Annotated in this window: 54 protein-coding genes and 1 pseudogene (1 of these 55 only partly in view); 16 read left to right on the top strand and 39 right to left on the bottom strand. The window is 61.3% G+C overall.

Features of this window, described 5'->3' with window-relative positions:
• A pseudogene (locus tag BLU85_RS31240) lies at positions 1–641 on the top strand (type IV secretion protein Rhs); the annotation flags it as partial.
• A 9-nt stretch (positions 642–650) separates the two neighbouring features.
• Positions 651–1067: a hypothetical protein gene (locus BLU85_RS17205; protein WP_092201680.1), complete on the top strand. Its 417-nt coding sequence runs from the start codon at positions 651–653 to the stop codon at positions 1065–1067.
• A 136-nt stretch (positions 1068–1203) separates the two neighbouring features.
• Here the strand turns inward: BLU85_RS17205 and BLU85_RS17210 are convergent, their stop codons facing one another.
• Both BLU85_RS17210 and BLU85_RS17215 read right to left on the bottom strand, forming a co-directional pair.
• Complete coding sequence (locus BLU85_RS17210) at positions 1204–2991, bottom strand: bifunctional diguanylate cyclase/phosphodiesterase (protein WP_092201682.1); 1788 nt, start codon at positions 2989–2991, stop codon at positions 1204–1206.
• A gap of 118 nt (positions 2992–3109) precedes the next feature.
• Entirely contained in the window at positions 3110–5188 is a 2079-nt protein-coding gene (locus BLU85_RS17215; RefSeq protein ID WP_170847599.1) for a carboxy terminal-processing peptidase, read from the bottom strand.
• 139 nt (positions 5189–5327) lie between these two features.
• Between BLU85_RS17215 and BLU85_RS17220 the strand changes: the two genes are divergently transcribed.
• Positions 5328–6290 carry a zinc-binding dehydrogenase gene (locus BLU85_RS17220; protein WP_092201686.1) on the top strand — a complete coding sequence of 321 codons (963 nt, stop codon included), beginning with the start codon at positions 5328–5330 and terminating at the stop codon, positions 6288–6290.
• 112 nt (positions 6291–6402) lie between these two features.
• Here BLU85_RS17220 and BLU85_RS17225 read toward each other — a convergent pair whose 3' ends face one another.
• The 6 genes from BLU85_RS17225 to BLU85_RS17250 all read right to left on the bottom strand — a co-directional run bounded on the left by BLU85_RS17225 (position 6403) and on the right by BLU85_RS17250 (position 11805).
• Positions 6403–7056 (bottom strand): HAD family hydrolase, encoded by a 654-nt coding sequence (locus BLU85_RS17225; protein ID WP_092201688.1) that lies wholly within the window; start codon positions 7054–7056, stop codon positions 6403–6405.
• A 46-nt stretch (positions 7057–7102) separates the two neighbouring features.
• Positions 7103–8092 carry an ABC transporter ATP-binding protein gene (locus tag BLU85_RS17230; protein WP_092201690.1) on the bottom strand — a complete coding sequence of 330 codons (990 nt, stop codon included), beginning with the start codon at positions 8090–8092 and terminating at the stop codon, positions 7103–7105.
• The gene (locus tag BLU85_RS17235; protein ID WP_092201692.1) at positions 8089–8889 is read right to left on the bottom strand and encodes an ABC transporter permease; all 801 of its coding nucleotides are present in this window, start codon (positions 8887–8889) and stop codon (positions 8089–8091) included. The genes BLU85_RS17230 and BLU85_RS17235 overlap by 4 nt, the downstream gene beginning before the upstream one ends.
• The gene (locus BLU85_RS17240) at positions 8876–9712 is read right to left on the bottom strand and encodes an ABC transporter permease (RefSeq protein ID WP_170847600.1); all 837 of its coding nucleotides are present in this window, start codon (positions 9710–9712) and stop codon (positions 8876–8878) included. Before BLU85_RS17240 ends, BLU85_RS17235 begins: the two co-directional genes overlap by 14 nt.
• 5 nt (positions 9713–9717) lie before the next feature.
• Positions 9718–10524: an alkaline phosphatase family protein gene (locus BLU85_RS17245; protein WP_092201697.1), complete on the bottom strand. Its 807-nt coding sequence runs from the start codon at positions 10522–10524 to the stop codon at positions 9718–9720.
• Positions 10525–10737: 213 nt separating this feature from the next.
• The gene (locus tag BLU85_RS17250) at positions 10738–11805 is read right to left on the bottom strand and encodes an ABC transporter substrate-binding protein (protein WP_092201699.1); all 1068 of its coding nucleotides are present in this window, start codon (positions 11803–11805) and stop codon (positions 10738–10740) included.
• Between the two features lie 349 nt (positions 11806–12154).
• Between BLU85_RS17250 and BLU85_RS17255 the strand changes: the two genes are divergently transcribed.
• On the top strand, positions 12155–12883 hold the full coding sequence (locus BLU85_RS17255) for a UTRA domain-containing protein (protein ID WP_092201701.1): 729 nt from the start codon (positions 12155–12157) through the stop codon (positions 12881–12883).
• A 7-nt stretch (positions 12884–12890) separates the two neighbouring features.
• On the opposite strand, the gene BLU85_RS17260 is transcribed toward BLU85_RS17255, so the two are convergent.
• From BLU85_RS17260 to minC, 7 genes are all read right to left on the bottom strand, one after another.
• Entirely contained in the window at positions 12891–13073 is a 183-nt protein-coding gene (locus BLU85_RS17260) for a hypothetical protein (protein ID WP_060741113.1), read from the bottom strand.
• 213 nt (positions 13074–13286) lie between these two features.
• Positions 13287–14576 (bottom strand): M18 family aminopeptidase, encoded by a 1290-nt coding sequence (locus tag BLU85_RS17265; protein WP_092201703.1) that lies wholly within the window; start codon positions 14574–14576, stop codon positions 13287–13289.
• A gap of 100 nt (positions 14577–14676) precedes the next feature.
• On the bottom strand, positions 14677–15780 hold the full coding sequence (locus tag BLU85_RS17270; protein ID WP_092201705.1) for a hypothetical protein: 1104 nt from the start codon (positions 15778–15780) through the stop codon (positions 14677–14679).
• Between the two features lie 37 nt (positions 15781–15817).
• The gene (locus BLU85_RS17275; protein WP_092201707.1) at positions 15818–16453 is read right to left on the bottom strand and encodes an RluA family pseudouridine synthase; all 636 of its coding nucleotides are present in this window, start codon (positions 16451–16453) and stop codon (positions 15818–15820) included.
• Between the two features lie 102 nt (positions 16454–16555).
• A complete protein-coding gene (gene minE, locus BLU85_RS17280) occupies positions 16556–16810 on the bottom strand; it encodes a cell division topological specificity factor MinE (protein ID WP_003179111.1) in 255 nt (84 codons plus the stop codon).
• Positions 16810–17622, bottom strand: a complete 813-nt coding sequence (gene minD / locus BLU85_RS17285) for a septum site-determining protein MinD (RefSeq protein ID WP_003179114.1) — start codon at positions 17620–17622, stop codon at positions 16810–16812. The genes minE and minD overlap by 1 nt, the downstream gene beginning before the upstream one ends.
• A gap of 202 nt (positions 17623–17824) precedes the next feature.
• On the bottom strand, positions 17825–18562 hold the full coding sequence (gene minC, locus BLU85_RS17290; protein WP_092201709.1) for a septum site-determining protein MinC: 738 nt from the start codon (positions 18560–18562) through the stop codon (positions 17825–17827).
• 118 nt (positions 18563–18680) lie between these two features.
• Here minC and BLU85_RS17295 point away from each other — a divergent pair, with 118 nt between their 5' ends.
• Both BLU85_RS17295 and BLU85_RS17300 read left to right on the top strand, forming a co-directional pair.
• Complete coding sequence (locus tag BLU85_RS17295) at positions 18681–19613, top strand: lipid A biosynthesis lauroyl acyltransferase (RefSeq protein ID WP_092201711.1); 933 nt, start codon at positions 18681–18683, stop codon at positions 19611–19613.
• A 35-nt stretch (positions 19614–19648) separates the two neighbouring features.
• Positions 19649–20803, top strand: a complete 1155-nt coding sequence (locus BLU85_RS17300) for a patatin-like phospholipase family protein (protein WP_092201713.1) — start codon at positions 19649–19651, stop codon at positions 20801–20803.
• Positions 20804–20996: 193 nt separating this feature from the next.
• Here BLU85_RS17300 and BLU85_RS17305 read toward each other — a convergent pair whose 3' ends face one another.
• The 6 genes from BLU85_RS17305 to puuE all read right to left on the bottom strand — a co-directional run bounded on the left by BLU85_RS17305 (position 20997) and on the right by puuE (position 26773).
• Positions 20997–21782 (bottom strand): outer membrane protein OmpK, encoded by a 786-nt coding sequence (locus BLU85_RS17305; protein WP_092201715.1) that lies wholly within the window; start codon positions 21780–21782, stop codon positions 20997–20999.
• A 497-nt stretch (positions 21783–22279) separates the two neighbouring features.
• A complete protein-coding gene (locus tag BLU85_RS17310) occupies positions 22280–23581 on the bottom strand; it encodes a urate hydroxylase PuuD (RefSeq protein WP_092201717.1) in 1302 nt (433 codons plus the stop codon).
• Positions 23582–23632: 51 nt separating this feature from the next.
• Positions 23633–24136, bottom strand: a complete 504-nt coding sequence (locus BLU85_RS17315) for an ureidoglycolate lyase (RefSeq protein WP_092201719.1) — start codon at positions 24134–24136, stop codon at positions 23633–23635.
• Between the two features lie 120 nt (positions 24137–24256).
• Complete coding sequence (alc, locus tag BLU85_RS17320; protein WP_092201721.1) at positions 24257–25252, bottom strand: allantoicase; 996 nt, start codon at positions 25250–25252, stop codon at positions 24257–24259.
• A 67-nt stretch (positions 25253–25319) separates the two neighbouring features.
• Positions 25320–25835: a 2-oxo-4-hydroxy-4-carboxy-5-ureidoimidazoline decarboxylase gene (uraD, locus tag BLU85_RS17325; protein ID WP_092201723.1), complete on the bottom strand. Its 516-nt coding sequence runs from the start codon at positions 25833–25835 to the stop codon at positions 25320–25322.
• Positions 25832–26773 carry an allantoinase PuuE gene (puuE, locus tag BLU85_RS17330; RefSeq protein WP_092201725.1) on the bottom strand — a complete coding sequence of 314 codons (942 nt, stop codon included), beginning with the start codon at positions 26771–26773 and terminating at the stop codon, positions 25832–25834. Before puuE ends, uraD begins: the two co-directional genes overlap by 4 nt.
• Before the next feature lie 424 nt (positions 26774–27197).
• Between puuE and uraH the strand changes: the two genes are divergently transcribed.
• Entirely contained in the window at positions 27198–27551 is a 354-nt protein-coding gene (gene uraH / locus BLU85_RS17340) for a hydroxyisourate hydrolase (protein WP_092201729.1), read from the top strand.
• A gap of 95 nt (positions 27552–27646) precedes the next feature.
• Here the strand turns inward: uraH and BLU85_RS17345 are convergent, their stop codons facing one another.
• From BLU85_RS17345 to BLU85_RS17365, 5 genes are all read right to left on the bottom strand, one after another.
• Positions 27647–28630, bottom strand: coding sequence for a hypothetical protein (locus BLU85_RS17345; RefSeq protein WP_092201731.1), 984 nt, complete (start codon positions 28628–28630; stop codon positions 27647–27649).
• Between the two features lie 755 nt (positions 28631–29385).
• The gene (locus BLU85_RS17350; RefSeq protein ID WP_092201733.1) at positions 29386–33111 is read right to left on the bottom strand and encodes a calcium-binding protein; all 3726 of its coding nucleotides are present in this window, start codon (positions 33109–33111) and stop codon (positions 29386–29388) included.
• Between the two features lie 131 nt (positions 33112–33242).
• Positions 33243–33872, bottom strand: coding sequence for a LysE family translocator (locus BLU85_RS17355; RefSeq protein ID WP_072406504.1), 630 nt, complete (start codon positions 33870–33872; stop codon positions 33243–33245).
• Positions 33873–33935: 63 nt separating this feature from the next.
• Positions 33936–35285: an NCS2 family permease gene (locus BLU85_RS17360; protein WP_092201735.1), complete on the bottom strand. Its 1350-nt coding sequence runs from the start codon at positions 35283–35285 to the stop codon at positions 33936–33938.
• A 332-nt stretch (positions 35286–35617) separates the two neighbouring features.
• Complete coding sequence (locus BLU85_RS17365; protein WP_092201737.1) at positions 35618–36055, bottom strand: MarR family winged helix-turn-helix transcriptional regulator; 438 nt, start codon at positions 36053–36055, stop codon at positions 35618–35620.
• A gap of 82 nt (positions 36056–36137) precedes the next feature.
• Here BLU85_RS17365 and BLU85_RS17370 point away from each other — a divergent pair, with 82 nt between their 5' ends.
• On the top strand, positions 36138–37304 hold the full coding sequence (locus BLU85_RS17370; RefSeq protein ID WP_092201739.1) for an aminotransferase-like domain-containing protein: 1167 nt from the start codon (positions 36138–36140) through the stop codon (positions 37302–37304).
• A gap of 154 nt (positions 37305–37458) precedes the next feature.
• Here BLU85_RS17370 and BLU85_RS17375 read toward each other — a convergent pair whose 3' ends face one another.
• The 5 genes from BLU85_RS17375 to BLU85_RS17395 all read right to left on the bottom strand — a co-directional run bounded on the left by BLU85_RS17375 (position 37459) and on the right by BLU85_RS17395 (position 40230).
• On the bottom strand, positions 37459–37830 hold the full coding sequence (locus BLU85_RS17375; protein ID WP_092201741.1) for a glutathione S-transferase N-terminal domain-containing protein: 372 nt from the start codon (positions 37828–37830) through the stop codon (positions 37459–37461).
• Between the two features lie 104 nt (positions 37831–37934).
• A complete protein-coding gene (gene folE / locus BLU85_RS17380; protein WP_003204506.1) occupies positions 37935–38480 on the bottom strand; it encodes a GTP cyclohydrolase I FolE in 546 nt (181 codons plus the stop codon).
• A 77-nt stretch (positions 38481–38557) separates the two neighbouring features.
• Positions 38558–39115 carry a Smr/MutS family protein gene (locus tag BLU85_RS17385; RefSeq protein ID WP_053146321.1) on the bottom strand — a complete coding sequence of 186 codons (558 nt, stop codon included), beginning with the start codon at positions 39113–39115 and terminating at the stop codon, positions 38558–38560.
• Positions 39116–39188: 73 nt separating this feature from the next.
• Positions 39189–39509, bottom strand: coding sequence for a hypothetical protein (locus tag BLU85_RS17390; protein ID WP_060741130.1), 321 nt, complete (start codon positions 39507–39509; stop codon positions 39189–39191).
• A gap of 130 nt (positions 39510–39639) precedes the next feature.
• Entirely contained in the window at positions 39640–40230 is a 591-nt protein-coding gene (locus BLU85_RS17395) for a cysteine hydrolase family protein (RefSeq protein ID WP_024618514.1), read from the bottom strand.
• A gap of 254 nt (positions 40231–40484) precedes the next feature.
• On the opposite strand from BLU85_RS17395, the gene prmB reads away from it, so the two are divergent.
• Complete coding sequence (prmB, locus tag BLU85_RS17400) at positions 40485–41393, top strand: 50S ribosomal protein L3 N(5)-glutamine methyltransferase (RefSeq protein WP_092201743.1); 909 nt, start codon at positions 40485–40487, stop codon at positions 41391–41393.
• Positions 41394–41535: 142 nt separating this feature from the next.
• On the opposite strand, the gene BLU85_RS17405 is transcribed toward prmB, so the two are convergent.
• Positions 41536–42324: a hypothetical protein gene (locus tag BLU85_RS17405; protein WP_092201745.1), complete on the bottom strand. Its 789-nt coding sequence runs from the start codon at positions 42322–42324 to the stop codon at positions 41536–41538.
• A gap of 106 nt (positions 42325–42430) precedes the next feature.
• Positions 42431–43396, bottom strand: a complete 966-nt coding sequence (locus BLU85_RS17410; RefSeq protein ID WP_092201747.1) for an alpha/beta hydrolase — start codon at positions 43394–43396, stop codon at positions 42431–42433.
• 143 nt (positions 43397–43539) lie between these two features.
• Between BLU85_RS17410 and aroC the strand changes: the two genes are divergently transcribed.
• The 3 genes from aroC to BLU85_RS17425 are packed head-to-tail and all read left to right on the top strand — an operon-like array spanning position 43540 to position 46391.
• Positions 43540–44631 (top strand): chorismate synthase, encoded by a 1092-nt coding sequence (gene aroC, locus BLU85_RS17415; RefSeq protein ID WP_060741135.1) that lies wholly within the window; start codon positions 43540–43542, stop codon positions 44629–44631.
• Between the two features lie 34 nt (positions 44632–44665).
• The gene (locus tag BLU85_RS17420; protein WP_092201749.1) at positions 44666–45811 is read left to right on the top strand and encodes an MFS transporter; all 1146 of its coding nucleotides are present in this window, start codon (positions 44666–44668) and stop codon (positions 45809–45811) included.
• A 34-nt stretch (positions 45812–45845) separates the two neighbouring features.
• A complete protein-coding gene (locus BLU85_RS17425; RefSeq protein ID WP_092201751.1) occupies positions 45846–46391 on the top strand; it encodes a 1,2-dihydroxy-3-keto-5-methylthiopentene dioxygenase in 546 nt (181 codons plus the stop codon).
• A gap of 156 nt (positions 46392–46547) precedes the next feature.
• Here BLU85_RS17425 and BLU85_RS17430 read toward each other — a convergent pair whose 3' ends face one another.
• Positions 46548–46826, bottom strand: a complete 279-nt coding sequence (locus BLU85_RS17430; RefSeq protein ID WP_003204481.1) for a DUF3509 domain-containing protein — start codon at positions 46824–46826, stop codon at positions 46548–46550.
• A 355-nt stretch (positions 46827–47181) separates the two neighbouring features.
• On the opposite strand from BLU85_RS17430, the gene BLU85_RS17435 reads away from it, so the two are divergent.
• The 4 genes from BLU85_RS17435 to BLU85_RS17450 all read left to right on the top strand — a co-directional run bounded on the left by BLU85_RS17435 (position 47182) and on the right by BLU85_RS17450 (position 50587).
• Positions 47182–49008: a long-chain-acyl-CoA synthetase gene (locus BLU85_RS17435; protein ID WP_092201753.1), complete on the top strand. Its 1827-nt coding sequence runs from the start codon at positions 47182–47184 to the stop codon at positions 49006–49008.
• Between the two features lie 94 nt (positions 49009–49102).
• Positions 49103–49624 (top strand): ankyrin repeat domain-containing protein, encoded by a 522-nt coding sequence (locus BLU85_RS17440; RefSeq protein WP_092201755.1) that lies wholly within the window; start codon positions 49103–49105, stop codon positions 49622–49624.
• A gap of 169 nt (positions 49625–49793) precedes the next feature.
• The gene (locus BLU85_RS17445; protein WP_092201757.1) at positions 49794–50324 is read left to right on the top strand and encodes a hypothetical protein; all 531 of its coding nucleotides are present in this window, start codon (positions 49794–49796) and stop codon (positions 50322–50324) included.
• A gap of 71 nt (positions 50325–50395) precedes the next feature.
• The gene (locus tag BLU85_RS17450) at positions 50396–50587 is read left to right on the top strand and encodes a PLDc N-terminal domain-containing protein (protein ID WP_003204476.1); all 192 of its coding nucleotides are present in this window, start codon (positions 50396–50398) and stop codon (positions 50585–50587) included.
• Positions 50588–50646: 59 nt separating this feature from the next.
• On the opposite strand, the gene BLU85_RS17455 is transcribed toward BLU85_RS17450, so the two are convergent.
• The 5 genes from BLU85_RS17455 to pyk all read right to left on the bottom strand — a co-directional run.
• Positions 50647–51849, bottom strand: coding sequence for an MFS transporter (locus BLU85_RS17455; protein ID WP_092201759.1), 1203 nt, complete (start codon positions 51847–51849; stop codon positions 50647–50649).
• Positions 51850–52098: 249 nt separating this feature from the next.
• Positions 52099–53097, bottom strand: coding sequence for a sulfate ABC transporter substrate-binding protein (locus BLU85_RS17460; RefSeq protein ID WP_092201761.1), 999 nt, complete (start codon positions 53095–53097; stop codon positions 52099–52101).
• A 96-nt stretch (positions 53098–53193) separates the two neighbouring features.
• The gene (locus BLU85_RS17465; protein ID WP_092201763.1) at positions 53194–54018 is read right to left on the bottom strand and encodes an ion transporter; all 825 of its coding nucleotides are present in this window, start codon (positions 54016–54018) and stop codon (positions 53194–53196) included.
• Positions 54019–54038: 20 nt separating this feature from the next.
• Positions 54039–54938: an urea transporter gene (locus BLU85_RS17470; RefSeq protein ID WP_092201765.1), complete on the bottom strand. Its 900-nt coding sequence runs from the start codon at positions 54936–54938 to the stop codon at positions 54039–54041.
• Positions 54939–55052: 114 nt separating this feature from the next.
• Positions 55053–56409, bottom strand: the 3' portion of a protein-coding gene (pyk, locus tag BLU85_RS17475; RefSeq protein ID WP_092201768.1) for a pyruvate kinase. It continues 59 nt past the right edge of the window; 1357 of the gene's 1416 nt are visible here — the last part of the coding sequence; the start codon falls outside the window, past its right edge; it ends in the stop codon at positions 55053–55055.

Genomic DNA, 56409 nt, shown 5'->3' on the forward strand with positions numbered 1-56409 from the left:
ATCCGAGCAAGCTGGCGGGTGGGCTCAATGGGTATCGCTACACGGTGAACCCGACGGGGTGGGTGGATCCGTTGGGGTTGGTGGATTGTCCGGGGAAGGGTGGGTGTCGGCCGGCGGTTGGGGGGCAGGATCCGGCGGGTAAGATCCAGGTAGATGAGGGTGAGCCGCGGTTGCCGATGACGGCGGAGCAGCGACGGGCGCGGATTGATGAGTTGGGGGAGGCGAATGCTAAGCGGCGCGTAGAGGCGTATGAGGAGAAATATAAAATGCACACTGTCGCCAAGCACAATCCAGAAATATCTGACAAGGCGATTAGGCAACGGTCAATTGATGGAAGTCATCCAACGAAAAAAGGAAAGAAAGGACCGATAAACCATAGCTCGCAATTTATAAGTTGGAGGCTGCAGATGCATGCAATTAATGATGCGATTGCTAGGATGAGTCGGGTGCCGCCAGCTTATACAGGATTTACCAAGGACGGTGATCCAGTAGTAAGAAAAGAGATGCCTGGGGGAGGGAGAGGGTATAAGGTTAATAAAAAAGATAAGGATAATCCTGTGTATATGGATAGCTTGGATTACTCGGAAGTTAGGTTCGATCAGGCCGTTAAGGGTAGGCCTTATACTGCTTTCCCTGATTAGAGGTGTGTAATGTTGATGTGGGTAAATTATGATCTTCCCTTTGTGCCTGTGCTGTCGTATTGGCTAGGGGGGATTTCAATATATGATCTTGAAGAGACGCTCGGTGAGCAGCTTTGGGTGTTCAATCCAAACGAAAAGGATGATAGGGAGAAAATAATAAAGGAGTTTATTTTACGGCGGTTCGATGACTTAACCTATAGGCACAGATTTCTATTGCTCGAAGTTCTGAAGTCGGCTCTTTCTTCTCCTGGTTTTGACTTTTCGAAAGAGTTCGAGAGTGACTATGATGATCCACGCTCTATGGCTTGGGACGAGACTGAAATTGATGATCCTCGCCAATTTTTTGAGGATATATACAAGCTGGCAAGCGAAGAATGGAAAGAGGACTTGGATAAAGCATCCCTCGAAGATCCATCTACTTGGTAGGTCCGAACACAAAATTTCTGGCCTTCTCTCAGCTCAATCCACATACCGCTAAGCTGCTTTTGTGGCGAGGGGATAAATCCCCTCGCCACAGGGGTAGCGCCAGGCGTTCGGGCGAGGGCGCCAATGGGGAATCCGCCTACACCGACAACCCCAACGCCACCACAGCCTCCCGCTCAGCCAAACCATCTACTAGATACACACTCCCCCCCAAAATCTCCTTGGCATGGTGCTTGGCCTGGGAAGCCAGTTCCGCCAGTTGGCTGGCATCCAGTTTCTCGCAGGCCTCGGCGCGCAGATGCACCACCCCAATCGATAGCGACAACAACGCGAACTCCTGTCGAATGCCCTGTCGATTCAACGCCGTAAAGCACCCCGCTTCCAGATGCTCAGGCCGGTAGAAGCGCCGGCAATGGGTCTGGAAGTCGCTCAGCAATTGGTCCAGGCGTTTACGCCAGTCTTCCGGGCCGAGGACCAGCAGGAAATCGTCACCGCCGATGTGGCCGACGAAGTCGCGGCTGGGGTCGATGCGTTCGTTCAGGCATTGGGCCAGGCACAGCAGGACTTCGTCGCCGCGGCCGTAGCCGTAGATGTCGTTGAAGGGCTTGAAGCTGTCGATATCCACGTAGCAGATCACCGATTCCTGCCGTTGTTGCAGTAGGCGCGTGAGGCATTGCTGGATCGGGACGTTGCCCGGCAGCAGGGTCAGTGGGTTGGCGTAGCGGGCCTGTTGGATTTTCAGCTCGGTGATGAGCTTGAGCACGTCGATCACCCGGCCCAGGCCCAGGTAGCCGCCGTTTAGGGTGATGATGAAGTCTTCTTCGATGCGTTGTCGGGCGCGGCTGGTGATCAGGCGGCTGACTTGTTGCAGCGATTGGTTCAACTCCACCGCGAGAAAGTCATCGCTCATCAGCCGGCTGATGGGCTTGCGGGCGAACAGGTCGGTGGCGAAGGGTTTGAGCAAGGCGTCGGAGAGTGAATGGCGATGGACGATGCCGCAGGGCTGGTTCTGATTGTCCAGCACGGCCAGGGAGTTGAGGTTGGCCTGGCGCCGAAACGCTTCCAGCACGGTGGCGGTCGGTGTGTTGTGGGCCATCGCCGGTTGTTCGTTGAGCAGCGCACTGAGGTCGTTGATCTCATCGCTCAGCGCCGCCACGCCGCTGTCCTGCCTGGGCATCAGCGCCCTGGCATCGCGTGACGGTTGTTCCTGGGGGCGGGCCAGCAGATAACCCTGGACCAGGTCGACGCCCATTTCGATCAGCACCGCCAGTTCTTCCGGCAATTCGATTCCCTCGGCAATCACCTGGGCGCGGGAGGCCCGGGCGATTTTCAGGATCGAGCCCACGAACTCGCGCTTGAGGGCGTCCTGATGGATGCCGTCGATGAAATGCCGGTCGATCTTCACATAATCGGGTCGCAATTCGGACCACAGCCGCAGGCTCGAATAACCGGCGCCGAGGTCGTCCAGGGCAATCGAGAAACCCATGGCCCGGTAGTGATGCAGGGCGGTTTGCAGGAGCTGGAAGTCATCGATAGGGGTCTGTTCGGTCAGCTCGATCACCACCTGGCTGGGTGCGATCCCGAAGTCTTGCAGCAATTGCAGCGTGCGTCCCGTCTGGTGCGCGGATTCCAGCAGGGACTCGGGCGATACGTTGAGAAACAGCTTGCCCGGCAGTTTTTGCTCGTTGAAGCGTTGGCAGGCACTGCGGCGGCAGGCCAGCTCCAGCTCGCTGAGGCGTCCGGCCTGGCGCGCCACGGAGAGCAGCGCGATGGGCGAGTGCAGCGGGCTGTTGGAAGGGCCGCGGGTCAAGGCTTCATAGCCCACGATGCGCCTTTCGGAAAGGCAGATGATCGGTTGGAACAGACTGTGCAAGCCGCTTTGAGCCAGGATCGAACTCAAGGCACTCAGCTGTTCTGTCGTGGTCATGGCAATCTCTGGCGATAAAAAAAGGACCAGGTGCGGGGCACCCAGTCCTGTATTTCACGACAGACTGATGTCAGTTTGATGACACTCCAACGAGCATCACCATTAAATGGCCATCATCTTAGTGCTTGGCGATCGCCGTATTGAGTTTCAGGTAATCCAGCAGGATCCGCCCGGTCTCGCTCAGGTAGGCATCGTCTTCCGGCTTGGTTTTCTCCGGCTCGGTGATCAGGTCCTCGTCTTCTTTCTTCAGCTCTTTGAGCGGTTCTTCGCCCTTGGCCTTGCGACGCAAGTTTTCCATGGCCAGTTGCTTGGCCTCGATGTCGGCATGCTGCGCGCGACGGTCGGCTTCGTTGAGGGTGACGGTTTTCTCCATCATCAACTTCTGCGCCAGGGCCAGCTTGTCGCGGATGAACACGAACTCCGCATCCTGGGCCGAGCGCGCGTCATGGTCGGACTTGAGTTGGGCCAGGAACGGCTTGAACGGGTCCACGGCCGGTTTGATCGCCGGCCGGATGGTGTCCCACGGCATGGCTTCGGGCAGGGCGCTTTCACCGATTTCCTTGGTGTCGATGATCGACGGGTAATCGATGTCAGGCAGTACGCCCTGGTGCTGGGTGCTCTGGCCGGATACCCGGTAGAACTTCGCCAGGGTCAGCTTCAGCTCGCCGTGGTTGAGCGGCTGGATGGTCTGCACGGTGCCTTTGCCGAAGGTCTGGCCGCCGATGATCAGTGCACGGTGATAGTCCTGCATGGCGCCGGCGAAAATCTCCGAGGCCGATGCCGACAAGCGGTTGACCAGCAAGGCCATCGGCCCCTTGTAGAACGCGCCCGGGTTTTCGTCTTCCAGCACATCCACTCGGCCATCGGCGTTACGCACGAGCACGGTCGGGCCCTTGTCGATGAACAGGCTGGTCAGCTCGGTGGCTTCCTGCAGGGAGCCGCCGCCGTTGTTGCGCAAGTCGATGACCACGCCGTCGACCTTTTCCTTCTGCAGTTCGGTCAGCAGCTTCTTGACGTCACGAGTGGTGCTCTTGTAGTCCGGATCCCCGGCGCGGAAGGCCTTGAAGTCCAGATAGAAAGCCGGGATCTCAATGACGCCGAGCTTGTAGTCCTTGCCGTCCTGCTTGAGGTTGAGGATCGATTTCTTCGCCGCCTGTTCTTCCAGCTTCACCGCTTCACGGGTGATGGCCACGATTTTGCTGGTCTGGTCGTTCGGCGCGTTGCTGGCCGGGATGACTTCCAGGCGCACCACCGAGCCTTTCGGGCCGCGGATCAGCTTGACCACTTCGTCGAGGCGCCAGCCGACCACGTCGACCATTTCCTTGTTGCCTTGGGCGACACCGATGATCTTGTCCGCCGGGCTGACCTGTTTGGTTTTGTCTGCGGGGCCCGCCGGGACCAGGCGTACGATCTTCACCTGGTCGTTGTCGCTCTGCAGCACGGCACCGATGCCTTCCAGGGACAGGCTCATGTTGATGTCGAAGTTTTCCGCGTTATCCGGCGACAGATAGTTGGTGTGCGGGTCGTAGGACATGGCAAAGGTGTTGATGTACGCCTGGAAAATGTCCTCGGCGCGGGTCTGGTCCAGGCGCGCCAACTGGTTCTTGTAGCGCTTGGTCAGGGTTTCCTGGATCTGCTTGGGATCCTTGCCGGCGATCTTCATGCGCAGCACTTCGTCCTTGACGCGCTTGCGCCACAGGTCATCGAGTTCGGCTGTGCTTTTGAGCCAAGGAGCGTCCTTGCGGTCGACTTGCAAGGTTTCCTTGGTATTGAAATCGATTTTGTCGACGCCTTTGTCCAGCTCGGCAAGGGCGTAGTCCAGACGCGCCTTCACGCGGTCCAGGTAGCGCTTGTAGATGGTGAACCCGGCGTTCAGGTCGCCGCTCTTGAGGAAATCGTCGAACTGGGTTTTCCACTTGTCGAATTCGGCGATGTCGCTGGCCAGGAAATAACTGCGCGATGGATCGAGCAGCTTCAAATAGCTGTCATAGATGATGACCGAGCGCGCGTCATCGAGCGGCGGCTTGCTGTAGTGATGGCGCTTGAGCAATTCGACGACATTAAGGCTGGCAATCACTTCGTCGCGATCGGGCTGAAGCTTGTCCCAGCTGTTGGCCGCGAACGTATCGTTCGACAACGGTAACAGGCCGAGGCCAATGACGAGCGCGAGGGCGGTGCTGGGGAACAGGTGCTTCATGCTGATTCGACGCAGGGACAATTGATAACGCATATTAGGCCGTCTTTGAAGTCGCCGGTTCCATGTGGCCCGGGCGCATAATGCAAGAAAGCCCGGCGTTGAAGCAGCGGGCCCAGTCGAGACTCACTATGGAGGCACCGTGAAAGCATTGCAAGGCGTTGAAGGCCAAGTGGTATGGGCAGATGAGCCGAGCCCGACGTGTGATGTGGGGCAAGTTCGCATCCGTGTGGCGGCCGCCGGCCTGAATCGGGCCGATTTGTTACAGAAAGCCGGGCTTTACCCGCCGCCACCCGGCGCCAGCCAGGTGTTGGGGCTGGAGTGTTCCGGGGTGATCAGCGAGGTCGGGCCTGGCTCTTCCTGGCAGGTGGGCGACCGCGTTTGCGCGTTGCTGGCCGGCGGTGGGATGGCCGAGGAGGTGGTGGTCGATGGCCGTCACGTGCTGCCGGTGCCCGAGGGCTTGTCCTTGGCTGAAGCGGCCGCGCTGCCTGAGGTCTACAGCACCGCGTGGCTGAATCTGTTCCAGCTGGCGGCGCTCAAACCGGGCGAGAAAGTGCTGCTGCACGCCGGGGCCAGCGGCGTCGGTTCGGCCGCGATCCAGCTGTGCAAGGCGTTCGGCAACCCGTGCTGGGTCAGTGTCGGTTCGACCGAGCGGCTGTCCTATTGCGAGGCCCTGGGCGCCCAGGGCGGCGTGGTACGCACCGATGGCCTGGAGGGTTTGAACGACCTCGGTCCCTTCGACGTGATCCTCGATCCGGTGGGTGGCAGCTACGCCAAACTCAACGTGAAACTTTTGTCAGTTGACGGCCGTTGGGTGTTGATCGGCCTGATGGGCGGGCGCTCGACCGAGCTCGATCTGGCCCAGGTGCTGGGCAAGCGTATCCAACTGCTCGGCTCGACCCTGCGCAGCCGCGATGAGCAATTCAAGGCCGACTTGATCAGTGAGCTGGGGCAACAGGTGTGGCCGCTGTTTGCCGACAAGCGCCTGAGCCCACAGCTGGCCCGGACCTTCGCGATCAAGGACGCCGAGGCGGCGTTCGCGGAGCTGGCGACCAACCAGGTGTCGGGCAAGTTGGTGTTGCTGATCGACGAGAGCCTGAGCTGATTCTGCGCAGACCTGTGGGAGCGAGCTTGCTCGCGATAGCAGTGTGACAGTCAATAAAGTTGTTGAGTGTGCGACCGCCATCGCGAGCAAGCTCGCTCCCACACGGGGCTGCTTATTTCCAGGTATGGATTGGCCACCCGGCCGATTCGGCATGGGCCTTCAACACCGGGTCCGGGTTCACCACGTGCGGGTGATCGACCTTGAGCAACAACGGCAGGTCGTTGCGCGAGTCGGAATAGAAACTCGCGCCTTCCAGGTTCTCCTCCTCGGCATCCAGCCAATCCAGCAGCCGCGCGATCTTGCCTTCGCGGTAGGTCAGGGTGCCCACGGTCTTGCCGCTGTACACGCCATGGGCCACTTCAAGCTCGATCGCCAGGATCTCATCGATGCCCAGGCGTTCGGCAATCGGCTTGACCAGATGTGTGCCGGAGGCCGAAATCACCAGGATCCGGTCGCCGGCCTTGCGGTGTTCGGCGATGGTCCTGGTGGCGTCGCTGAAGATGATCGGTTCGATGAAGTCTTCCACCCACGGCGCCACCAGGTGCTCGATTTCCTCCGGTGTGCGGCCGATCATCGGTTCCAGGCTGAAGTCCATGTACTCTTCCATGCTCAGCTTGCCGTGGCTGTAGGCGTCCATCAGCTCGTTGTTGCGCCGCATGAACGACTCGGGATCGACCCAGCCCAGGCGACCCATCTGTTCACTCCAGAGGGTGGCGCAGTCGCCGTGGATCAGGGTTTCGTCCAGATCAAAAATTGCCAGGGCCATCAGCGTGTTTCCCTTTTCAAGATCAGCTTCAAAATCAACAAGGCCATCAGGCTACCTCACACAGCGCCGATGGATCGATGGAAAGTGCCAACCGTGCGCCATCGGGGTGCAGGTCGGCGGCCGAGCGGTTGAGCACATCCACCACCAATTCCACGCCACGGGCCTCGACCCGGTAGCGGATGACGTTGCCCAGCAGGCTGTGGCTGCGGATCAGCGCATCGGCCTGGCCGCTGCGGCTCAGCTCGATGGCCTCCGGGCGGATGGCGATGCGACTGTTCACCGGCCGCTGCAGCAGTTTGCTCGCGCTGTCGGCGTCCAGCAGGTTGTAGTTGCCGATGAAGCCGGCGGCAAAGACATCGACTGGCGCAGTGTAAAGGGTTTCGGCATCGCCGCTTTGTACGATCTTTCCCTGGTTCATCAGGAAAATCCGGTCAGACATGGTCAGGGCTTCTTCCTGGTCGTGTGTGACGAAGATCGTGGTCAGGCCCAACTCACGCTGGATCTGTCGGATCTGTTCACGCAAGTGCTTGCGAATCCGCGCATCCAGGGCTGACAGCGGTTCGTCCAGCAACAACAGGCGCGGCCGCGTGACCAGGGAGCGGGCGAGGGCGACACGCTGGCATTGGCCGCCGGAGAGTTGATGGGGATAGCGGGCGGCGAAATCGTGCAGCTCCACCAGGCGCAGGATCTCCAGCACGCGCTGGCGACTGTCCGAGGCGTCGACCTTTTGCATGCGCAGGCCGAAGGCGACGTTTTGCTCCACGGTCATGTTCGGGAACAGGGCGTAGCTCTGGAAGACCATGCCGATGCCGCGTTTCTGAGGACTCAGCGGGACGATGTCCTGTCCGTCGAGGATGATCTGGCCGGCATCCACCGCGGTCAGGCCGGCAATGCAGCGCAACAGCGTGGATTTGCCGCAACCGGAAGGGCCGAGCAGGGTGACGAATTCGCCCTTGGCTATCTCGCAGTTGATGTCGCTGAATACCGGGGTGCCGGCATAGCTTTTTTGCAGGTGTTGGACGCTGACGTAGCTCATTGGCTTTTGTCCTTGTTCAAGATATTGGCCGCCCAGGTCAGGACCAGTACGAAGAAGAAATAGGAGATCACCAGCGCACTGGTGAAGTGGCCGCTGCTGTTGCGCATGTTGTTCAGGTAAACCTGCAGGGTTTCATAGCGGGTGCCGACCAGGATGTTGGCAAACACGAATTCGCCGAACAGGAACGAGAAGGACAGCAGCAGCGCCACCATCAGCCCCTTGCGCAGGTTCGGCAGCACCACCAGGAATGCGGCCTGGAAGGTGCTGGCGCCAAGCAGTTGGGCGGCGTCCATCAGGTCGCGCAGGTTGATGGCTTGCAGGTTGTTGGTGATCGCCCGGTACATGAACGGCAGGGCGACAGTGAAGTAACAACCGATCAGGATCCAGGGTGTACCGACCATCGCCAGCGGCCCGGAGCCATAGAGTTGCAACAGCCCCACCGACGACACCACGGGCGGCACCGCGAACGGCAGCAGGATGAGGATGTTCATCAGCGCGTCGAGTTTGGGGAAGTGGTAGTGGACCACGAACAGTAACGGCAGGATCAACACCACCGAGAGCACCAGCGCCCCGACACAGACCAGCAACGATTGACCGAAGGCATGGAGAAAGCGCGGATCGCTCCACAACTGCACATACCATTTGAAAGTGAAGCCGCTGGGCAGCACGGTGGCCGACCAACTGCTGGCAATGGAGTAGACCAGCGTGCCGGCCAGGGGCAGCAGCAGGATGGCGAAGAGCAGGTACACCACTGCCCGATGATAGAGCCCGGCGGAGCCCGGTTCAGCGCGAGACATGGTAGCTCCTCCTGAGCAGCAACTGGTGGACGATGGTCACGATGGTCATCAACGCCACCAGCACCACGGCCAGGGCACTGGCCAGGTTCGGGTCGAGGGAAATATCGCCGGAGACCATGGCGGCGATGCGGATCGGCAGCACGTTGAAGTTACCGGTGGTCAACGCGTAGACCGTGGCATAGGCGCCGAGGGCATTGGCCAGCAGGATCACGAAGGTGCCCAGCAGCGCCGGGGTCAGCACCGGCAAGCCGATGTGCCGCCAGAACTGCCAGCCGCTGGCGCCGAGCAACTCGGCGGATTCGCGCCAGTCTTCGCGCAGGGCGTCGAAGGCCGGATAGAGCAGCAGCACGCCCAGGGGAATCTGGAAGTAGGTGTAGAGAATGATCAGCCCGGTTTTCGAATACAGGTTGAAATCCTCAATGATCCCCGCTTGCTTGAGCATGATCGTGATGCTGCCGTTGAACCCCAGCAAAATGATGAAGGCGAAGGCCAGGGGCACGCCGGCGAAGTTGCTGGTCATGTTGGCGAAGGCATTGACGAAGTTGCGCAGCCGCGAATCCACGCGGCGCAATGAGTAGCTGCCGAGCACGGCGATGACGATGCCGAACACACTGGACCAGAAGCTGATCTCCAGGCTGTGCTGGATGGCTTGCAGGTAGAACTTGGAACTGAAGATCTTGCTGAAGTTGGCCAGGCCCCAGCCGAACTCTTCCGATTCCAGGCTGTTGACCAGCACCCAGAGCAGCGGGGCGATCTGGAACACGATGAAGAAAATCGCGAAGGGCACCAGGCACAACGCTGCCAGCCATTTGCCGCGCGTCATGGCGTTCACTTGAGTAACTCCTGGCAATAGGGTTTGTCGTGGTCGACGCCAAGCAATTGGCAAATGGTGCCGCACAGCTCGGTCTGCCTCGGCGTGGCAGCGGGATCGAAACTGAAGCTGTCCCCCAGGACGAACAACGGCACTTCCCGTTCTTCGGCCAGCAGGCCGTTGTGGGAGCGGTCGTTGTTCATGCCGTGGTCGGAGGTCACCAGCACCTGGTAACCGGCGTCGAGCCAGGCTTGCAGGTAGACCGCCAGGTTGATGTCGGCCGAGCGGGCACTGTTGCGGTATTGCGGGGTGTCGAGGCCGTGCTTGTGGCCAGCGTCGTCGATGTTCATCGGGTGCACCAGCAGGAAGTTCGGCAAGTAGCGCTGGCGCAGGTGTTCGGCGTCGGCGAACAGATGGGAATCGGGGTAGTGGTCATTCCAGTAGAAATGCCCGTATTGAATCGGCAGGTCGGGGTTGTCGGTATGACGGTCGCGACCGGCCACGAAGGGCGAAGCGTTGTAGAGCTCGCTGACCCAGTGGTACGCCGCAGCCGCTGTGCTCAGGCCGGCCTGGGTGGCGTAGTGGAAAATGCTGCGCTGGTTCGACAGGCGCGTGACGTTGTTGTGCACGATCCCGCTGTCGATGGGCACGACGCCGGTGAGGATGCATTCGTAGAGTGGGCGGGACAGGGCGGGCAACTCACATTCCAATGTGTAGAGGGCCGCGCGTCCTGCGCCGACGTAAGCCTGCAAATGCCCCATGGCATGCCGGGCGACCTCATGGTTGAGGCCGTCGAGCACCACCAGGATGACGTTGTGCTTCATGGATACCAGGACTCCGGATGGACACCAGAAAACTCGGACTCACCGCAGGTCCAATGTGGGAGCGAGCTTCTGTGGGAGCGAGCTTGCTCGCGATGAAGGCGACACGGTTCAACAGCACTACCGTGTCATCGTTTATCGCGAGCAAGCTCGCTCCCACAGGGCCCGCCTCTACAATTGGATTGCCAGTGGATATCCGGGCGGGTGCTAGCGCCTTTACTTCATCTCGACGATGACTTGTTCATTCCACGTCTGCGGCAGTGCCTTGGACGTCTTCTCCCACGCATCCGCATCCTTGATCGGGGTCACGCCTTTGTACTGCTCGTTCGGCAGCAGCTTGGCCTGGACCTCTTCCGGCAGTTTCAGGTGCTCGGCGCGGATCGGACGGGCGTTGCCCTTGGCCAGGTTGATCTGGCCGGCGTCGCTGAAGATGTACTCGCGGGCCAGCTTGGCGGCGTTCGGGTGCTTGGCGTATTTGTTGATGATGGTGGTGTAGCCGGAGATGACCGAGCCGTCGGACGGAATCAGCACGACGTAGTCATCCGGGTTGGCCATCTTGGCCTTGTAGCTCAGGCCGTTGAAGTCCCAGACCACACCGACTTCGACTTCACCTTTTTCCATCGTGGCGATGGTCGGGTTGGCCATGGACAGGCGCCCTTGCTTGGCGATTTCGGCAAACATCAACAGGGCCGGCTGGAGGTTCTTCTCGTCGCCGCCGTTGGCCAGGGCCGCCGCCAGCACGCCGTTGGCGGCCTGGGCCGCGGTGCTCACGTCACCGATGGAGACTTTGTACTTGCCGGTCTTCAGGTCAGCCCATTTGGTCGGCACTTCGGAACCGTGCAGCAGCTTCTTGTTGACGATGAAGGCGATGGTGCCGGTGTAGGCCAATGCCCAGTTGCCGTCCTTGTCCTTGGCCCAGGCGGGCACTTGTTCCCAGGTGCTTGGCTTGTAGGGCTGGACCACGCCCTGCTTGACCGCGATCGGGCCGAACGCCGCCCCGACGTCGCCGATGTCGGCGCTGGCATTGTCTTTTTCGGCGGCGAACTTGGCGATTTCCTGGGCCGAGCTCATGTCGGTGTCGATGTGTTTCAAGCCGTAGACCTTGGCCAGGTCGTCCCAGGTGCCTTTCCAGTTTGCCCAGTCATCGGGCATGCCGACACTGTTGACGGCGCCTTCCGCTTTCGCAGCGGCTTCCAACGTTTTCAGATCGGTGTCAGCGGCCATGGCGGCGGTGCACATGGCAATGGTCGAGCCTAACAGTGATGCCAGGAAAAGCTGTTTCATCCGAAGCTCCTATGGGCGTTTTCAACGCTGCGATTGCGGTTGTGTTGGTCTAGGTCAGCAATACCTGAGCCAATGTAGGCGAGCCCTGTGACATTTTGATGTCGGTATCGGGGCCTCCCGGAAATACCCGGCTCGTGGAGGCTGGCTGCGAATTAAGCGTAGACCATGGTTAAACAGCTGATCTGAAAGGACTTGGCCGTTAATTTGCACGCTGGCATAACGACCGTTCGGCGGCTCTGTCATCTGCCAGTCATGTGCAGTGCCTAGGCTTGCTGGACCCAGAAGCGGATCGATGAACCGTCGATCCTGCCCCGAAACAGTGCTGGTCTAGTCCAGATAGGTAACGTTGATGCGCATCGATGCAACCAAAGCGGTGACAGCCATCGGACAGGTCCTGCAAGAGCAGCTCGACCACGGGTTGCTGGCGCCCGGCAGCAAGTTGCCGGCCGAGCGCAAGCTCAGTGAATTGTTCGGGACCACGCGGATTACCGTGCGCGAGGCGTTGTTGCAGCTCGAAGCCCAGGGGCAGATCTATCGGGAGGAGCGCCGGGGCTGGTTCGTCTCGCCGCCGCGCCTGGCCTACAACCTGATGCAACGCAGCCATTTCCACGCCATGGTGGCGGCCCAGGGGCGTGTGCCTTCTACACAAGTGATCTCGGCGCGCCTGCAACCGGCTTCGGCGGCCGTGTGTGCCTGGTTGCAGCTGCCGGCGCTGTCCAGCGTGATCCAGATCTGCCGCGTGCGCCGTATCGACGAGCGCCTGGTGCTGTACGTCGAACACTACCTGAACCCGCAGTATTTTCCGGACATCCTCGAGTTCGATCTCAACCAGTCCATCACCGAGTTGTACGCCCGCCATTACGACCTGCACTACGGCCGGGTGAAGTTCGACATCGTGCCCACTTCTTTACAGCCGGAAGCGGCAGCGGCGTTGAGGGTTTCGGTAGGCAGCCCCGGGCTTCGCATCGCACGGGTCAACTATGACCAGCACCAGCGGCTGATCGACTGCGACCTGGAGTTCTGGCGACACGACGCGATCCATGTCGGGGTGGATGTGCCCGAGCAACCGCCCGCTTGAGGTGAACTCAGGCTGACTCGTTGAGCTTGGCCAGGATCCTGAATAACACCGTGGCGAGGATCAGCAACATGCCGATCCACATGGCGAAGACCCCGACGTTCTTGTCACGGAAGTTGAAGCCGATGGCCAGCAGGATCATGCCGGCGATGATGGGGACCAGCATGCTGTTGAACGAAGACATGGAAACCATGGAGACGGCCTTGTCAGGGGGGATAAGGCCAGTCTAGTCGGGGTTTTTCCGGATTGTGATGATGTGTGTCAGCACACCCCTCAATCCCGAGGCGAACGCTGTGTGGGAGCAAAGCTTGCTCGCGATGAAGGCGACTCGATTTCTGAGAAAATCGCATCACCTTCATCGCGGGCAAGCCTTGCTCCCACAGGGTTCATCATGCCTTCGGGGCGGTTATGGCAACTCGCGAGAGGCGTAGAACGCGCTCAGCACCTTCACCAGATGCGCCAGGTCATGGCTGCCGCACAGTTCGCGGATCGAATGCATGGCGAAGGTCGGCAGGCCGATGTCCACGGTGCGCACGCCCAACTGGCTGGCGGTGATCGGGCCGATGGTCGAACCGCAACCCATGTCGCTGCGCACCACGAAGCTCTGCACCGGCACTTCTTCGGCCATGCACAGGTGACGGAAGAACCCGGCGGTTTCGCTGTTGGTGGCGTAGCGCTGGTTACTGTTGACCTTGATCACCGGACCGGCGTTGAGCTTGGGGCCGTGATTGGCGTCGTGCTTGTCGGCATAGTTGGGGTGCACGCCGTGGGCGTTGTCCGCCGACACCAGCAGGGATTTCTGAATGGTGCGGACGAATTCTTCACCTTCAGGCAGCAGGCGACGCAGGGTTTGTTCCAGCATCGGGCCGTCGGCGCCACAGGCCGAGCATGAGCCAACCTCTTCGTGATCGTTGCACACCAGTACGCACGTTTCTTCGGTGTCGGCGTTCAGCAAGGCTTGCAGGCCCGCGTAGCACGACAGCAGGTTGTCCAGGCGCGCGCCGGCAATGAAGTCGCCGTGCAGGCCAATGACCGCGGCGCTTTGGGTGTCGTAGAAACTCAACTCGTAATCGAGCACCACGTCGGCATTCAGGCCGTGTTCGCGGGCCAGTTGATCGGTGAGCACGGCACGGAAGTCGACGCGCTCGTCACCGGCGAACTGGGCGAGGATCGGCGGCAGTTCGTTCTGCGGGTTGATGGCCCAGCCCTGGTTGGCTTCGCGATTGAGGTGGATGGCCAGGTTCGGAATCGTGGCGATTGGCGCCTTGAAATCGATCAACTGGCTTTCGACCTTGCCATCGCGGCGGAAGGTCACGCGCCCGGCCAGGGACAGGTCGCGGTCGAACCACGGCGCCAGCAGCGCGCCGCCGTAGACTTCCACGCCCAACTGCCAGAACCCGTGGCGTTGCAGCTCCGGCTGTGGCTTGACCCGCAGGCAAGGGCTGTCGGTGTGGGCGCCGACCAGGCGAATGCCGTCGTGCAGCGGTGAGTTGCGGCCGAGCTTGAAGGCGATGATCGAGGAGTCGTTGCGCGTGACGTAGTAGCGACCGTTGGCCTCGGTGGCCCAGGTCTCGCGTTCGTCAAGACGCTGATAGCCGGCCGCCTCCAGGCGCTGGGCCAGGCTGGCGGTGGCATGGAACGGGGTAGGGGAGGCCTTGAGGAAGTCGATCAGGCCTTGGTTCAACTCTGCGCGCATAAGTCACTCCAGACAGCGATGGGCGGGAGTTTACCCCATCGACCGCCTGCGTTGCAGGCCCAATCCCCCGTCGCGGATTGTTCCACGGCCCCGCCATCGATCAGCCCGAGGCCGTGATCCGCTTGCGCAAGTGCGCCATGATCAGCGGCTTGTCCTGTGCCTTGGACGGTTCTGGCAGGTGCCGCGGCCAGTGCTCCAGTTGGCCGAACCACTGTTGCTGGCGTTTCGGGTCCAGGCGAAGGATCTCCCGCGATGCCGAATCCCACCAATGGTGCCGGCAGAGGTTGTAGTAAGGATGCTCCGGTGCCGCGCTGCCATACAGCAGGTCGCGACCGATCCGGTACAAGGGGCCGCTGTGATTGCGCAACTTCCATTTGATCTTCAGCCGCCGCCAGGCCGACGGGAAAGGCCGGGTGCGCGGAACGTCGTGACAACGCTCCACCAACTGCGTGTTGAACGCCTCGCCGTGCAGGGCAAAGAAGTGCGCTTGCATGGTGTGGAAGAAGCGCTTCTCGGCGAAGTAGTGATAGACGTGCTTGTTGGTTTCGCTGATGGTCTGGTTGCGCAAGGCGAATGAAATCGCGATCTGTTCGATGGTGTGGATGTCGAAGCCACCTTCGGTCCATTCATCGATCAGCCCGACGGCCTGGGCCAGCAGCGCCCCGTCTTTGTCAGTCACACCGCACAACCCGCTGTTGTAGAGCTTGAAACTGTTGTCCGGGGTGATGCCGTGGGCGCGCAGGTGCGTGCCCAGCTTGAGGTAATCCTCACGCTTGCAGACATAGTCCCAGTGGTATTCGAAGCTGTCCATCAGGTACTGCCCTGGCTGGATTTGCTTGAACAGCAGGTCGGGGTCGCAGAGGAACAGCGTGTCGGTGTCGACGAACAGGGTCTTCTCCGCCAGCGTCAGGCCGGCCGCGATGGCACAGGCTTTGCGCCGGTGAATGTAACCGTTGTCGCCTTGCCACTCGGCCAGCAACCGCGGGCTCAGCGCGAGTGTTTCGACCGGCCAGCCGCGATAATCCTCAGGCCGGTCGGTCAGGATCCTGATGCTGGGCAGGGTCGCCGGATTGCCGTGGGCCAGGGCGGTGAGGATGCTGAACTTGGCTTCGTGGCGATAAGCGTCCTTGTCGCCGTAGATCAGGTAGAGCAATTGGTGGCGGACTTTTTTGACGGGTGTTTCCAGAAAATCAATTACTTGCATGCCAAGCCTTTATCGGATGAAGCCATTTTCAACGGATCTAGAACGGTGCCGGGCACTCGAAGCGCAAGCGCTCGCCGCTTTGCGGATGGGTGAAGCTCAACATGCTGGCGTGCAGGCACAGGCGTGGCCAGGCGGAGAGGGCCTGCGGGTGGGCGTAGAGCCCGTCGCCCAGCAGCGGGTGACCGATGGACAGCATGTGTACGCGCAATTGGTGCGAGCGCCCGGTGATCGGCGTCAGCTCGACCCGGCACCAGTCGCCGCAACGTTCCAGTACGCGCCAGAAGGTCAGGGCGTGTTTGCCCTGTTCATGGTCCACCACATGCCGGGGTTTGGTCGGCGGATCGTAGCGCAAGGGCAGGTCGATGCTGCCACTGTCCAGCTCCGGTTGGCCCCAGCACAATGCCGTATAGGCTTTTTCGGTTTCGCGATCATGAAATTGCCGGGACAGTTCGCGATGGGTGTCCGGGTCACGGGCCAAGAGGATGATGCCGGAGGTTTCCCAGTCCAGTCGGTGCACGATTCGCGCTTCCGGGTAGCCGTTTTCCTGCAGGCGGGTGATCAGGCAATCTTTGTTGTCGTCGGCCCGGCCGGGCACGGAAAGCAACAGGGTCGGCTTGTCGACCACCAGGACAGCGGCGTCCTGATGAATGATGCGGATGTTGGACAGGGGCATTGAAAACAGTCTCGTTACAAACGCCAACGGCGGCTCGGGTCCTTCTCGAACCCAAGGGTGGGAGGAGAAGGACCCGAGCCGCCGTGGCTCCCGCCGGGGCGATCAGCGATCCGGCAGGGTGATATTGAGTTCCAGGATCGAGCAGCTGCCCTGGCTTTCCAGCGCCACATGCACGTCATCGCTACCGATGTTGACGTATTTGCGGATCACTTCCACCAGTTCCTTCTGCAAGGCCGGCAGGTAGTCAGGGGTGCTGCGTTGGCCGCGTTCGTGCGCCACGATGATCTGTAGACGCTCTTTCGCGACCGAGGCGGTACTGGGCTTTTTGTTGGCACGAAAGAAGTCAAAAAGGTTCATTACCTACCTCCAAACAGGCGCTCGAAGAAACCTTTCTTCGTTACATCGAGGAAACGATGCTCCACGGTCTTGCCCAGCAGGCGATCGACGGCATCGCTGTATGCCTGGCCGGCATCGCTCTGGTCGTCGAGAATCACCGGCACGCCGGAGTTGGAAGCCTTGAGTACCGCTTGGGATTCCGGAATGACACCCAGCAGGGTGACCGCGAGGATTTCCTTGACGTCTTCGACGCCCAGCATCTCGCCATCGCTGACCCGTTGAGGGTTGTAGCGAGTCAGCAGCAGGTGTTCCTTGATCGGCTCTTCGCCCTTTTCGGCGCGGCGGGATTTGCTCGCCAGCAGGCCCAGCATGCGGTCGGAGTCACGGACCGACGACACTTCCGGGTTGGTCACGACAATCGCTTCGTCGGCGAAGTACATGGCCAGGTGGGCGCCTTTCTCGATACCGGCCGGGGAGTCGCAGACCACGAACTCGAAGTCTTCCTTGAGTTGCATCAGCACTTTTTCCACGCCTTCCTGGGTCAGCGCGTCTTTGTCGCGGGTCTGGCTGGCGGCCAGCACGTAGAGGTTCTCAAGGCGCTTGTCCTTGATCAGGGCCTGTTGCAGGTTCGCTTCGCCGTTGACCACGTTGACGAAGTCGTAGACCACGCGGCGCTCGCAACCCATGATCAGGTCCAGGTTACGCAAACCGACGTCGAAGTCGACGATGACTGTCTTGTGGCCGCGCAGAGCGAGGCCGGTACCGATAGCGGCGCTGGTGGTGGTCTTACCCACACCACCCTTGCCGGATGTAACCACGAGAATCTTGGCCAAGGTGTTTCACCCCTAAGGAAAAAGGGACTTTGTCAGCCCCTGAAAAACATCTCTGGAAAACCGTTGCAATTGGACAGGCTTGGCTGGAATCGGCTGTCGGGCGGGGTCTACCTCCGGTAAACACTGCTAGATCCTTTTTCCTGCGTCGTTTTAAGCCGTTTTCGCTCGTTTTAGAGATGCTTGGAAAATGCGGCAGTATCCGTTAAAGCCGAATGATGTTCAACACGTCGCCCGACAGGCTGATCTGAACGCCGGCCCCCCACAACGGGTCGCGACGCAAATCCTCGGAGACCTTGTACTGCCCGGCGATGGAAACCAGCTCAGCGCTCAATTGCTGACAGAAGATCCTGGCTTTGGTATCACCCTTGACGCCGGCCAGCGCTCGACCGCGCATCGGGCCGTATACATGGATGTTGCCATCGGCCAGAAGTTCCGCCCCCGGGCTGACCGACGACACGATGACCAGATCGCCACCTTGGGCATAAATCTGTTGCCCGCCGCGCACTGGCGTGGTGATGACCCGCGTCGGCTTGATGGTGGGCTCCGGTGGTTTTTCCGGGGCTTTCTTCGCTTCGGCCGGGCTCAGTTCCAGCACACGTTCCCGGGCGCCGGACGGCGGTAGCACGGGAATGTCCACGGCGATGGCGGCGGCGATGTCTTCGATGCGGCTGGCGCGGATCGCCAGGGTGCGCAGACCGTGCTGGCGGCAAATGCGCATCAGGCCTGGCAGATCCACTGAGCCTTCGCCAGCCGGCAGCTTGTCCAGGGCCAGCACCAGGGGGGCATTGCTGAAGAAGTTCGGGGCCTGGGCGACTTTCGCCGCCAGTTGCCGGTCAAGGCTCTCCAGGTCGTTGCGGGCCAGTTCCAGCACCGTAATGGCGAGCATGCTGCCCTTCAGCTGGAACACGGGATCTTGGTCTAGCGGTTCGGTTTGGCTCATGGTCGGCGTACAACGGCTTGTCACTAAAAGTGCCGAGACTTATAACGAGATCGTCCGCCAGCCGCAACCCGGGTCGAACAATGTAGAATGCGCGGCCCATGTCTTAATGGAAGTTGTAATGGATCGCCCGCGTTTTCGAGCTGCTTTTTTTCATCCGCGTTTCTGGCTGCTGTGGTGTGGCCTGGGGCTGTTGTGGCTGATCGTGCAATTGCCTTATCCGTTATTGCTGCGGGTCGGTCGTGCCTTGGGGGCGCTGATGTACCGGGTGGCCGGCGACCGACGGCGCATTGCCCGTCGCAACCTGGAACTGTGTTTCCCGCAAAAGTCCGCTGCCGAACGCAAGCGTCTGCTCAAGGAGAACTTTGCCTCCACCGGCATCGCCTTTTTCGAAATGGCCATGAGTTGGTGGTGGTCGCGCTCGCGGCTGGCGAAACTGGCCCATGTCGAAGGGTTGGAACATCTCAAGCAGGCCCAGCGCGAGGGCAAGGGCGTGATCCTGATGGCGCTGCATTTCACCACGCTGGAAATCGGCGCGGCCTTGCTCGGCCAGCAGCACACCATCGATGGCATGTACCGCGAGCACAATAACCCGTTGTTCGACTACATTCAGCGTCGGGGCCGCGAGCGGCACAACCTCGATTCCCTGGCGGTGGAGCGTGACGACGTGCGCGGCATGCTCAAGCTGCTGCGGGCCGGGCGGGCGATCTGGTATGCGCCGGACCAGGACTACGGCGCCAAGCAAAGCGTGTTCGTGCCGCTGTTCGGCATCCAGGCCGCGACGGTCACCGCCACCACCAAGTTCGCCCGCCTGGGCAAGGCGCTGGTGGTGCCTTTCACTCAGGAGCGCCTGGCCGATGGCAGCGGTTATCGCCTGGTGATCCAGGCTCCGCTGGCGGATTTCCCGGGGGAGACCGAGGAAGCCGATTGCATCCGCATCAATCAATGGGTCGAGCAGTCGGTGCGCGATTGTCCCGAGCAGTACCTGTGGACCCACCGGCGTTTCAAAAGCCGTCCACCGGGCGAGCCCAAGCTGTACGACAAACGCGGTTGAGTTGTTTGATATCACCTTGAGCACGGAGCATTGCGATGACCCCAGCTGAACCGGTTACAGGTTTGATTCTTTCCGGCGGTGGGGCTCGGGCGGCGTATCAAGTGGGGGTATTGGCGGCGATTGCCGAATTGTTACCCGACGGGGCGGATAACCCGTTTCCGGTGATCGTCGGCACTTCGGCCGGGGCGATCAACGCAGTCAGCCTGGCGAGCGGGGCGATGGACTTCAAGACCGCCATCGAACGGCTGACGGCGTTCTGGCAAGCGGTGCGCAGCCATCAGGTCATGCGCAGCGACTGGCGCGGCGTGCTGGTCCAGGCGACGCGCTTCATCACCCACAGCCTGCTGGGCCTGGGAGCCAAGTTGCCGGTGGCGCTGATCGACAGTTCGCCATTGCGGGAACTGCTCCAGGCCCAGTTCCACGCCTCGGGTATCGAACTGGCCATCGCCGAGCAGCAACTGCGGGCGGTGGCGGTGACGGCATTCGGTTATGAATCCGGCCAGGCCGTCACTTTCTACCAGGGCCGCGGCACCATCGATGCCTGGCTGCGCCACCGGCGTATCGGTGTGCCGACGCTGCTGTCGGTGGAGCATCTGCTGGCCAGCTCGGCGATTCCGCTGTTGTTCGCGCCGGTCAAGATCGGCCCGCAATACTTTGGCGACGGCGCGGTGCGGCAATCGGCGCCCATCAGCCCGGCCTTGCACCTGGGGGCCAATCGCGTGCTGGTGATCGGCGTCAGCGGCAACCCCCGTGGCGCCGGTGGCCAGGATCCTTCCGAGCGCAGCTACACCGGCCTGCAACCGTCCCTGGCGCAGATCGGCGGCCATATGCTCAACAGCACCTTCATCGACAGCCTGGAAAGTGACATCGAGTTGCTTCAACGCTTGAACGGTTTCAGCCACCTGCTGCCCGATGATGTGCCGGCCCATGCCCTGGGCGCGGCGCCAGTGGAGGTATTGGTGATTTCGCCAAGCCAGCCGATCGATGAAATCGCCGCTCGCCATCGTCAGGAACTGCCCCGTGCGTTGCGGGTTTTCTTGCGTGGGCCGGGCGCGACCAAGACCAGTGGCGCGGGGGTGCTGAGCTACCTGTTGTTCGAGGCGGGGTATTGCAGCGAGCTGATCGAGTTGGGACGCCAGGATGCACTGGCGCAGCGCGAGGCGTTGAGCCGGTTTTTGGGGTTGTCCTGACTGATGCAAGCCGGTCCACCGCTATCGCGAGCAAGCTCGCTCCCACAAGGGATTTGCGGTGGGCGCTGAATCCTGGCTTTCACGAAACCAATGTGGGAGCGAGCTTGCTCGCGATGACGGCGGCACATCCAACACCTGTTTAGCCTGACCCACCGCCATCGCGAGCAAGCTCGCTCCCACCTGGGTGGCGCGGTTAGAAGTGATACTTGAGCAAGAAGCTGGTGTTGCTCTGGTTGGTCTTGAACCCTTCGCTGTCTTCGATCCCGTATTTGTTCTTCCAGTAGTCATACTCCACGCCCACATACAGCTGCTTGGCGCCAAGCTTCAAGGCCTTGCCCAGGTCATATTTGATCTGCGGGTTGATGTGCAGGTTGGCGTGGTAGGTGCCCTTGTCGTTGGTGTCGTTGTCCACCACCCAGTCGATGAAGCCGTCGATCAGGATGTCGGAAGAACCCACCGGTATGGTGTAGGCCCAGGCTGGGGTGATCTGCCAGACATTGTCGCCGGCGCGCGGGCCTTCGGTCTGGCGGTTGTAGAAGTTCAGCTGGAAGTAGTCGAAGCCGGGAATGGCCAGGTCGAAGCCCGGGCCGATCAGGTAGGACTCGTTGTCACCTTCCCCGAACTCATAGGTCATGGCCAGCAGCACATCCTTGATCGGGCCCAGTTCCAGCTTCTGGTCGAAGATCTTGCCGAACGACAGGCGCGGGCTGAACTCGCCATAGTAGGTATTCGGGCCGGACTGGCTGTCGTCCTGGCCGTTGTAGAAGATCCGGTCGAGGAAGAAGAAGTTGTCCCCGTATTTCCAGGCATCGGCGTGTTCGAAGGTCACGGTCTGCTGGATACGCGGGTTGACCTGGAAATCCTTGCCATACAGGTAGGTCAGGCTGTTGTTCTGCCATTGGAACAGATCGTCGGCCATCGCCTGGCCTGCGACCAGCAAGGATCCTGCGAGTATCAGGCTGGTGCACGTACGTTTCATTCGGTTTGCTCCCAAAGGTAAGTGGTACTGCTTTTTTCAGTCAGCGCTCTGGTGTGGCGCCTTTTTCCATGGATTAAAAACATCCGTTCGGTCAGCTTTTTGAGCGTGGCGAATGCTGATAGCAAGCGCTGAGCCAAGTCCGGAAAAAACCGGAAATGGCGTGCCTTGCGGTTTTTTGATCAGTCGGAAAAGCTGTTTTCAGAGGCGCGTCATGTCCGCCAACGCCGCAACAAGTTGGCGGTCCGGTCAGGATCGGAAGGGATTTTGTTGTAGGCCTGCTTCAAACGGCCGCGCAGGATACGGGCTTGCCTCGAAGGGCTCAAGTGCCCTGCAACAGCGCATGCGCGGCGAATTTGGGGCGTGATGGTGGGGCTTGGTCATCGGGTGCTTTCCTCTTGTTTTTATTGTTGAGGCGCAGGCAGTCGCTGACGGGGGACCGGTGGTGTGCCGGTCGACCTGTCAGCGGTATGACGATTAACGGTGTTGGCGCACGTGGCTCAGTTGGCGCGCGCGCCCTGGTTGATCCACGCGCCGATCAGGTCGCGTTCCTGCTGGGTCATCTGAGTGATGTTGCCCAACGGCATGATCTGGCTGGTCACGGCTTGGGCCTGGATGCGCGCGGCCTGTTGCTGGATCTGCTGCGGCGTGTCGAACATCACTCCGCCCGGCGCGGTACTGAACAGCGGGCTGGTGGGCTTGGCCGAGTGGCAGACCGAGCAGCGTTCCTGGATCACGCTGTGGACCTTCTCGAACGAGGGGCCCTGGGCGTTGGCGGCCTGAGCAGGCGCCGAGGCCGGTGCGGCGGGGGCGGTCGCCGGTTTCGCGCCGCCGCCCACTGCCGTTTCCGGCAACGGTTGGTACTCGATCACGCCGGGTGCCTTGGCCACGTCCGGTGCGCTGGGCATGGGTTTGGGGCCGGTGACATAAGCCAGGCAGATCATCGCCAGGGCACCGACCGGCAGCGTCCAGGCAAATCGGTTGCTGTCATGGCGCGTGTTGAAGTAATGCCGCACCAACACCGCCGCCACGGCGATACCGGCCAGGATCAACCAGTTGTACTGGCTGCCGTAGGTGCTCGGGAAGTGGTTGCTGATCATGATGAACAGCACCGGCAGGGTGAAGTAGTTGTTGTGGCGCGAACGCAACAAGCCCTTGGCCGGCAATGCCGGGTCGGGTGTGCGGTTCTCGGCGATCGCCGCCACCAGGGCGCGTTGTGCCGGCATGATGATGCGGAACACGTTGCCCACCATGATCGTGCCGATGACCGCCCCGACATGCAGGTAGGCACCGCGACCGCTGAACACTTTGCTGAACCCGTAGGCCGCGGCGATCAACAGCACGAACAGGATCAGGCCGAGCAAGGCTGGGCGCTTGCCCAGGGCCGAGTCGCACAGGAAGGAATAGACGAACCAGCCGACGAACAACGAGCCGATGCCCAAGGCGACGCCTTCGGGGCCGCTCAGGCCGCTGCCGGGGGCCAGCAGGTAGACGGTCGGGTTCCAATAGAACACCACGCACAGCAGGGCGATACCCGACATCCAGGTGAAATAGGCTTCCCATTTGAACCAGTGCAGGTTCTCCGGCATGGACGGTGGCGCGAGCTTGTATTTTTCCAGGTGGTAGATGCCGCCACCGTGGATGGCCCACAGGTCGCCGGCCAGGCCGCTCCTGGGGTTGACGCGGTTGAGGTTGTTTTCCAGCCAGACGAAGTAGAACGACGCGCCGATCCAGGCCACGCCAGTGATCATATGAACCCAGCGCACGCTCAGGTTCAGCCATTCCAGCATATGTGCTTCCACAGTCTTTACCTCTCGCCCGTCACGCTTGTCTGCGCGTGATCGGACCTTCTCTTATTGGTGGGGGGCGAGGACCAAACACTCGTCCTCTTTGAAGAAATGCTCATCGCAGTTATTGCCTGTGCCACTGCGATCAACCACCAGGAAGTCATCCCGCTTTTCGATCGTCAGCACCGGGTGGTGCCAGACGCCGCGATGGTAATTAATGCCCTGCCTGCCGTTGGTGACGAAGGCGCGGACCAAGCCTGATACAGGTGCATCGCCAAGTGGCGCGACCACGATCAGAAAGGGGTTGCCGAGCAGCGGAATGAAGGCCTGGCTGCCCAGCGGATGGCGCTCCAGCATGCGTACGGTCAACGGCATGTCCAGCGCGTCGGCGCGGAAGATGCTGATGATCGCCTGATCGTCCGGCGTGGCGGTTTGCACCGTCGCCAGGCGATGGAAGCGCATGGTCGAACCGTTGTTGATCATGAAGTGATCGCTGCCGTCGGTTTCGATCACGTCACCGAACGGGGCGAAGGCTTCTTTGGTCAACGGTTCGATCTTGAGTGTGCGCATGCTGGTCCTTTACCTTGAATTCTGTGTTGTTTGTCGTGCTGCCATCGCGAGCAAGCTCGCTCCCACAGGGGAATGCATTTCAAATGTGGGAGCGAGCTTGCTCGCGATTTGGGTTCACCCTTATTTCGATACCTTGCCCAACACCCGCAGACGACTCACGCCACCATCCGGGAATACATTGAGGCGGATGTGGGTGATGGGCCCCAGGCCCTTGATCTGCTCGGCGAAGGTGTGTTCGGCGTGCATCTCCAGCTTCTGGCTCGGCAGCAGTTCGCGCCAGAACAGCGACTGGGTTTCGATCTGGCTGTCGGTGCCGCCCTTGACGAACGCGCCCTGGATCGAGCAGCTGTCGGGGTAGTTGCCCTTGAAGTGCAGGGTGTCGACGATGACTTTCTCCACCTCGCCGGCATGGCCCAGGGCGACGATGACCCAGTCATTGCCCGGGGTACGACGACGGGCGGTTTCCCAGCCATCGCCCATGTTCACGCCACGACCCGGGTTGAGGATATTGCTCATGCGGCCGAAGTGCTCGTCGGAGCAGGCCAGGGCGCGGCCACCGTTGAGGGCGGCGGCCAGGTCGATCTGTTCGTTGTCGCCCACGGCCGACCAGTCGCGGTACGGAATGCCGTAGACCCGCAAGCGGGCCACGCCGCCATCGGGGTAGATGTTGAAACGCAGGTGGCTGAAGGCCTGGTCGTTGCTGATCTCGTGGTAGTGGTGGCTGTTGCCTTGCAACTCCACGGCTGACAGCACTTCAGTCCACTGGGTGTTATCGTCCGGCTCGCCTTCGGTCAGGAAGCAGGCTTCGAGGGAGGCCGACGGTGGGTAGTTGCCGGTGAAGAATGAAGTGTCGATGTCCACGCCTTTGATTGAGCCCGCCACACCCAGGCGGATCACCGCGCTGTCGTAGCCTTCGAAGCGCTTGCGCCGCGATTCCCAGCCGTCCATCCACTTGCCGTTATCATCGAACACGCCCTCCTTCCACACGGCCGGGGTCGGCTGGAACAGGCGGTTGGCGTCGGCGAACCAGTCATCGGTGACCGAGATGATCTTGGTGCCCAGGCGGGCGTCGGCCAGGTTGACGAACTTCTCGAAAGGTACGGCGTAAGCTTTCATTCTTCTTGTCTGCCTTTAAATAAGTTGGCTGGGGATGCTTGCAGGTTCCAGGGTTCAGGACTGCTCGCTAAAGGGTCAGTAATCGGAACAACGCGATCTTGTTGATCTCTGCCAGCGCGCATTTGAATTCGGCGTCTGCCGAGTGATGGATGCGCGTTTCGAATGCCTCGAGGATCTGGTGCCGGTTGCTGCCTTTTACCGCCATGATGAAGGGAAACTTGAACTTGGCCTTGTAGGCGTCGTTCAGCTCGGTGAAGCGTTGAAACTCTTCGGCCGTGCATTGGTGAATACCGGCGCCGGCCTGTTCGTTCGTGCTGGCTTCGGTCAGTTGGCCCTGGACGGCGGCTTTGCCGGCCAGGTCCGGGTGGGCGTTGATCAGCGCCAGTTGGCTGGCGTGATCGGCGCTCAACAGGATGTCGCTCATGCGCTGGTGCAGGGTCTCGATCTCGTCGATCGAGGGATCCTGGCCCAGGTCAAACGCCTTTTCGGCGACCCAGGGCGAATGTTCGTAGATGTCGGCGAAAGCCCGGACGAAGGCTTCGCGGCTCAAGGTGGAAGGCTTGAGGGTCTGGAAGGCGGTCATTTCGAGGCTCCTGGATTCGATGCCCCTTGGTACGGGTGGACCTGCTGCCAGTGGCGGGCGATGTCGACACGACGGCTGAACCAGACGTGTTCATGGCCTTTGACGTATTCGAGGAAGCGCTTGAGGGATGCCAGGCGCGCGGGGCGACCGATCAGCCGGCAATGCAGCCCGATGGACAGCATCTTCGGCGCCTCGGCGCCTTCGGCATACAGCACGTCGAAAGCGTCCTTGAGGTATTGGAAAAAATCGTCACCCTTGTTGAAACCCTGCACCTGAGTGAAGCGCATGTCGTTGGTGTCGAGGGTGTAGGGAATCACCAGGTGCGGCTTGCCGTTCGGGGTGTTCGGTTCCCAGTAGGGCAGGTCGTCGTCGTAGGTGTCGCTGTCGTAGAGAAAACCGCCTTCTTCCATCACCAGCCGGCGGGTGTTCGGGCCGGTGCGGCCGGTGTACCAGCCCAGCGGACGCTCGCCAGTGATTTCGGTGAGGATGCGGATCGCTTCGAGCATGTGGTCGCGCTCCTGGGCCTCATCCATGTATTGGTAGTCGATCCAGCGATAGCCGTGGCTGCAGATTTCGTGACCGGCGGCGACCATGGCGCGAATCACGTCCGGATGACGCTGGGCGGCCATGGCCACGGCGAAAATGGTCAGTGGGATATCGAACTCCTTGAACAGCTTGAGGACCCGCCAGACACCGGCGCGGCTGCCATACTCGTACAGCGACTCCATGCTCATGTTGCGCTCGCCCTGCAGCGGTTGCGCGGCGACCATCTCCGAAAGGAACGCTTCGGATTCCTTGTCGCCATGCAGGACGTTGCGTTCGCCACCTTCTTCGTAGTTGAGCACGAAGGACAAAGCGATGCGGGCATTGCCCGGCCATTGGGGATGGGGAGGGTTATTGCCGTAACCGATCAGGTCGCGTGGGTAGTCAGCGCTCACTGCAGTCTTCCTTCTTGTTCGAACCATGTGGGTGGCGCCCTGATGATGAAATATAGGCTGGCGTCACGACGATGGAGTGATTGTATACAACTTTATACGCAATTTGTAAGCCTGATTTTTTGCATTTTTCATGGCGGGTCCTGGCGTTTCTCCATTGCAAGAAACGTTGCAAGAAACCTGCCCACTTGGTCAATTAATCCCTGGAGGAATCATGTAGGTGTTGGTTCGGCTTGAATCTTGGGCGGGCGCGCCGTGAAGGATCATATAGGGGAAATTCTTGTTTTTTATTGTGTACAATATTCTATTAAAGTGTCTTAATTCGCTCATCGCCGTGGCGTTTCGTGCTCCGAAACGGTGCGGTCTGTCTTTCAACTGATCAGGAGGCGTCGTGCCGGGCTGCCCCGCAGCGAGGCGCGCACAAGCAATGGGACGTTTGACTACTCACGTTTTGGATGCTGCACATGGCTGCCCGGGCAGCGCGATCAAGATCGAGTTGTACCGTGTGGAGGGCTCGCAATTGCAGCTGGTCGCCAGCGCGCAGACCAACAGCGATGGTCGCTGCGACGCACCGCTGTTGCAAGGGGAGGACTACCGTTCGGGCGTCTATCAGCTGCAATTTCATGCCGGCGATTATTACCGCGCCCGTGGCGTCCAACTGCCCGATCCGGCGTTCCTGGATGTGGTGGTGCTGCGCTTCGGTATTTCGGCCGAGCAGGAGCATTATCACGTGCCCCTGCTGATTTCGCCCTACGCCTATTCCACCTATCGAGGCAGTTGATCCCCCAAGCAGCTGCCTCTCCTGGAAGCGACTGCGCATGGCGCTTCTTTGGTTTTTCGCCCGCTCACACTGCGGGCTTTTTTTTTGCCGCCAGCCTACAGCCTGGCGTTGTCATCCCGAATGATAAAGACAGTGTCCGCGTAACCAGGCCGGATCTGTGAACCGCCCTTTAGCCAGATGATTTTGCCGGCCTGATGGGCGTCCTTGACCGCTTGTGCGGCAGCGTCGCCGACCTGGGTCTCCAGGTTGATGCCGGTGGTGTTGGGATTCATGTGGGTGGGCAGGGAGAGTTTCGGCATGCGAGTGCGATGCAGGCTCATGAAAAATACATATTCATGCCCGGTGCGCCGAAACACCAGCGCCGGAAAGCTATTGAAACTGTTGGGCTCCATGACCGTGTAGCCATTGCGCGTCAGGATGCCGGCCATGAAGCGTTTGAGGTCCATCGGCGAGTAGGTCGACATGAAGAAATTCCACTCTCGCGGGAACCGTAGGGGGTCGAAGTCCAGCCGATCCAGTCTCCCCGTCGAGGTGGAAATGGGCAGGTCTATCGAACGCGAAGCGCTCGTGATCCCTGAAGAGGTCGGGAGCACGGGCAGCATCAGCAAGGGGTCGGTCCATTGCGGATGGGGCGAGGGAACGGCGTTTTTCCAGCTATGGAAAATCTGCCTCAGTGCGGTCAGGCCCGCAGCGTCGGCGATCGAGGAGCTGTTGGCGAGTTCGAACTGCCTTCTGGCGATATTTTCCAGGGTGACGGTGGTGACCTCGGGAAACACTTCCCTGACATAAGCCGTCAGCGGTTTCTCGAAGGGAAGCCTGGCATCGATCTCCCAATGGTTGTCCGGCGGCACGCGGATTACGCTTCGGGGCTGCTCGTCCGGGGTATGCCTGAGGATGGCCTCCAGCAGGTCAAAATCATAGGCGGGATGGCCAGGTTGCTGAATGTAGGCAATGGGGTAGTCCCGTGCGTCGACACGTGTCACCCGCTTATAGTGAACGTCGCCGATGGTGATGAAGGCCGGCAGGGTGAGCTTTGGCTCGACCCCCCATTCCTTGCGAAAAACCGGGGTGGTTTCCACTGCGACTTCACTGGAGGGTGGCGCCGTGCGCTGGCGCTTGGGCGCGGGCCCTTCCGAGGATCATCGTCCGGCACGTTGTAGCGGGTAATGGTGAGCGTGGAGTCGCTGCCGTGGGAAACCTGCCGCCACAGCAGGCTGCCTTCGACTTGTTCCAGGCGGGGGCCGGACGCAACGAGCTCAGCGCTTGAGCGCGCCCGGTAGTTTTGGTCGGCATCGCGCCCCAATAGCACCGTCCCACCTTCGGCAAGTTTGACGTAAGTCCGGGTCCTGAATGTCTGGATCCCGGAGGTCGGGTCCGGGTCCGACAGCATGGGGATCAGCTCGGGGGAAAGGTAATAATTGTCCAGCGATAGCGAGGCGGGCACATGGGCGATGGCGGCTTGGGAGGTGAGTTCCGCTACCTGGACCACCGTGGCCTGGGCGTCAGCGGCTTCGGTTTGTCGCCCAGGCGACGAGCCGGGCGACGAATCGTTGCCATCGACCCTGATAGGGCTCCTGGGCAAGCTTTCGGGGGTGGTATCGCGACTGCCGTGGGGCGTATCGGGAGGCGAAGTTGGAACGTTGGGGCGGGTGTTTTTTCTGGGGCTCATTGACGTTTGCGCTCTTGAATTTGAAAAGTATGGACAATGACTACGTCGTCGCCCGTCGTGTGGATTGACGGGCAACGCGCTGGAAGATGTTCTTGGAAAATCAACGGGCGGGTGCAGTACATATGTATTGCGTCTGCAAGAGACGTTCGCAGTCGCTCGTCAGGGCTAGGTCTGTCTGGAGGCGATCTCGCCTGGGGAGAGCAGCCAACGCCAATGAGGAAGTTCCAGGCCAAAAGTCGGGCTCAGCGCGATGGCCTGCGCAAGCATCAGTGACTTGTTCAACGTCGTGCTTTCGGCCCATTTCACGCACTGTTCGCGCAACAAGCGCAGCGCCTCGTCGTCCAGGGGGGGATTCTGGCTGAGGCCTTCGCGAGCCAGGTCCTGATAAAGGCTGAGATGGTGATCGCACAAGTTGGTTTTTCTTAGCCTCGTTGCGGCGATGACCCGGGATTCATCGCTATCGAGGGTCCACTGGCGCGCCTTGAGGTGATAACTCAGTGAGCCAGGCGAGCCATCTTTGAGCGCCACGTTGGAGACTCTCAGTTGTGCCGATGCTAACCGTGACAATTCTGGGGGCAGGGCGGCTTCGGGATCGACCGGGGGCGAAAAATACCGGCCGTCCAGTGCCGTTACATAGACGCGCTCGAACAGGCTGTCGACTGCATGGACGACCCCCTGGGCCGTGATGACGCGTATCTGGTCGACGAGGTCGTCCTCTGCATAGGCGGGTAGATGAAGGATCGTCGTGCCTACCTGCAGCAGGTTATTGGCCAGTTTGATCTCGACCTCTCCGAGGCGGGTGGCGTCGAGTTCCCAGGTGGATGCCTGGGGCAGTCGTGGATTGGCGCCGGCCAGTGCGCCTGGCGTGGTCAGCCGTAGTGTCATGCCCGGGCTCAGGTGGACAAGGTACGTGGAGCCTTGGCCTGTCAGCACTTCGATACCGGTCTGCTCAACGGCTGGCGTGAGCATCGCGCAGGTGGCCTGGCTGCCCATGGGATGGGGCTTCTTATCCAGGGGCTGGAGAAACGCGTAGTGCTTTCTGGTCGGCGTGAGTGAAAGGGGGGCTTGTGTCTTCCATTGCACCGGATCCTTGTCGATGAATCCTTTATCCAGCAACCGCGCGGGGTCGGGGGTGGGGATGGCCAGGCGGTAGGAGGCGCCGTCGCGCATGATCAGGATAAATGTGTGCTGCGAATCCAATGCGGAAAACGCACGTCGCCCGGTGGTCTTTGTCCGTGCGCTGTAGCGCTCGTCGGAACGGGCCAGGTTGTTCAGGACGACACGGCGACTGCCAAAATCCAGGGTGAGACCGCACTCACCATATTTCACCGTGTCCCCTCCGTCCTCCTGGATGACATAGGCGTTGTAGTGAGCTTCGACCCGGGTCAGTTCGCTATGGGCATAGTCCAGGTGAAGCGTGGTGCAATACTCACTTTTCTGTCTCACCTTGAGCGTGGTGAATTCAATCAACCGGGAAACGTAGTAGCTCGTGTCCTTATCGTGGGCCACCCAGCGCTCGCTTCGGTCATTGAGGATGGCCGGGTTCCGGGGGATGCCGTGTTGCACCATGACCGCTTCAATGACGAGGGGGCTGTCGTGCTCCAGCGTCTCCGGCAGGTCTGGCACCCAGTGGAAGCCGTCCTTTGTCGTGAAGGTCAGGCGGTTGTTCTGTAATGCTCTTGGATAGTCCGTATCGGCATAGACATTGTTGAGGGTGACCTTGCGTGACTCCCAGTCGTTGCCATCGAAGCACGACGTGATCACCAGGTTGCCCTGCTCGATCACCCAGCTTTCAATCAGGTCGGCGCGCCAGTCCAGGGAAATGACGCTGCTGCCCATGCCGTCCTCGGTGATCGATACGTGGCCGGGTTTGTGGGCGATGACGTAGGCATCGTCCCCGGGCCCGCCGTCGGCGTTACGGTTGTTGCCGCCGAGAATGAAGATCCGGTCGTCTCCCGCGCCAGCCTCGATGAGATCGTTGCCCCGGGACTTGATGATGTTCGCGCCGGCGCTGCCCTTGATGACATGGGTGCCGCCCTCAAGGATTTCCACATGTTCGATGCCTTCAAGAAGCGCGTGGCGATACTGTCCGCTTTCGCTCCTGGGACCTTCCTGAGTGATGATGGACGCCTGCCCAGCCTCCAGATCGATGTGATAACCCAGTCGCGGCACCTGGCCATGGCCGGGATTGCCGGCCAGTATCAACGTGTCGTTACCCGAGCCACCGACCAGCCGGTTCGGCGCAGGCACTTCGTCTCCCGGGGCAATGGATGTCGAGCCTTCGAAAACGAATACATCGTCTTTCGCGCCGCCCCTCAGCCGCTTGACGCCTGACCCGTAGTGGAAAACGTTCGGCTTGTTTTCTACCCCGAAAACCGTGTCATTGCCGCCGCCGATGTACCAACGGATGCCTTTGTGCTCCGCCGCCGCTTCTATGACTGCGCCAGGCGTTTCGAGCGTGACGCCTTGGCGGGCATCAATCCAGTCATCGCTGTCCTTGATTTTCGGGCGCGTGTTCGTTGCCTGATACTTTTCGCCGGTCCACCAGTTCCAGGTGTTGTAGGTCACTCGCTCGAGTTCCACGGTGAATCGACCGTTCACGATCGCCTCGGTACTATCTTTCAACGGGCCCTTGAGCAAGGTCAAGGCGTTGGCCCGCAGTTGCCTGGTGTGTTCGGCGGTCGCCTTGGCGAGGGTGTAGCGCTCCTGGATATCGTCGTCAGGGCTGATTGTCCAGAAGGCGAACCAACCCGTTCGCAGGCGCTCGTGGGCACTGAGGGTTATGTAGTCGTCGATCTCATCGACCTGGCGAATCGCCCCCCAGACCTGTGACCCGACCACCAGGATAAGCCCGGCGGCGAGGCCCACCGGACCGGCTGAACTGAAGCCCGCCAGCGCGGCCAAGCCGATGGTCAGGGTCATGGCGGCGCTGGTGACGCTCAAAGCGGCGCTGACGTAATGGTCGGTGGCCGCTTTGCCACTCGCGTTGGCGGCGGCCTTGAAAGCGTCAACTGCAGAGACGATATCGAAAGGCAGGGTCAACACGCTGGCAATCAGCCCACTCCCCCGAGCCAGTCGAGTCGCGAAGGTGGTTTTCGCGAAATCCCCCAGGGAGCGCTGACCGGCCCGGATCATTTGCGTGGCTTGGCGGGTCACCAGCGCTTCGACGCCCAAGGAAGCCACTTCGGCGGCCATGCTGGCGCCGTTGAACAGGGTCTGGTAGTCGTCCTTGTTGCGGATGGCGTCTTGCAGGCCGCGCAGGCCGCTGTAGATTCCGAAGGCCTGGAGTCCCAGGCCGGTGGGGATGAGGATCTGGCTCTTGGTCTTGTTTACCCAGTTCAGTGAAGTCTGGGCAAACTGATGAGGGTCGAGGCCCTGTGCAGACTTCAGGAGTTTTTCCAGGATATTGTGATAACTGCCCGCTTCAGTCTGTACTGCAAGGTTGGCTCTTAATAATGGGCGCGCAGAGCGTGAGCGTTGGCTGGCTATTTCAAAAAGCAATGTCGGCAGGCGGTAGTCGTTTGCATCGGCGGTCAGTTTTATATGAGTTTCGACATCCGCTGCATTGAACTGCAGTGAGTCCAGGAAAAAACGACTGGCGATGCGAAAGAAACTGTTTTCACCGTTCAATACCTGACCGTCAGTGGTTGCACCCAGTGCATTCAGGGCGGAGCGGGTCACGGCTACGGAGCCGACCTGGAGCGGGCCGTAAAGTTTGTCGACGACTTCGAGTTGGGCTTGCCGGTGCTTGTGTTCCGGATTGAGTCGCGATTGATCGGCGACTTTGAAGTCGAGCGTCTCGATCGTATGCTCATTGGCCTGAAAGACAATATCGCTAATGACGACACCCCGGTCGTCAGTAGCGCAAGAGGGCGCTATAAGTTGGGCCATTGTGAACTTCCTTGTTCAACGATGTTTGAATTGGTCCTCTATGTAAGGTGTTTTCCCGAGTGCTGTATATCGATGGGTTGTTGCGATGTTTTGCGAATGCCGCACACAAAGGCATTCGCAAAGCCGAGGGTTCAGTGGGCGGACATTAAGGAGGCTGCACCCGCGCCGCCAAACAGGCCCGCGCTGATGCGATTGAACCAGCTCTGGCCCTTGCCGGTACGCAGATAGCGCGCCGCGCCGTGGGCGCCGAGGCCGTAGGCCAGTTTGCAGAGCAGGTCGAGTACGGTCCAGGTGGCGATCATGATCAGCAGCTGCGGCAGGAAGGGTTGTTCGGCGCTCAGGAACTGCGGCAGGAACGCGGCAAAGAACAGGATGTCCTTCGGATTGCTGGCACCCAGCACGAACGCCCGGCCGAACAACGCGCGGAAACGTGGCACCGCGGCGGCCTGGGGCACTTCGGCGCCTTGGGCAGGTTGCCGCGATTGTTGCCAGCTCTGCCAGGCCAGGTAGAACAGGTACAGGGCACCGACGATTTTCAGGGCGCTGAACAATTGCTCCGACGCCAGCAGCAACGCACCGAGCCCCAGCGCCGAAGCGCTCAGCAGGCAGATCGACGCGATCACCCCGCCGAGGAATGCCGGGTACGAGCGGCGCAGGCCGTAGTTCAGGCTGTTGCCGATCATCAACAGCGACAGCGGGCCGGGGATGAGGATCACCACCAAGGCGGCGCCACTGAACAACAGCCAGGTTTCCAGATTCATTGCTTTGCTCCTGATGGACAAAAGCCTCACCCAAGGGGTGAGGCGGGGTGGATACGGTATCGCTTACAAGAAGATGAACTTGGCGATGAAGATCGCGCAGAGCACCCACAGGCTGACGGAGATTTCCTTGTGTTTACCGGTGCCGGCCTTGAGCACCACGTAGGTGATGAACCCCAGGGCGATACCGTCGGCGACCGAGAACGTCAGGGGCATCATGATGGCCGTGACGATGGCTGGAATGCTGTCGGTCGGTTCGTCCCATTCGATGTGGGCCATGCCGCCCATCATCAGCATGGCCACGTAGATCAGCGCGCCGGCGGTGGCATAGGCCGGGATCATCCCGGCCAGCGGCGCGAAGAACATGGCGGCAATAAATAGCACACCGACGGTCACGGCGGTAAGCCCCGTGCGGCCACCGGCGGCCACACCGGCGGCACTTTCGACGTAGCTGGTCACCGGCGGCACACCGACCATGGCGCCGAATACGCTGGAGGCGCTGTCGGCTTTCAAGGCGCGGGACAGGTTCTCGATCTTGCCATCGGCTTTCACCAGCCCGGCGCGCTGGGCAACGCCCATCAAGGTGCCGGCGGTGTCGAACATGTGCACGAACAGGAAGGCCAGCACCACGCTGATCATGCTGACGTTGAACACACCGGCCACGTCCATCGCCATCCAGGTCGGGGCCAGGCTGGGTGGGGTCGACATGACGCCGTTGTACTGCACCAACCCCAGCCCCCAACCGGCCAGGGTCACGGCGATGATGCTGATCAGGATCGCCCCGAACACGCGGTGGTAACTGAGCACGGCGATCATCAGGAAGCACACCGCGGCCAACAGCGGACCGGGCTCACGCAACGAACCGAGCTTGATCAGGGTGGCGGGGCTGTCGACGATGATCCCGGCGGTTTTCAGGCCGATCAGCCCGAGGAACAACCCGACCCCCGCGCCCATGGCGAACCGCAGGCTCACGGGAATGCTGTTGAGCAGCCATTCGCGCACCCGTGACAGGGTCAGGATCATGAACAGCACACCGGAAACGAACACCGCGCCCAACGCGGTTTCCCAGTTGTAGCCCATGGTCCCGACCACGGTGTAGGTGAAGAAGGCGTTCAGGCCCATGCCCGGTGCCAGGCCCACCGGCCAGTTGGCGTACAGGCCCATCAACAGGCAGCCCAGGGCGGCGGCGATGCAGGTGGCGACGAACGCGGCACCGTGGTCGATGCCGGCATCGGCCATGATATTGGGGTTGACGAAGATGATGTAGGCCATGGTGATGAAGGTCGTCAGGCCGGCAATCAGTTCGGTCTTCACCGTGGTGCCATGCAAGCTGAGTTTGAAGAGGCGTTCCAGCCAGCCACTGCGCAGTGGCGGCGAGAGGTCCAGCGTCCGGGCTTCGGGTTTGCGGCTTTCCACAGCGAGTACTCCTCAAGAGTCTTATTGTTATTTCCGGCACCGCAAGCGCCCTGGGGAGGCTGCGATGCGCTGAGGCAGGTAAGGCTGGCGAAGTATGTTGACCTTTTGGTCAGGAACTCGCACGAAGCGAATTATGCTTTTGTATACAAATAATGCAAATAATGTTTTCTATGTTGTCGACGAAATGTCTGGCGATAGGGGTATATCGCCCTTGCGGGCGCTATCGCGAGCGAGCTCGCTCCCACAATGGGCTGTGGTGAATGCAAGATTTGTGTCTGGCGACGTCTCCTGTGGGAGCGAGCTTGCTCGCGATAGCGTCGGATCAGACGCCCTCAGTCGCCAGACTTGCCCAGTGCCAGGTTCACCGCCAACCATCCAGTCACCGCCGTCTCCCCAGCCTCGGCAAACACCCGCTCCAGCAATTTCACCTGCTCACGCCGCAACGCCTGTTCGAACCGCTCGCCCTCGGCCGTCAGCTCCAACAGCCGCTTACGCTTGTCGGTCTCGGACGCGACGCTGTTCACCAGGTGCATTTCCATCAACTGCCGCAACGGCATGTTCAGCGCCTGCTTGCTCACCCCGAGCAGGGCCAGCAATTCCTTCACGCTCAAGGACGGGTAGCGGGCGATGAAAAAAACGATGCGCTGGTGGACCCGACTCAACCCACGACGCTCGAGCATTTCATCGGCCTTGGCAGTGAACGCCTGGTAACCGAAGAAAAACGCTTCCATGGCCATTTGTTGGGAGGTCGGGTTTTTAAGGTCAATCATATTGACGTATCCAGAGAGGTCGGAGTAATTTCGGTCAATCAGTTTGACTCATTCTTCCAGCGACCCGCTACAGGTGACCCCCATGGCTTTTTCCGAACGTGTCTCGCGCCTCAAAAGTTCTTTGATTCGAGAAATCCTCGCGGCGGCGCAGCGCCCTGAAGTGATGTCGTTCGCCGGCGGCCTGCCGGCCGAAGCCATGCTGCCGAAGGTGGAATGGACGGCCATGCCGTTGTCCATGGGCCAGTACGGCATGAGCGAAGGCGAACCGGCCCTGCGTGAAGCCCTGGCGGCCCAGGCGCGGGGGCTGGGTTTGGCCTGTGAGGCGAGTCAGGTGTTGGTGGTCAGCGGCTCCCAGCAAACCCTCGACCTGGCGGCCAAGCTGCACATCGACGTGGGCACTGAAGTGATGCTCGAAGCGCCGACCTACCTGGCGGCGTTGCAGATTTTCCAACTGTTCGGCGCCGACTGCATCACCGTGCCCCTGGAGGCCGACGGCCCAGACCTGCACCAGTTGCGGACCCTCCTGGAGCGGCATCGGCCAGCGTTCATCTACCTGATTCCGACGTTCCAGAACCCCTCGGCGGTGCGCTACAGCGAAGCCAAGCGCGATGCCGTGGCGGCGCTGCTGGACGAGTTTGGCGTTACCCTGATCGAGGACGAACCCTATCGCGAGCTGACGTTCGATGGCGGCAGTGCCACGCCGATCGTCAGTCGCTTGAAGAAGGCCAGTTGGATCTACACCGGTACCGTGTCGAAAACCCTGTTGCCGGGGCTACGGGTGGGCTACCTGATCGCCAGTCCGGATTTGTTCCCGCACCTGCTGCGGCTCAAGCAGTCGGCGGACCTGCACACCAACCGCATCGGTCAATGGCAGGCACTGCAATGGATCGGTACCGAGCAGTACCGCAGCCATTTGAGTGAATTGAGGGACTTCTACCGGGACCGTCGCGATCGGTTCCAGGCGGCGTTGCAAAAGCATTTCTCTGATATCGCGGACTGGAACGTGCCCCAGGGCGGGTTGTTTTTCTGGCTGACCCTCAGGCAACCGCTGGACACCCGCACCTTGCTCGCCGCGGCGCTGGCGGCCGACGTCGCGTTCATGCCGGGGGAGCCGTTCTTCCCGGAGCCGGACCAGCATCCGGGGCACTTGCGCTTGAACTTCAGCCACATCGACCCGGCGCGGCTGGATGAAGGGCTCAGGCGGTTGGCGGGGGTGGTGCGGGAGGCATTGGCGGCTAAAGCGGCTTGATGTCAGGGGCTTTGTGGTGGCTGTCCGGGCCCCATCGCGAGCAAGCTCGCTCCCACAGGGGACCGGTGTTGATTGAAAATCTGCAATCATCCACAAAGCCACTGTGGGAGCCGAGCTTGCTCGCGATGAGGCCAGTAGTCACAGTAGAAAATGGTCAGGCCGCAGAGAACCGCTTATCCAGATACTCAATGATTACCTTGGACTCATACATCCAGGTGGTCTCGCCATTCTCTTCAATACGCAGGCACGGCACTTTGACCTTGCCGCCTTGTTCCAGCAGCGTCTGGCGATCCTGCGCGTTGTTCTTCGCATCGCGCAGCGCCACCGGTACGTTGAGGCGGCGCAAGGTGCGGCGGGTCTTCACGCAGAACGGGCAGGCGTGGAATTGATACAGCGTCAGGCTGCGGGCGGCCTGGTCGACCTGCGCCTGGGCCTCGGCCGGGCGCTGTTTCTTGCTTGGGCGGGTGATGAAGTCGATGAAGATGATGAGCTGGCCCAGGCCAACTCGAAGCGCTTTGACGATCACGGTATTCAGCCTCGCGGCGGGGAAGAAGAGGGCGCGCAGCTTACCTGATTTTTCACCGGCGAAAAAAAACCGGCGATGCAGGCCGGTTTTCTTCTGGCGACGGGTTACTTGATGAGGCTGAGGAATTCGCTGCGAGTGGCGGCGTTTTCCCGGAACTCGCCGAGCATCACCGAAGTGATCATCGAGGAATTCTGCTTTTCCACACCGCGCATCATCATGCACATGTGCTTGGCCTCGATCACCACCGCCACACCCAGGGCGCCGGTCACTTGCTGGACCGCGTCGGCGATCTGGCGGCTGAGGTTTTCCTGGATCTGCAGGCGCCGCGCATACATGTCGACGATGCGCGCGACTTTCGACAACCCCAGCACCTTGCCGCTCGGGATGTAGGCCACGTGGGCCTTGCCGATGAAAGGCAGCAGGTGGTGTTCGCACAACGAGTACAACTCGATGTCCTTGACCAGCACCATCTCGCTGTTATCGGAGCTGAACAAGGCACCGTTGGTGACTTCTTCCAGCGTTTGTTCATAACCGCGGCAGAGGTACTGCATGGCCTTGGCAGCGCGCTTGGGCGTGTCGAGCAGGCCCTCGCGGGAAACGTCCTCGCCCAGTTGGCCGAGAATCGCGGTGTAATTCTGTTCCAGAGACATGAAGCTACCTGTGGGATTTTTCGCAAAGGGCAAGGGTACGGTGGCGGACACGGCGCTGCAAGCTCGGCAAGCGAAGGCTATTCGTCGCGGCCTTCCATCATGGTGCGCTTGAGCATCACGTAGACCGCCCCGGCGCCACCGTGTTTCGCCTGGCAGGAGGTGAAGCCCAGCACTTGCGGGTGCTGGCGCAACCAGGTGTTGACGTGGCTCTTGATCATCGGTCGCTTGCCGTCCAGGCGTACGGCTTTGCCATGGGTGACGCGCACGCAGCGGATTTCGAATCGGGTGGCTTCGGCCAGGAACGCCCAAAGGGTTTCCCGGGCTTTTTCGACGCTCATGCCGTGCAGGTCGAGGCTGCCTTCGAAGGGGATCTGGCCGACCTTCAGCTTGCGCATCTGGCTTTCCTGGACACCGTCGCGGGCCCACATCAGCTCGTCTTCCGGCCCGACGTCGATCACGAACTGATCGGACAAGCCGTCCACGGTCGTGGCGTCGGTGCGCACGGTGGCGGCCTGGCGCAGCTTGGCGATTTGTGCGCGATCGGCCTTGGGCTTGCCGGTCTCGGCACGGTCGTGCTTGATCGGTTTTACGCCCTGGATCGCACTTTTGAACAGGGAAAAGTCGTCGTCTTGCATGTCAGCCTCCGCGAAGCCGACCAGTTTACCCAACTCTGGCGGGATCAGGCGCGACAAAACGTCGGGTGGCGGATCAGTCGTGCTTTTTCATCAGGTGTGGAGCCATGGCCAGCTCCAGGGATTGGCGGGCGCGACGGCGGCAGCGGCGCCAGAGCCAGACGCCCAATAGCAGTACGACAAGACCGGCTGCCAGGATGATCGCCGAACCCAGCGGGGTGGCATTCAACTCGCCCAGTGCGGGTGGACGGCCCAGCAGGCTGGCTGCACCGGCCATGGCCAGCAGGACACCGAGTGTTGCCAGGAGCGCAGCGATCGCCGCGCCAAAACGAAAACGCCAGTTGCTCGGGCCCTTGGGCCGCAAGCGACGTGCGTCAAAACCATCGGATAACTTCATTCCGACCTTCCTCAATGGGTATCGGCCCTTCGACCGGAAGATATTCGGGTTGTTCCTGAAGGTAGGGCAATTGCGGCAAATGAGAGGCTTTTGCGGATGAGCGGCAGGACGGGCCGCTCATCAAGGCGCATCAGGTGAAGTCGCGGGTCAAGGCCAGGGTGGCGAAGTTGTCGGCCATGATCGCCATTTCGGTCTGCTGCACGTGTTCGGCGCTGAGGACACCGCCCTTGTAAGGCAGGTCGCGGGTGGCGCAGGCGTCTTCCACCAGGGTGCAGCGAAAGCCCAGGTTCTTGGCGGCGCGCACGGTGGTGCTGACACTGGAGTGGCTCATGAATCCACACACGATCAGATCCAGGGGGCCGAAATCTTCCAGGCGCTTTTTCAGTTCGGTGCCGTGGAAGGCGCTGGGTAGCAACTTTTCGACCACGGTTTCGTCGCCCTGGGGTTCGAGGCCGGGAATGAATTCCCCGCGTTCGCCTTGTGGATCGAACAGCCCGCCATGGGTGCCCAGGTGGCGCACATGCACGATCGGGCGACCGGCTGCACGGGCCGCGCCGAGCAGTTGCTTGATGTTCGCGACGGCTGCATCCATGCCGCTCAGGGCCAGGGGCCCTGCGAGGTATTCCTTCTGGGCATCGATGATGATCAAGGTCGCTTGACTCAGATTGGCCGCTGCATAACCACGGCCGCTGAGTTGAAACATCGTTTTTGGAACGGACATTCTGGGGCTCCTTCGAGTGGGGCTTTTGCGACATTGTCCTCTGGCTGAGCGGTTCTGTGAATCGCTTCCATCGCAAGGGCCGCCGTTGCTGGCCTACAGCCTTGTCAAGATGCTCGTCCTGTTCAATAGATGGTGCAAAAAACGGATAAATCCTACGATTGGTCCGGCCCTTTTCGTTCGTCATCATGGCGCGTTTGGGTGGGGCCGCGTTTGGCTGGTAGACTCGCCCGTCGATTTTTCTGGAGTTTGCCGCCGTGATCACTTCCCGTCTCCGTACCCTGCGCGACCATATCCGTTGGGCCGTCAGCCGTTTCCATGGGGAGGATCTGTTTTTCGGCCATGGCACCGACAATGCGTGGGACGAAGCCCGGCAACTGGTGTTGGGCGCGTTGCACCTGCCGTGGGAAATCGCCGATAGCTACCTGGACTGCCGTCTTGAAGACGAAGAGTTGGTCCATGTGCAACGTCTGCTGCGTCGGCGTATTGCCGAGCGTATCCCGACGGCTTACCTGTTGGGTGAGGCCTGGTTCTGCGGCATGTCGTTCATCGTCGATGAACGGGTGCTCATTCCACGCTCGCCCATTGGTGAACTGATCGATAAGCGTTTTGAGCCTTGGCTGGGCCAGGCGCCGGCACGGATTCTCGACCTGTGCACCGGTTCCGGCTGCATCGGCATTGCCTGCGCCTATGAATTCCCGGAGGCCGAGGTGGTGCTGGCCGACCTGTCGTTCGAAGCACTGGAAGTGGCCAACCAGAACATTGAGCGCCATGGCGTCGATGAGCGCGTGTTCACCGTCCAGGGCGATGGTTTCGACGGTTTGCCGGGGCAGCGTTTCGACCTGATCGTGTCGAACCCGCCTTACGTCGATGCGCAAGACTTCGCCGACATGCCGCCGGAATACCAGCACGAACCGGAGCTGGGCCTGGCCTGTGGCGATGATGGCTTGAACCTGGTTCGCCGGATGCTGGCCGAGGCGGCCGATCATCTGACCGAGAAGGGATTGTTGATTGTCGAGGTTGGCAACAGCCAGGTGCATGTCGAGGCGCTGTACCCGGAAATCGATTTCGCCTGGCTCGACTTCGAGCGCGGCGGCCATGGCGTGTTCATGCTCAGCGCCGAGCAGTGCCGCCAGCACCAGGGGTTGTTCGCTTCGCGGGTTTGATCCCCTCTTAGTCCATCCGGATACACCCACTGTGGGAGCGAGCTTGCTCGCGATGGCGTCGGATCAGCCACATTGCAGTTGACTGATCCATCGCTATCGCGAGCAAGCTCGCTCCCACAGGGTTACTCACGCGCTATTGAGTTCAATGGCGCGTCGCAATCCAGATCAGCAATCCCGCCTGGAACATGGCAAAGGCCACCAGGCAGGTGATGGTGAAGCGCAGGCCGGCGTCTTCGCGCTTGAACTTGGTGACCTTATCTTCCTGCTGCTTGAGTTTGACTTCCTGTTCCGCCAGGTTCTGCTCGGCTTGTTGCAGCATCTGCGCGGCTTCAAGGATGGTCACGAACTGCAGCTTCTCGGTGTTCCAGTCCCCGACCAAATCGCCCACCTGGGCCGGCTTGATGCTGCCCTTGAGGTGCTGGGCGTCGGCGTAGGCCACCTCGAAACCCTGGGCCTTGAGGAAGCGGTCGCGGCGCAGGCGAGTGTCTTCGTTCAGGGCGTCCTTGTTATCCAGGTCGGAACCCTCGACCTGGTAGGCCGACCAGCGCTTCTTGGCCCAGGTAATGCCTTGGGCCGCGAGGAAACGGCCGATGCCCCGATTCAACGGCTCGATTTGCAGGTTTTCCGGCGAAAAGAACAGGCGTTTTTCGACGTGGTCGGCCCAGACATCCAGATGATTCTGTTCCTTGCGCACCCGCTGGTTCGGCAACTGGATGCTCATGCGCAGCAGGCTGCGTTCCTTGCTGTGGCGCTCGACATAGCTGAACTCGACAAACCGCAGCGGCCGCACACCGGTGGCGCGGTCGGTCTTGAGCGGCGCCAGGCGGAGCATTTTGTGATGCTCGGTATGCACATCGGCCCACGGCAGCTCCACCGCAGACGAGGCGGGGGCTTCGGCAGCGGTGTCGGGGGAAGCTTGAGTTTCAGTCATAACGGCAAAATCCTGTCCAGGCCGGCGGGTCGGTAGCCATTGCGCTATCCGACACCGGGTTATCGGCTGTTTTTGCCAGTACTGAAGCTAAATCGACTAAAACCGCCTAACGCGCGGCTAACGAGTCAATAAAACGCAGAATCCGCGTACCCAGTTCGGCCGCCAAGGGCAGGTTGGGGTCCTTGTAGGAGGCCAATTGTCGTTTCACGTCGTTGGGCACGATGCGCATCACGTGGTTCATGCCCTCGATCAGCGCCAGTTCGGCGTCGGGCTTGGCGGCTTTCAACTGCCGGGCATCATCGGCGCCGACCTGGATATCGTTGCTGCCCTGAATGATCAAGGCTGGCATCTTCAGCGCGGCGAAGGCCCGGGCCGGGTCCTGGCGGAACAGCGAAATCAGGTAGGGCTGTACGCTGGGGCGGAAAATGACCTGCAGTTGCGCCGGCACGTTGCTGTCGAGCCGACCGGCCTTGAGACTGTCGAGCAGCTCATTGCTGCGCAGCATCAACGGCGGCGGCAGGCGGTTGCTCAGTTGTTGGCGCAATACCTGGTCGATCGGCCGGGCACTGCCGGACAGCGAAATCACCGCTGCCGCGTTGGCCTGGGGCGCGGCGAGGCTGGCGATCAGCGCACCTTCACTGTGGCCCAGCAGGATCAACGGGCCCAGGCGTGGATCGGCGGCGAGCTTGTGGCTCCAGGCCACGGCATCGGCCACATAGGCCTCGACGCTCAGGTTGCGCTCGTCCGGGGTCGCCGCGAGGCTGGCGGCCACGCCTCGTTTGTCATAGCGCACGCTGGCGATGTTGTGCCTGGCCAGCACCCAGGCCAGGCGCTTGAGGCTGTCGTTACGCCCGCCCTCGGGGTTGTTGCCGTCGCGATCCGTAGGACCGGACCCGGAAATGATCAGGACAACCGGCACCGGCGTGTCGGACTTGGGCAGCAACAACGAGCCGAAAAGCTCACCGCTGCCGGTGTCGAGGCTGATGGGGCGTTGCAGCACCGTGGCCTGTGCCAGGCAGGAAAACAGGCCGGTAAACAAGGTAAGGCTTAGGGCAAGCAGCTTTAACATCATCACGCCATTAGTTGCGAAGGTGCCGGTTGGACTGGTGGCCGCCGATAAGGTTCGAGGATGAACTACGCGGGGAGCCTGCGTATACTGGCGCCCACTACGAATCCAAGGTTGAGTCTCTCAGCGTTTTTCACGGAGCACCCTGCATGTCCGGCAATACCTACGGCAAGCTGTTCACTGTCACCACCGCGGGCGAAAGCCATGGCCCGGCGTTGGTCGCCATTGTCGACGGCTGCCCGCCGGGGCTGGAGATTTCCCTGGACGACCTGCAGCGTGACCTGGACCGTCGCAAGCCCGGTACCAGCCGCCACACCACCCAGCGCCAGGAAGCCGATGAAGTCGAAATCCTCTCCGGGGTGTTCGAAGGGCGCACCACCGGCTGCGCCATCGGCCTGCTGATCCGCAACACCGACCAGAAGTCCAAGGACTACTCGGCCATCAAGGACCTGTTCCGCCCGGCCCACGCCGACTACACCTATCACCATAAATACGGCGAGCGCGACTACCGCGGCGGCGGCCGCAGCTCGGCCCGGGAAACCGCCATGCGCGTGGCGGCCGGGGCGATCGCCAAGAAGTACCTGGCCAGCCAGGGCATCGTCATCCGTGGCTACATGAGCCAGTTGGGGCCCATCGAAATCCCGTTCAAGACCTGGGATTCGGTAGAGCAGAACGCTTTCTTCTGCCCCGACCCGGACAAGGTGCCGGAACTCGAGGCCTACATGGACCAACTGCGCCGTGACCAGGATTCGGTCGGTGCGAAGATCACCGTGGTGGCCGAGGGCGTGATGCCGGGCCTGGGCGAGCCGATCTTCGACCGCCTCGACGCCGAGCTGGCCCACGCGCTGATGAGCATCAACGCGGTGAAAGGCGTGGAGATCGGCGCCGGTTTCGCCTGTGTCGCCCAGCGTGGCACCGAGCACCGTGACGAACTGACTCCGGACGGTTTCCTCAGCAACAATGCCGGCGGTATCCTCGGCGGCATTTCCTCGGGCCAGCCGATCGTGGCGCACCTGGCCTTGAAACCGACGTCCAGCATCACCACGCCGGGGCGCTCCATCGACATCCATGGCAACCCTGTCGATGTGATCACCAAGGGCCGTCACGACCCGTGCGTCGGCATTCGTGCCACGCCCATCGCTGAAGCCATGATGGCCATCGTGCTGATGGATCATCTGTTGCGTCATCGCGGCCAGAACGCCGACGTCCGCGTCAGCACCCCGGTGCTGGGGCAACTTTGATGGCCGGCCTGCCAGCCGCCGTGGCCTGACGACCATGGCGGCACTGCCGTACTGGCGGCTCTCCAGCTTCTACCTGTTCTATTTCGCCCTGCTGGGTTCGACGGCGCCGTTCCTGGCGCTGTATTTCGATCACCTGGGCTTCAACGCGGCGCGCATCGGTGAGCTGGTGGCGATCCCGATGCTGATGCGCTGCGTGGCGCCGAACATCTGGGGCTGGCTGGGGGATTACACCGGCCGACGCTTGGCGATCGTGCGGTTTGGCGCGATCTGCACGCTGCTGACCTTCTCGCTGATCTTCATCGATAAAAGCTACGCCTGGCTGGCGATGGTCATGGCTTTGCATGCATTCTTCTGGCACGCAGTGTTGCCGCAGTTCGAAGTCATCACCCTGGCCCACTTGAGCGGGCAGGCCTCGCGCTACAGCCAGGTCCGCTTGTGGGGCTCCATCGGTTTCATCATCACCGTGGTCGTGCTCGGCCGCTTGTTCGAATGGCTGAGCCTGGACATCTACCCGGTGGCGCTGGTGTTGATCATGGCCGGCATCGTCCTTGCCAGCTTCTGGGTGCCCAACGCCCAGCCCTTGCAGGGGCCGCGAGTCGTGGGGGAGGGCTTCCTGCGGCAACTGCGCAACCCTGGCGTGCTGGCGTTCTACACCTGCGTGGGCCTGATGCAGGTGAGCCACGGGCCGTATTACACCTTCCTGACGTTGCACCTCGAACGCCTGGGCTACAGCCGTGGGTTGATCGGGCTGCTCTGGGCGGTCGGTGTGGTGGCGGAAGTCTTGGTCTTCCTGCTGATGAGCCGGATCCTGGCGCGGTTTTCCGTGCGTCGGGTACTGCTGGCCAGTTTCCTGTTGGCGGCGTTGCGCTGGCTGTTGCTGGGCTCGCTGGCCGAGTTTCTCTGGGTGTTGTTGTTCGCCCAGGTGCTGCATGCGGCGACCTTCGGCAGCTTCCACGCCGCGGCCATCCATTTCGTGCAACGCAGCTTCGGTCCTCGCCAGCAAGGCCAGGGGCAGGCGCTGTATGCCGCGCTGGCCGGTACCGGCGGGGCCTTGGGCGCGTTGTACGCCGGCTACAGCTGGAACGCCCTGGGCGCCAGTTGGACGTTCAGCCTCGCCAGCCTCGCCGCGTTCGCGGCAGCCGTTATCATTGCGACACGCATGCAAGAGGACCGGCCATGAGCCTTCGAACCATTAATTTGCTGGAGCCATTGTCATGAGCAGCCTGTCCGTTTATCACGTCTCGAGCCCTGACCTTCCGAACAAGGTGTTGACTCATTTCGAGGACATTGCCGCGACCCTGGCCGAACAAGGTGTTCGCTTCGATCGCTGGGAAGCGGCGGCGAAAATTCAGCCGGGGGCCAGTGAGGAGGACATCATCGCGGCTTACCAGGCTCAGATCGATGCGTTGATGACTGAGCGGGGTTACGTTGCGGTCGATGTGGTCAGCGTGAGCAGCGATCACACCGAACAGGTGGAGCCGCAGGCTGAGTGGCTTGATGAATATCGCCATGGCCAGGACGAGGTACGATTTTTCGTCAGCGGTCGAGGGTTGTTTAACCTGCACATTGGCGATTATGTCTATGCGGTGCTGTGTGAAAGGAACGATCTGATAACGGTGCCTGCCGGTACGCCGCATTGGTTTGACAGGGGGGAGCGGCCGCATTTTGTTTCGATCCGTTTGTCCGGTGACGCCCAGGGGGTGGTCGCGGAGTTCACAGGCGATGATATCGCTCGCCGGTTTCCTCGCCTGGAAGACTGACCTGCGTTCAAAAGTGAGCGGCCGTTACCGTCGAACGGATAGGCCCACCCATCGCCCGGAACACGGCGGGCTTTTGCAAGACGCAAAAAACGGCGCTTCCCATTTCTGAAAGAAGCGCCGTTTTCCAGTCAACAGCAACGCGAGTTTCCGGCAGACTCAAGCGCTGTGGTAAGTCGGCAGCGCAAACCGATGCTGGCTCTGCAACAGCGTGATCTGGGGCAACTCGCTGGCCTGTTCGGCCAAGTCGCGACGGATCGCGCTGATCGCCCAGGACAACTGATCCCCCGCGTGCAGTTGCGCATAGGAAATCGTGCGTTTGAACAGCTTGCCGTCGCTATTACGCAAGGTCAGCAGAATGCCGCCATCCGGGCGGGGTTGAGTGGTCACTTCGTAGTTGGAAAACAGGGATGCAAACTTTTCTTGAATCATGTTCATAGTTGACTGCTCCATGGTGTGGCAAACCGTGGAGGGGTAGTTGCACTGTCTGTGCCAGCATTTATCACCTTAAAATTACTTTAAAAAACAATGTGTTACGTTTTTGCTCGATTTTCGCTTTCGTGCATCTTGCATGAACGGCCATCGTGCATCCTGCATTTTGCGTGGTCGGGCAACGATATTTGGAACCAAATCGTTTTCCGGCGCTCACGCTTCGCCTGCCTCGGGCAGCAGATACAAAACATTGCAAAAACCGCATGTACAGTGCCGCGACCGGCGGCGTACTTTCGAGCCAAAATCACCGCCAGCCCGATAACAAGAACCGAGACCCACGAGGTCGAACGGGGAAGATCACATGAGTCGTACATCCAGCGACGCCATTACCTGGGGCATGATGCTGCGCAAGCTGCCAGCCATCGCCAGAGCCGTTCCCCGGATCGTCAAAGGCAGGAAGCTGGCCAATGTCCAGGATCCGACCCAACCGTGTGGCCTGGGCTGGTGTTTCGAACAGGCCACCCGACGCAATCCCGAGGGCCCGGCGCTGCTGTGTGGCGATACGGTGTTGAGTTATGCACAGGTCAACGGGCAGGCCAATCGCATCGCCCATTACCTGTTGGCCCAAGGCATCGGCAAGGGCGACTGTGTGGCGATATTCGTCGAGAACCGGCCGCAGTTGTTGATCAGCGTGCTGGCGATGGCCAAGGTGGGCGCGGTCAGTGCCATGCTCAACACCTCGCAAACCGGCGATGCGCTGGTGCACAGCCTGGCCCTGGTCAACCCGATCGCGGTGCTGGTCGGGGATGAGCGGGTCGCGGCTTTCAACGATGTGCGAGCGCGCACCGCACTGCCGGTCAACAGGACCTGGTGGCTGGCGGATCAGGACGGCGTCGATGTGCCGTCCGGTTTCGTCGACCTGATGGCCGGTTGCGAGGATTACCCGGACGATAACCCGGCGTGCAGCCGCGAGGTTTTCTGCAACGATCCGTGTTTTTACCTCTACACTTCGGGCACCACCGGGCTGCCCAAGGCCGGGGTGTTTCGCCATGGTCGCTGGATGCGCACCTCCACCAGCTTCGGCCTGATCGCCCTGGACATGCGGCCCGATGATGTCGTCTATTGCACCTTGCCGCTGTACCACGCCACCGGCCTGTGCGTGTGTTGGGGCGCGGCGATCTGTGGCGCGTCGGGGTTCGCGATTCGACGCAAGTTCAGCGCCAGCCAGTTCTGGAGCGATGTGCGCCGTTACCGGGCGACCACATTGGGGTATGTCGGTGAGTTGTGCCGGTACCTGATCGACCAGCCCGTCGTTGCCGATGACCGCCACCACGGTGCGAAGAAAATGATCGGCAACGGCCTGCGGCCCGGGGCCTGGTCGGCCTTCAAGACGCGGTTCGGCATCGATCATATCTGCGAGCTGTATGCGGCCAGCGACGGCAATATCGGGTTCACCAACGTCCTGAATTTCGACAACACTGTCGGGTTCTCCCTGATGGGCTGGGAATTGGTGCAGTACGACCATGCCAGTGGCCTGCCGCTGCGCAACCTGCAGGGTCGCATGCAAAAAGTGCCCAAGGGCCAACCGGGCCTGCTGCTGGCGCGGATCGACGAGAAGGCGCCACTGGATGGCTACACCGAGCAAGCCTTGACCGAAAAAACCATCTGCCGGGATGTCTTCGTGCTGGGGGACCGTTACTTCAACACCGGAGACCTGCTGCGCAACATCGGCTTCGGGCATGGGCAGTTCGTCGATCGCCTCGGCGACACCTATCGCTGGAAAGGCGAGAACGTCTCCACCACGGAAGTCGAAAACGTCTTGCTGCAACACCCGCAGGTGGCCGAGGCGGTGGCTTATGGCGTGGAGATCAATGGCACCAATGGCCGTGCCGGCATGGCGGCGATCACCCCGTCCGAATCCCTGGCGACCCTGGACTTCAGCGAGCTGCTGCAATTCTTGCAATGCAAGTTGCCCGCCTATGCCGTGCCGCTGTTCCTGCGCATCAAGGTGAAGATGGACACCACCGGCACCTTCAAGTACCGGAAGACGCGCCTGAAGGCTGAAGGGTTCGACCCGTGCGTCGCCGGGGATGAGCCGGTCTATGCCTGGCTGCCGGGTACCGATACGTACGTGCGGGTGGACCGGCAACTCGCGGTGCGGATCCAGGATGGACAATTGCGTTATTGATCCTGGCTATGGCGGGCACAGTGAAAAAAGGGATGACAGCGCCCGGGGCCCTCGGGAAACTAGCCGCTTTGCGAAGAGCCGAGTGGAGTTTCCCATGTCCGATACAAGCCGCCAGATGACCCCGGAAGAGGCTGCCGAGTTTGCCGAGCAGGTGTTCAACGTCGCACGCCAGGGCGACGCGGCCATGATGGCCGCGCTCCTGAGCAAGGGCCTGCCGCCCAACCTGCGTAATCACAAGGGCGACACCCTGTTGATGCTGGCCGCTTACCACGGGCATGTGGAAACGGTGAAAGTGCTGCTGGAGCACAAGGCCGATCCGGAAATCCGCAACGACAACGGCCAGAGCCCGATTGCCGGCGCGGCGTTCAAGGGCGACCTGGCAGTGGTCTCGGCGTTGGTGGACGGCGGCGCGCAAGTGGAGGGCGCCTCCTTCGATGGCCGTACCGCCTTGATGATGGCGGCGATGTTCAACCGGGTGGAAATCGTCGACTACCTGATCGGCAAAGGCGCCGACCCGAAAGCCAAGGACGCCAACGGCGTCTCGGCCCTCGATGCCGCCAGGACCATGGGCGCGGTGGACACCACGGCGCAGTTGGAAAAAATGTTGGCCCTGTAGGAGCTGCCGAGCGAAGCGAGGCTGCGATCTTTCACCTGACAGTTGAATCTCAAGCGAGCGATCAAGATCAAAAGATCGCAGCCTCGCTTCGCTCGGCAGCTCCTACGGACCGATGTGATGCGCTATCCTGCCCGCCCTAAAGACACCCTTCGCCACAGGATTCACCCCCATGAAAGCCGCTCTCATCGAACTCGTCGGTAAAATCAGCTCCGGCTGCCTCGGCGAGGCGGACATCGCGAAAATCGCTGACGAAGCGGCCCAGGCCTACGCCGATCCGACGGCTTTCCTGGCCGCCAACCCCGATATCAACTACGACGACACGTTCCCGATCCCGTTGGGTGAGTGGGTGGTGGTGGGCAGCCTGCCGGACACCGTGCTGTTCCAGGCCGACACCTACGTGGACCTGTTCGAACAGATCGTCGCCTCGTTCGGCCCTGGCGTGGCGTTCAATCTCAAGCCCAAGCAGCTGGCGAAAACCGAAGCCCTGACCGCGCTCAACCGCATCCAGATCCAGATGAGCAGCCTGAACAAGGAAAACGGCGGCTACGTGCTGATGAACTTCAGCCAGTTGCTCGACGATGAATTGCAAATGGTGCTGGTGTACGGCAACGACGTGCCGCAGGTGCTGGAACTGTGTGCCGAAGTCGGCATCGCCGCCGCGCCGGCCTTGGAAGCTCTCAAGGTCGCGGTCCACGTCTGAAGCAATAAAACGGAACCCTTGCCTGGGGCCCGCTATCCTAAGGGTGCCTATCACCATTTGGGAGCGACACCATGGGTTCCACCTTCAACGGCCTGGTCGGCCTGATTATCCTGGCGCTCGATATCTGGGCGATCATCAATGTGCTCAAGAGTGGCGCGGAAACCGGGATGAAAATTCTCTGGGTGCTGCTGATCCTGCTGCTGCCGGTCCTGGGCCTGATCATCTGGGCGATTGCCGGGCCGCGTGGCAACGTGCGGATTTGACCGCTCCATGAAAATGCCCGGTCGCCTCGAGCGACCGGGCATTTTTTATGCGTGGGGTTTCAGGCCGTGGCCAGGGACGGCTTGCGCGAGGCACTCAAGAAGCGCAGCAAGGCCAACAGCGGAAAGGCGCTGCCGACGATCACCACCCACAACCAGCCGCCGTGCTCGTATACCGCGCTGGCAATCGATGAGCCAAAGGCGCCGCCGACGAAGATGCTGGTCATGTACAGCGCATTCAGCCGGCTGCGACTCTTGGCATCGAGGGCGTAGATGGTGCGCTGGCCCAGGACCATGTTCATCTGCACGCAGAAGTCCAGGACCACGCCGGTCACCGCCAGGCCGATCACACTATAGAGCGGATGGATGAACGCCGGCAGGAAACTCAGGCTGGCGAACAGCATCGCCAGCAGCGAGGCGTTGCGGGTATGGCCGGCATCCGCCAGGCGACCGGCGATGGGCGCGGCGATGGCACCGATGGCACCGACCAGGGCGAACAGGGCGATTTCAGTCTGGGACAGGCCATGGTTGCGTGACAGCTCCAGCGGCACGGCGGTCCAGAACAGGCTGAACGTGGCGAACATGCAGGCTTGATAGAACGCCCGTTGGCGCAACAGCGGTTGTTGGCGCAGCAGGGTGCCGAGCGAACCCAGCAGTTGACCATAGGAGGCGCTATGGTCGGGCTGGCGCTTGGGCACGGTCAGCGCCAGGACGATGCTGATCGCGACCATCAACGCGGCGGCGATGATGAACATGGCCCTCCAGCCGAAGTGATCGGCCACGACGCTGGAGACCGGCCGCGCCAGCAGGATCCCGAGCAGCAGGCCGCCCATGATCCCACCGACGACCCGCCCCCGGGACTCCTCCGGCGCCAGGTGCGCGGCCAGCGGAATCAGGACTTGCACCGACACCGAACTGAATCCCACCAGCAGCGAGACCAGCAGGAACACATTCGGCTGGTCAGTGAACGCCGCCCCCAGCAAGCTGGCAATCGCCACCAGCGTGGTGAGAATCATCAGTCGACGGTTCTCCAGCAAGTCACCCAACGGCACCAGGAAAAACAGGCCCAGGGCATAACCGATCTGGGTCAGCGAGACGATCAGGCTGGCCATGGTGCTGCTCAGGCCGACATCGGGTGCGATCAGTTCGATGATGGGTTGGGCGTAGTAGATGTTGGCGACAATGGCGCCGCAGCAGAAGGCGAAGAGCAGGACCATGCCGCGGGTCAGGGTGCTGCCGGGCGAGGTGGGTGAATGAGCACTCATGGCAATCTCATCGATCGATTGAAAGGATGGCGTGAGGCTAAAGACTTGCGGGGCTCAGGAACAGGGCTTGTGGCTGATATCAGTCATGCCGGGAATTAATGGCAACGATCAGATCCTGTGGGAGCGAGCTTGCTCGCGATAACGGTCTGTTCTACATCAATGATGTTGGAATGAAGCCGCAATCGCGAGCAAGCTCGCTCCCACAGGTTTGCACTTGGCTGACAGCGTGGTTTTGAGGCGAGTCGAGCCTCACTGCCCGCTATAGATCTGGTCGAAAATCCCACCGTCATTGAAGTGAGTCTTCTGCACCGTGCGCCAGTCGCCGAAGGTTTTTTCCACGGACAGGAAGTCCACTTTCGGGAAGCGGTCGGTGTATTTGGCCAGTACTGCCGGGTCCCGTGGGCGCAGGTAGTTGGCGGCAGCGATTTCCTGGCCTTCGGGCGACCACAGGTATTTGAGGTAGGCCTCGGCGGCTTCGCGGGAGCCTTTTTTCTCGACGACTTTGTCGACCACGCTCACCGGTGGCTCGGCCTCGGCGGAAACGCTTGGGTAGATCACTTCGAACTGGTCGCGGCCGAACTCGCGGGCGATCATTTCCGCCTCGTTTTCAAAGGTCACCAGCACGTCGCCGATCTGGTTGGTCATGAAGGTGGTCGTCGCGGCGCGACCGCCAGTGTCCAGAACCGGCGCCTGCTTGAACAGTTTGCCGACGAAGGCCTTGGCCTTGTTCTCGTCACCGCCATTTTTCAGCACGTAACCCCAGGCCGACAGGTAGGTGTAGCGACCGTTGCCGGAGGTTTTCGGATTGGGCACGATCACCTGCACACCGTCCTTGAGCAGGTCGGGCCAGTCCTTCAGTGCTTTGGGGTTGCCTTTGCGCACGATGAACACCGTGGCCGAGGTGAACGGCGCGCTGTTGTTCGGCAGGCGGGTGACCCAGTTCTCGGGCACCAGCTTGCCATTGTCCGCCAGGGCGTTGATGTCGGTGGCCATGTTCATGGTGATGACATCCGCCGGCAGCCCGTCGATCACCGAGCGCGCCTGTTTGCTGGAGCCGCCGAACGACATTTGCACGGTGATGTTTTCGTTGTGCTCGGCCTGCCAGTGCTTCTGGAAGGCTGCGTTGTAGTCCTTGTAGAAGTCGCGCATGACGTCGTAGGAAACGTTAAGCAGGATCGGGGCGGCGTGGGCCAGGCTGCCGAAGGTCAGGCCAACGGCGAGAAGGGAGGCGCCAAAGAAGTTCTTCACTTACGAATTCCTTTTTATTTGAACGGGGATTCCGGGCAATTAGCCAGCACACTAGCTGCATGCCTATAGACCTTCAAGCATCAAAAAGTGCTTTGCTTATTCCAATTTCTTAAACAGTGCATTGCCACAACGGGAGCAGAAAGCGGCGCCGTGTTCGTGGTTGTTTTTGCTGCACACCGGGCAATCGTGCCTGAGCTGGTCACCGCGCATGGCCGTGGCCAGTTCAGCCGTGAAAATACCCGTTGGCACGGCGATGATCGAGTAACCGGTGATCATCACCAAGGACGACACCACTTGGCCCAGGGGCGTCTTGGGCACGATGTCGCCGAAGCCTACGGTGGTCAGTGTCACGATAGCCCAATAGATACCCTTGGGGATGCTGGTGAAACCGTGCTCGGGGCCTTCGATGACGTACATCAGCGTGCCGAAGACGGTCACCAGGGTCGAGACGCTGACCAGGAACACGATGATTTTCTGCTTGCTCCCGCGCAGCGCCGCCATCAGGTAGTTGGCTTGCTTGAGGTAAGGGCTGAGCTTGAGCACGCGGAAAATCCGCAGCATGCGGATGATCCGAATGATCAGCAGGTATTGGGCATCGCTGTAGTACAGCGCCAGGATCCCCGGCACGATCGCCAGCAGATCCACCAGGCCGTAGAAACTGAAGGCATAGCGCAGCGGCTTGGGCGAGCAGTACAGGCGCAGGCCGTATTCGACGATGAAGATGAACGTGAAGCCCCACTCGATAGCCGCCAGCAGGGCCGCATAGTGCTTGTGCACGCTGTCGATGCTATCGAGCATCACGATCACCAGGCTGGCGAGGATGATCAACAGCAGGGTGCTGTCGAAGCGCCGGCCGGCCACGGTGTCGGTCTGGAAAATGATCACGTAGAGGCGTTCACGCCAGTTGTCGCTGCTTTGCATAATCTTCGCCTGAACCGGAATCAGCGAAGCCTAGGGGGATTGCCCCGTACAGCGCAAGGCGCGATGTCGAGGCTGGCCTGACGCCACGCCCGGCCGGTGGCCTGGATCAGCCAGCAGGCGAGGATGAACGGCGCTGTCAGGGGAGGCAGGCCGAGGGCGGTAAAGCCTGGCGTGAGCATGATTGCCAGGACGATGCCCATCAGCGGCAGCCATGGGCGGCGCTGTTGGCTGAGGGCCAGCGCCACCAACACCGGGTTATAGCCGCCCAGCCCGGACAGGGCGGTTGCGTTTTCATGCTGCGACAAGGCGAAGGCCAGGCCGAAGGCGGAAGCGAACAATGCCCACGCGCCGGCGCGCCGGTTGGCCAGCAGCAGACCGGCGGCGATCAGCGCACCGGCCGCTGGATGGTCGAGAAACATGACCTGGCCCAGTCCGCTCAGAAGCGCGGCCAGCAGGTTGGGCAGGGTCATTTCAATCGAGGTGACGGCGGGCTGCGGCAGGGTGAACCCCATCAGCAGCCAAGCCAGCCCGACAAAGGGCGCGGTATAGGCGGGCAGGCAACGAGGGCCTCGGGTGCGCTTGAGCCATTGCTGGGTCAGCATCGCGCTGAGGCCACCCGCGGCGATGATCAGCGGTGGCAACAGGGTGGACCAGGGCAACGCCAGGCTCAGCAGCAAGCCCAGCAGGATGCCGTTGTAGCTGAACAGTCCGGCTTGCCGGTCGGCCTTGGTGTAACCGCGTCGCTGGGCCGTCAGCAACCCGGCCACCCCGCCGAGCAATGCGCCGCCGAACAGGGCGGGCGCCGTGAGCAGGATCGCCAACAGGCACAGCAGGCCGCACAGCGGATGGCGCTGGAGAAAAACCTGGCTGAAGCCGTTGAGCAGGGCGGTGGCCCAGTCGGGGCAGTGGGTGTTGGGCATGGTAGGTGTGTGCCAGAGGGACCGAGTCGACTTCATCGCGAGCAAGCTCGCTCCCACAAGGGCACCGCAGCCCCTGTGGGAGCGAGCTTGCTCGCGATGAGGCCAGTACAGACGCTAGATCAACGTCTCGATGCGCAGCGAATTGGTCGACCCCGGCTGCCCGAACGGCACGCCCGCGGTGATCAGCAAGGTATCGCCACGCTGGGCCATGCCTTGGGCCTGGGCGATTTCCAGGGCGGTGGAACAGACTTCGTCCACCTGCTTCAACCGATCATTGACCACCGAGTGCACGCCCCAGGCCACCGTCAGGCGGCGGGCGGCCTGCAGGTTCGGCGTGAGGTTGAGGATCGGCACCGCCGGCCGTTCCCGCGCCGCGCGCAGGCTGGAGCTGCCGGATTCGCTGTAGTTCACCAGCACCGCCACCGGCAGGATGCTGCTGATGCGCCGGATCGCGCAGCTGATGGCATCCGACACCGTGGCCTCGGCTTTCGGTCGGCTGACGTCCAGCTGCGCCTGGTAGTCGGGACCGTTTTCCACCTGGCGGATGATCTTGCTCATCATCTGCACGGCTTCGAGGGGGTAATCCCCTGAGGCGGTTTCTGCCGACAGCATCACTGCATCAGCCCCTTCGGCCACGGCGTTGGCAACGTCAGTGACTTCGGCGCGGGTGGGCGCCGGGGAAAAGCGCATCGACTCGAGCATCTGGGTGGCCACCACCACCGGTTTGCCCAGGGCGCGGCAGGTGCCAATGATGTTTTTCTGAATCTGCGGCACGCTTTCGGCCGGGACTTCGACCCCCAGGTCGCCGCGGGCGACCATGATCGCATCGCTCAATTCGGCGATTTCCCGCAGTTGGGTCACCGCCGACGGCTTCTCGATCTTCGCCATCAGGAACGCCTTGTCGCCGATCAGCGCGCGAGCTTCGCGGATGTCCTCGGGCCGCTGCACGAACGACAATGCCACCCAGTCCACGCCCAGCTCCAGGCCGAAACTCAAGTCGCGCCGGTCCTTGGCGGTCAACGGGCTCAGGTCGAGCACGGCCTGGGGCACGTTCACGCCTTTGCGGTCCGACAGCTCGCCGCCGTTGAGCACTTCGGTGTCGATGGCGTCGCGGTGCCTGGCGGTCACGCGCAGGCGCAACTTGCCGTCGTCCAGCAGCAGGTCCATGCCCGGCTCCAGGGCCGCGATGATTTCCGGGTGGGGCAGGTTGACCCGGCGTTGATCACCCGGCGTCGGGTCCAGATCCAGGCGCAGGGCCTGGCCCCGTTGCAGCAGGACCTTGCCGTCGGCGAATTGGCCAACCCGCAGCTTCGGACCTTGCAGGTCCATCAGGATGCCCAGGGGGTAATTGAGCTGCTGCTCGACGTCACGAATCCACTGGTAGCGCTGGGCGTGGTCCGTATGGTCGCCGTGGCTGAAGTTCAGGCGGAAGATGTTCACGCCGGCCTGTACCAGCTCGCGGATGTCATCG

The sequence above is a fragment of the Pseudomonas sp. NFACC14 genome, from assembly GCF_900106885.1.
GTDB lineage: Bacteria > Pseudomonadota > Gammaproteobacteria > Pseudomonadales > Pseudomonadaceae > Aquipseudomonas > Aquipseudomonas fluorescens_AA.

Excerpts from the sequence above, each read along its gene's own strand:
- BLU85_RS17205 (WP_092201680.1), top strand. The coding sequence starts at position 651 with ATGTTGATGTGGGTAAATTATGATCTTCCCTTTGTGCCTGTGCTGTCG.
- BLU85_RS17210 (WP_092201682.1), bottom strand. The coding sequence starts at position 2,991 with ATGACCACGACAGAACAGCTGAGTGCCTTGAGTTCGATCCTGGCTCAA.
- BLU85_RS17215 (WP_170847599.1), bottom strand. The coding sequence starts at position 5,188 with ATGAAGCACCTGTTCCCCAGCACCGCCCTCGCGCTCGTCATTGGCCTC.
- BLU85_RS17225 (WP_092201688.1), bottom strand. The coding sequence starts at position 7,056 with ATGGCCCTGGCAATTTTTGATCTGGACGAAACCCTGATCCACGGCGAC.
- BLU85_RS17230 (WP_092201690.1), bottom strand. The coding sequence starts at position 8,092 with ATGAGCTACGTCAGCGTCCAACACCTGCAAAAAAGCTATGCCGGCACC.
- BLU85_RS17235 (WP_092201692.1), bottom strand. The coding sequence starts at position 8,889 with ATGTCTCGCGCTGAACCGGGCTCCGCCGGGCTCTATCATCGGGCAGTG.
- BLU85_RS17240 (WP_170847600.1), bottom strand. The coding sequence starts at position 9,712 with ATGACGCGCGGCAAATGGCTGGCAGCGTTGTGCCTGGTGCCCTTCGCG.
- BLU85_RS17245 (WP_092201697.1), bottom strand. The coding sequence starts at position 10,524 with ATGAAGCACAACGTCATCCTGGTGGTGCTCGACGGCCTCAACCATGAG.
- BLU85_RS17250 (WP_092201699.1), bottom strand. The coding sequence starts at position 11,805 with ATGAAACAGCTTTTCCTGGCATCACTGTTAGGCTCGACCATTGCCATG.
- BLU85_RS17255 (WP_092201701.1), top strand. The coding sequence starts at position 12,155 with ATGCGCATCGATGCAACCAAAGCGGTGACAGCCATCGGACAGGTCCTG.
- BLU85_RS17260 (WP_060741113.1), bottom strand. The coding sequence starts at position 13,073 with ATGGTTTCCATGTCTTCGTTCAACAGCATGCTGGTCCCCATCATCGCC.
- BLU85_RS17265 (WP_092201703.1), bottom strand. The coding sequence starts at position 14,576 with ATGCGCGCAGAGTTGAACCAAGGCCTGATCGACTTCCTCAAGGCCTCC.
- BLU85_RS17270 (WP_092201705.1), bottom strand. The coding sequence starts at position 15,780 with ATGCAAGTAATTGATTTTCTGGAAACACCCGTCAAAAAAGTCCGCCAC.
- BLU85_RS17275 (WP_092201707.1), bottom strand. The coding sequence starts at position 16,453 with ATGCCCCTGTCCAACATCCGCATCATTCATCAGGACGCCGCTGTCCTG.
- minE (WP_003179111.1), bottom strand. The coding sequence starts at position 16,810 with ATGAACCTTTTTGACTTCTTTCGTGCCAACAAAAAGCCCAGTACCGCC.
- minC (WP_092201709.1), bottom strand. The coding sequence starts at position 18,562 with ATGAGCCAAACCGAACCGCTAGACCAAGATCCCGTGTTCCAGCTGAAG.
- BLU85_RS17295 (WP_092201711.1), top strand. The coding sequence starts at position 18,681 with ATGGATCGCCCGCGTTTTCGAGCTGCTTTTTTTCATCCGCGTTTCTGG.
- BLU85_RS17300 (WP_092201713.1), top strand. The coding sequence starts at position 19,649 with ATGACCCCAGCTGAACCGGTTACAGGTTTGATTCTTTCCGGCGGTGGG.
- BLU85_RS17305 (WP_092201715.1), bottom strand. The coding sequence starts at position 21,782 with ATGAAACGTACGTGCACCAGCCTGATACTCGCAGGATCCTTGCTGGTC.
- BLU85_RS17315 (WP_092201719.1), bottom strand. The coding sequence starts at position 24,136 with ATGCGCACACTCAAGATCGAACCGTTGACCAAAGAAGCCTTCGCCCCG.
- alc (WP_092201721.1), bottom strand. The coding sequence starts at position 25,252 with ATGAAAGCTTACGCCGTACCTTTCGAGAAGTTCGTCAACCTGGCCGAC.
- uraD (WP_092201723.1), bottom strand. The coding sequence starts at position 25,835 with ATGACCGCCTTCCAGACCCTCAAGCCTTCCACCTTGAGCCGCGAAGCC.
- uraH (WP_092201729.1), top strand. The coding sequence starts at position 27,198 with ATGGGACGTTTGACTACTCACGTTTTGGATGCTGCACATGGCTGCCCG.
- BLU85_RS17350 (WP_092201733.1), bottom strand. The coding sequence starts at position 33,111 with ATGGCCCAACTTATAGCGCCCTCTTGCGCTACTGACGACCGGGGTGTC.
- BLU85_RS17355 (WP_072406504.1), bottom strand. The coding sequence starts at position 33,872 with ATGAATCTGGAAACCTGGCTGTTGTTCAGTGGCGCCGCCTTGGTGGTG.
- BLU85_RS17365 (WP_092201737.1), bottom strand. The coding sequence starts at position 36,055 with ATGATTGACCTTAAAAACCCGACCTCCCAACAAATGGCCATGGAAGCG.
- BLU85_RS17370 (WP_092201739.1), top strand. The coding sequence starts at position 36,138 with ATGGCTTTTTCCGAACGTGTCTCGCGCCTCAAAAGTTCTTTGATTCGA.
- folE (WP_003204506.1), bottom strand. The coding sequence starts at position 38,480 with ATGTCTCTGGAACAGAATTACACCGCGATTCTCGGCCAACTGGGCGAG.
- BLU85_RS17385 (WP_053146321.1), bottom strand. The coding sequence starts at position 39,115 with ATGCAAGACGACGACTTTTCCCTGTTCAAAAGTGCGATCCAGGGCGTA.
- BLU85_RS17390 (WP_060741130.1), bottom strand. The coding sequence starts at position 39,509 with ATGAAGTTATCCGATGGTTTTGACGCACGTCGCTTGCGGCCCAAGGGC.
- BLU85_RS17395 (WP_024618514.1), bottom strand. The coding sequence starts at position 40,230 with ATGTCCGTTCCAAAAACGATGTTTCAACTCAGCGGCCGTGGTTATGCA.
- BLU85_RS17405 (WP_092201745.1), bottom strand. The coding sequence starts at position 42,324 with ATGACTGAAACTCAAGCTTCCCCCGACACCGCTGCCGAAGCCCCCGCC.
- BLU85_RS17410 (WP_092201747.1), bottom strand. The coding sequence starts at position 43,396 with ATGATGTTAAAGCTGCTTGCCCTAAGCCTTACCTTGTTTACCGGCCTG.
- aroC (WP_060741135.1), top strand. The coding sequence starts at position 43,540 with ATGTCCGGCAATACCTACGGCAAGCTGTTCACTGTCACCACCGCGGGC.
- BLU85_RS17420 (WP_092201749.1), top strand. The coding sequence starts at position 44,666 with ATGGCGGCACTGCCGTACTGGCGGCTCTCCAGCTTCTACCTGTTCTAT.
- BLU85_RS17425 (WP_092201751.1), top strand. The coding sequence starts at position 45,846 with ATGAGCAGCCTGTCCGTTTATCACGTCTCGAGCCCTGACCTTCCGAAC.
- BLU85_RS17430 (WP_003204481.1), bottom strand. The coding sequence starts at position 46,826 with ATGAACATGATTCAAGAAAAGTTTGCATCCCTGTTTTCCAACTACGAA.
- BLU85_RS17435 (WP_092201753.1), top strand. The coding sequence starts at position 47,182 with ATGAGTCGTACATCCAGCGACGCCATTACCTGGGGCATGATGCTGCGC.
- BLU85_RS17440 (WP_092201755.1), top strand. The coding sequence starts at position 49,103 with ATGTCCGATACAAGCCGCCAGATGACCCCGGAAGAGGCTGCCGAGTTT.
- BLU85_RS17445 (WP_092201757.1), top strand. The coding sequence starts at position 49,794 with ATGAAAGCCGCTCTCATCGAACTCGTCGGTAAAATCAGCTCCGGCTGC.
- BLU85_RS17450 (WP_003204476.1), top strand. The coding sequence starts at position 50,396 with ATGGGTTCCACCTTCAACGGCCTGGTCGGCCTGATTATCCTGGCGCTC.
- BLU85_RS17455 (WP_092201759.1), bottom strand. The coding sequence starts at position 51,849 with ATGAGTGCTCATTCACCCACCTCGCCCGGCAGCACCCTGACCCGCGGC.
- BLU85_RS17465 (WP_092201763.1), bottom strand. The coding sequence starts at position 54,018 with ATGCAAAGCAGCGACAACTGGCGTGAACGCCTCTACGTGATCATTTTC.
- BLU85_RS17470 (WP_092201765.1), bottom strand. The coding sequence starts at position 54,938 with ATGCCCAACACCCACTGCCCCGACTGGGCCACCGCCCTGCTCAACGGC.